Below are 57,671 nucleotides of genomic sequence, written 5' to 3'. Positions count from 1 at the left end.
ACATGACATGGCTCTTGCTCTTCAATAAATTCACCGTAACAGTTGTCTACAAATACAACAACATCTGGTTTGATTTCCTTTACAAATGAAATCATTTCTTTCACTTCTGCAATTGTAAATGATGGACGAGTTGCATATCCTTTTGAACGCTGAATACCAATCATTTTTGTTTTTTCATGAATCGCAGCTTCCACTGCTTTAAAATCAACGCGCCCTTCACTTGTTAATGGAACTGCATTATATCCAATGTTATATTCTTTAAAAGAACCAACACCTTTACCACGTACACCAACAATCTCTTCTAACGTATCATATGGCTTTCCTGTAATATATAATAATTCATCACCTGGGCGTAATATACCAAATAAAGCTGTCGAAATTGCGTGCGTACCGGAAATAATTTGCGGACGAACAAGTCCAGCTTCCGCTCCAAATACATCTGCATACACTTTTTCTAACGTATCTCGCCCAATATCATCATAACCATACCCTGTTGTCGGGATAAAGTGTGAATCACTAATTTTATGTTTACGAAAACTTTCTAATACACGAAATTGATTGCTTTCAATTACTTCATCCACACGTTTATGTATGTCTTGAATTTGACTTTCTATTTCTTTTACAATTGGGGCAAGTTTTTCTCCATTTTTCAAACGATCAAACATGATGCTTCTATTCTCCTTTTCCCACTAAAAATCTTTGCAGTGATTCGTTGAGTGCAGAATGAGTAAATATATACCCTGTACACTCGTATAACAATTCAGTTTCTTTAAATACCATACTCGTTAATACCGTATCCGTTTTTAAAAGCGCCAACAACCTCCCCTCACTTGGAGGAATCTTAACTTTATACGGTTCCATCTCTTCAATCATTTTCTTTTCCACTGCCTGTTTTAAATTGAATAAGTCATTTTCTTGAAATGCACTTGTCATAAGAAAATCGCTTTTCGGAAATGGAATAAAATTTTGATGTAATTTGTCTTTCTTGTTATACACTGTAATAACCGGAATATGATCAATCCCAAGTTCCGTTAATAATTGTTTTACTGTTTGTTCATGCCCTGCATAATTCGGATCTGCAGCATCAACAACATGTAAAATCACATCAGCTTCGCCGGCCTCTTCCAAAGTCGAACGAAACGCGGCAACTAATGAAGTCGGTAAATCTTGAATAAATCCAACTGTATCAGTAAGCAATACCGTATAACTACAAGGTAATTGCATTTTTCTTGTCGTTGGATCTAACGTTGCAAACAGTAAATTTTCTTCGAATGTATCTGCTTCCGTTAATCTATTAAATAACGTAGACTTTCCGGCATTCGTATAACCAATTAATGCTACTTGGAATGTTTGATTATTTTTTCGTCGTTCGCGATATCTTTTTCGATGCTCTACAACGACTGCTAACTGCTTCTTAATTTCATCAATACGAGACCGAATATGTCTTCGATCTGTTTCCAGTTTCGTTTCACCTGGGCCTCGCGTACCAATTCCACCTCCAAGCCGTGATAACACTAATCCTTGTCCCATAAGACGCGGCATCATATATTGTAGCTGAGCCAGCTCAACTTGCAACTTCCCTTCTCTTGATTTTGCACGCTGAGCAAAAATATCTAATATGAGTTGCGTTCGATCAATGACTCTCGCATCTAAAACAGAAGATATATTACGAATTTGACTAGGTGTTAATTCATTATTAAATATAATAACATCCGGTTCTAATTCCTCTGAAAGCGTGACAAGTTCGTCTAATTTTCCTTTTCCAATATAAGTGGCTGGATGAAATTTCGGGCGCTTTTGTGTTGTGGAAAGAAGAACTTCTGCACGCGCCGTCTTTGCAAGTGAAGCAAGTTCTGTCATTGAATACATAAACCGTTCATCATCATCTTGTGGTAACTGACAACCAACTAATATGACTTTTTCTTTTTCTTCCATCAAATATATTCACTCATCCTTTTCGAATTTTAAGCCTTCTAATATAATAGCAGAGGAAGCACATTTCATCTAGTTAGCGGGGGAGAAAATTCATGGCATGGGAGATTTTTAGTATCATTGGTACAATCGCTTTTGCACTTAGCGGAGCAATTGTTGCAATGGAAGAAGATTATGATATTTTTGGGGTATATATTTTAGGAATGGCAACTGCATTTGGGGGAGGTGCCCTCCGCAATTTACTCATCGGCTATCCAATCGGCGCGTTTTGGCAACAAGATATGCTTTTTCAAATCGCGCTATTGTCAATGACAATTATTTTTTTATTTCCTAATAAATTAATTAAACATTGGAAAAGGTGGGAAAATATAACAGACTCTATCGGCTTATCTGCATTTGCAGTACAAGGTGCACTTTATGCACAAAAGCTTCATTTACCTATTAGTGCTACAATTGTTGCAGCTGTTTTAACAGGAATTGGCGGTGGTATCATTCGAGATTTACTAGCACGTCGTAAGCCTCTCGTCCTTCGTGCAGAGGTCTATGCTTTTTGGACGATTTTAGCAGGTTTTTTAATCGGCGCCAAAATAATCGTAAGTGACTGGGCTCTATATACATTGTTTATTTTCATTGTTTGCTTCCGTATGATTTCCATTCATTATAAATGGCACTTACCACATAGACGATTGGAAAATAAGGAGCGTTCCCTTCATAAATAGCAATCATACCTCTTTACTACGTAACGTAAAGAGGTTTTTTCTTTTCCATTGCTTTTTTCTCTTTAGAGTGCTCATACTAAATTTTAAAGAGAGGTGAATCTAATGACCAATCACGTAAACAAAGGAGCTCAAAAAAGCTCTGTTAATCAAATTGAACACGACCCTAATTCTGCGCATGAAAAAAGTTTGAAGATGGAGCGTTATCATAATGCCTATCAACGAAAAGCAAAAGAAAAATAGGAGGTTTTTTAATGGCTAAGGGAAATAACAAACGAAATCGCGGGCAAAGTAATAGTGTTAATCCACAAGGACTTGCATCAGATGCAGCAGATCAAAGTCCGAAAAGCAAATTAGAATACCGCGCAAAAACAAAAAATACGAAATAAAAAATAAACGCACAGTTTAGAGACTGTGCGTTTCCTCTTCAAGTGTTAAATCACTACTCGTTATCCCAATCAAATCACGTTTATCATACGCATCTTCTTGCAATAAACGCATCGCCTGTGTCCGAATGGATTTCTCCACAATATTCCGAACATATCGCCCATTGCTAAAAGATGTAATTTGGGATGAATATTTTACAGCATGTAAATGATCGCGGAACTTCCACTCCGCCTCTTTCGACAACTGATACTCTCGCTCATCATACATTCTTTTCCCAATTTCCAACAATTGATTTACTGTATAATCAGCAAACTCAATGATAAAAGGGAAACGCGATTGTAGACCTGGATTCAGAGAAAGAAAATGGTTCATTTCCCTTGAATATCCAGCTAAAATTAACACAAAACCATGTTGCTTATCTTCCATGTGCTTTACAAGTGTATCGATTGCTTCTTTCCCAAAATCCTTTTCTCCACCACGCGCTAACGAATATGCCTCATCAATAAACAAAATGCCACCCATCGCTTTTTTTATTAAATCTCTCGTTTTTTGTGCGGTATGTCCGATATATTCACCAACAAGATCAGCACGTTCTGCCTCAACTAGATGGCCCTTCGACAAAACATTCATCTCAAATAGCAATTTCCCAATCAATCTTGCAACGGTTGTTTTTCCTGTGCCAGGATTCCCTTTAAACAACATGTGTAGTACTTGTTTTTCTGATTTCAGTCCTGCTTCTTGCCTCTTTTTATTTACATAAATCCAAGCATAGATTTCTTTTATAATTTTTTTGATTTCTTCCATTCCAACAAGCTTTCCCATCTCCTCTTCAATCTTCTGTAGCATCTCATGTTTTGTAGCTGTTTCATTAGAAAGAAGCGCCTTATTTTCCGAAGCAGGTACTGAAAATTTTTTTCGGTGATTTAACACAATATTAATTTGATTATTATTTTTCTTTCGCATTGATTGTTCCATGTACTCACCTCTTTTTATCTACTTATCCAATAATACTATTCATATATTCACCTTATAAACGGCTATTTTCAGAAAAGTTTGCTATAATATAAGAAATAACTAGGGTGGTGGAACTATGGAAACAACAGAGCTCCATGATACAGTGCAAGCCTTTTCTACTTTTTTATTAAGTAAAGGTAGAAAGCCTTCAACCATTAAAAGGTACGTTTATGATATTGAAGATTTCGGACATTGGCTAAAAAAAAATAAAAGGCTTCCCTCTAGTAATATATGGTCCACACTTTGTACAAAAGACTATGAAGATTATTTTTATGATTTAAAAATGAAGCGACACTACTCCGAAAAAACAATGCACCGCGTATTTATCGTGTTGAACAGATTGTATCAATTTTTAAACCTACCAAATCCATTAAAAAATATGGAAATCGTCATTCAACCGAATCGAGCATTACGGGATGAAGATTTTATTTCACCCGAAGAAGAACAACGTTTAAAACGTATTGTTACTTCACTAGAGGGATTATCAGAAAAACAGCAATCCGTTCGTCCATTACTAATAGATCGTAATATTTCTATTTTAATTTTACTCATTGATTATGGCTTATCTTTACAAGAACTTGTATCACTAAATATGCATCATATTCATTTTGAAACAAACTCGATTTCTGTCCCTGCAGTTTCTGGGGTCGAAAGAACTATAATCTTAACTACCGACGATAAGAAACAGCTATACACTTATTATAAAAATATCCCTGAACCAGTTCGACCTAATTATCATAGCGATGATCCCTTTTTCATTGCATTTGATTTTAACCGTGGTACATATCGCTGGGTATATGAAAATGATGCACCGAAGGCACTGACTGAAATTGCAATTCAGAAAATGATTCGCCTTGAAGTAAAAAGAGCTAACTTACGTAAAGGTATTTCCAGCCAACATTTTCGAAATACATTTATTTTACGATTAATTAAACAACAAATACCTGAACAAGAAATCATAAAATTAGTCGGCTTTAAATCGAAAATTTCCTTAAAAAGATATTATCTCTATGCAACACAAACAGAAAATGCCTAAAAATAGGCATTTTCTTCATTTTTCCGGAAACAAGCCACTTTCACTAGTCCCGATTGTTTCCTGTTTGCATTTACTATTATGAATTCGTTCGTATCCCAAAAGAAAGGAGAAAAAAGAATGTCTTATTTTGATAGTCATGATAAACTACCTAAACCGTGTTTTCCTAATAATTCTGGACGCATCCCAATCTTAAGCTCCATCCCGATTTCTAAATCCCAACTTCGAACATTCCGAGCAATTATCTCCCATTTAACAAAAACCATCCCTAACCTATTCCTTAATCCTTCTCCATCGACCATTGAAGATTTTATAGATACATTATGCTTATTAAAAAAGTTTATTAAATGTTTAGAGACTTCTTCTTCTCAAAAAGCAATCGGACTTGCGATTATAAAAAATTTAATAACCATATTAGAAAATCCTACATTTGTTCCAGGCGCCGTATTTATTGAACTTCAAAACTTGGTCAACTATTTACTATACATCACTAAATTATTCCGATTAGATGATTGTATACTTGAATGCATCATTGATCAAATTGAAGAATTACAACTTATACTCATTGAATTTGCACCATTTGGAACAATTGGGCCTACGGGCGCTACTGGACCTACCGGCGCTACCGGACCTCAAGGGCCTCAAGGCGTTCAAGGACCTACAGGGGCCACTGGACCTCAAGGGCCTCAAGGCGTTCAAGGACCTACCGGCGCTACTGGACCTCAAGGACCTCAAGGGCCTCAAGGCATCCAAGGACCTACAGGGGCCACTGGACCTCAAGGGCCTCAAGGCATCCAAGGACCTACAGGGGCCACTGGACCTCAAGGGCCTCAAGGCATCCAAGGACCTACAGGGGCCACTGGACCTCAAGGGCCTCAGGGCATCCAAGGACCTACAGGTGCTACCGGACCTCAAGGGCCTCAGGGCATCCAAGGACCTACAGGTGCTACCGGACCTCAAGGGCCTCAGGGCGTTCAAGGACCTACAGGCGCTACTGGACCTCAAGGCGTTCAAGGACCTACAGGCGCTACTGGACCTCAAGGACCTCAAGGTATCCAAGGACCTACCGGCGCTACCGGACCTCAAGGGCCTCAAGGCATCCAAGGACCTACAGGGGCCACTGGACCTCAAGGGCCTCAAGGTATCCAAGGACCTACAGGCGCTACTGGACCTCAAGGGCCTCAGGGCATCCAAGGACCTACAGGCGCTACTGGACCTCAAGGGCCTCAAGGTATCCAAGGACCTACAGGCGCTACTGGACCTCAAGGGCCTACTGGGGCAACAGGAGCTAGCTTTCCAGTCGCAACAGCCGTTCTACAAAATTCTAACTCTCAAACTGTAGATTTAGGGGAAAATTTCGTCTTTAGCACAAGTTCTAACCTTAGAAATATTAATTTCAATGGGACTGACACACTTACTATTCTTGAAGATGGCGTTTATGTTATCAGTTTTTCAATTTCTATCACTGCACCTGCTTGCGCACCATTCGGAGTAGGTATTTCGCAAAACGGAGCTGTACCAAGTGATAATTTCTCTGGTAATGTAATTGGTTCTTCTCTTTCTTTCACAACAATTGAAACATTGACAGCCGGCACAAATATTACTGTTCAATCCACTCTAGGTGAAATCTCAATTCCTGCTACAGGCGATACTAACATCCGACTTACTATATTTAGAATCGCTTAACCTAAATCATGTTTCTTGTTATTTCCATGAAAGTGCAAGATAAATAAAAAAAGAGCGAGATTCTCGCTCTTTTTTGTTATGTACATTTATTTGCTATTCTAATTCAATTGCAACATTCTTTTGAGGCATAAATGTAGAAATAGCGTGTTTATAAATAAGCTGTTGCTTACCTTCTGTTTCCAATAAAACTGTAAAGTTATCAAACCCTTTAATTAATCCACGAAGCTGGAAACCATTTAATAAGTACAGCGTCACAAACGTATTTTCTTTACGTAGTTGATTTAAAAATTGATCTTGAATATTGATTGATTGCTTCATGTCGAATCCTCCTCTTTTTCTCTACTCAATTATTATTCGACTTTAGTTGGAGCTTTCCTTCTATATATCGCAAAATTTCTGCTGTTTTTTCACCATCTGTAACATCAAACCATGCTACATCCATTTTATTACGAAACCAAGTTAATTGACGTTTCGCATATCGACGTGAATTTGTTTTCAATTGCGATATCGCCTCTTCTAACGAGGTAGCTCCTGCAAAATAACGATATAACTCTTTATAACCAATTGCTTGAATAGATTGACAATCTCGTACACCATTTTGATATAAGCGTTTCACTTCTTGCTCTAACCCTTGTTCCATCATAAGATCAACACGTAAGTTGATGCGATCATATAGCATTGTACGATCCATTGTCAAGCCAATTAAGACAACATCATATAATAATTCATTTTTTTGTTTTTCAAGTTGCTCACTCATTTTTTTCCCGGTTGTCTGGAAAATTTCTAGCGCTCGAATCACACGCCTTACATTGTTAGCATGAATACGCTTTGCACTTTCTGGATCTACTTCTTCTAATTTTTTATGTACAAATTCTACCCCTTGTTCTTCAGCTAATTTTTCCATTCGTTCTCTATATGCAGTATCTCCTGCTTCATCTGTAAATTGATAATCATATAGAACAGATTGGATATAAAGACCCGTTCCACCAACAATAATCGGCAATTTCCCACGTTTTGTAATTTCTCGAATATGTCCGCGAACAAGCTCTTGAAATTCCGCTACAGAAAACGAATCTTCTGGATCCTTAATATCAATCATATAATGCGGAATCCCTTCCATTTCATCAGCTGTTACTTTAGCAGTCCCAATATCCATCGTACGATAAATTTGCATAGAGTCTCCACTAACAATTTCACCATTCAACGCTTTTGCAAGTTCAATGCTAAGCTTCGTCTTTCCTACAGCTGTCGGACCGATGATGACAACAACTTTCTCACGTTGCTTTTCTTCCATATATTTCAACTCTCTTTATGTAATGTACTCCGTCATTATATCCAATCTTACCAATATTAACTGTTAAAATGCAAGTTCTTTCAATTCGGTAAATGAAATTATATTAATAAAACTCTTACAATAGACATAATTTCTCCACTTCTTCATATATATGATAAAAAAATATGATCGGAGAGGATAGCATGAATGTAAGACAAGCCCCTATTGATTTTTCAAAATTAACAAACGAACTTATTCTTGCTATATCAACAAAAGAAAAAGATTGTACCAAGGAAGAATTATATTTTGCGTTAAACTGTCTGCTTCGTTCCTTTCATACAGTAATTGATAAAGATTCATTATCATCCAATTCACTACAATATATACAGAATCAATTTTGTAGCATGTATAAAATTATTACTGGTCGAACTATATATCCCTTTTAACATACAAAAAACCTGTCAGGAAATTCCTAACAGGTTTTTTCATGATATACTATTTTATAATTTTCACTTTCACATGCTTACGTCCCCATTGGTTAGCAGTTCCATCAGAGCCAACTAACACATCAATACGGTTACCTTTAATTGCACCGCCAGTATCACCAGCAATCGCTTCTCCATACCCTTCTACCCACACTTTTGATCCTAACGGAATCACATTCGGATCAACAGCAATCACTTTCATATTCGGATTGGCTGTTAAATCATGACCCATTGCTGTTAATACTCGACCGCCATATGTACCATTTTCACTTGGATGAGCTGTATATGCTGTAGCTTCAACCGTTAGTTCACGTCCACCTGAAGGTTCACTTGTAGTTTTCGGTTTTGATTGCACTACCTGTGTCTGCTTTTTTTCTTGTACTACCGGTTTTGATTGTACGACTTGCGCCTTTGTTTGCACTTGTTTTACTGGTGCTTTTTCCTTTACAGGTGTTACAACTTTTACAGGCGCTTTTTCTGTTAAGAAAGAAGCATAAACATAAGCTGTTTTTCCATTATAATGAAATTGTAGCCAACCATTTTGTATTTGATTCGTTGTTTCAATCAAATCATCTTTCTTTAGCGTACCGAGAATTTCTGAACTCGCACTCATTCCTGCACGTACGTTCAATGCATTTGCAGTTACATAATACATATTTTTCGTAAACGCTGCGCTTACGAATACATCCTTACCATTCCATTTAATTTGTGACCATCCATTTTCTGTATTTACAACATGTAGTTCATGACCTTTTAACACTTTTCCTACAACTGTTGATTCCACAGTTGGTTCTTCTCGTACATTGAGTACATCTGTTGTTACAACTGTTTCCGCTTTAGCCGAAGAATCATAAATTCCAAAACCAAAAAACGCCGCTATTGCTATACCAACTATTTTTTTCATGAATAGCCTCCATTCGCTTTGTTTTTGTGTCCTCATTATAACAACAGATTTTTTTTAATGAAGAAAATCACACAATTACAAACGATTCGTAACAAATTATTAATAGTCTGTAATATACATTTGAATATAAAAAATTACCTTTCTACCTTGATTCACATCACTTTTAATAGATTTCTATTCTATTTCTATACATATTTTTTTACATGAAACAAAATAATATTACCTTTTTATTACAAATTAAAAAGGTAATATTACATATACCGTTATAAAAAAGAACGGCTACCTACTAGATAGCCGTTCTTTACATTTTTTATTGTATTTTCTTTTTCCATATTCCCATCATAAGAGCAGAAATCATAGATCCAATTGCAATAGACAGAATATATAACAGGGGCTTATTCACTAACATAATAACAAATAAGCCACCATGAGGAGCGGGCAATGTAATATGAAATAACATCGATAATGCACCAGCCATACTTGAACCAACTACACAACTTACAATAACACGAATTGGATCTGCAGCTGCAAACGGAATTGCACCTTCCGTAATAAACGATGCTCCCATAATGTAATTAGTAAGCCCTGATTTACGCTCTGCCTCTGTATATTTTGCTTTAAAAATTGTTGTCGCAAGTGCAATTGCAAGCGGAGGAACCATTCCCCCAGCCATAACAGCTGAATGTATCCCAGAGTTCCCAGCTTCAATTGCTGCGATTCCGAATGTAAATGCAGCTTTATTAATTGGACCACCCATATCAATAGCCATCATACCACCTAAAATAAGCCCTAGTAAGATAGCATTTGTTCCACCTAAACTATTTAACCAATTTGTTAAAACTTCATTCAGCGCAACTACAGGTGGGTTTACAACTTTCGTCATCAAAATTCCTGTAATTAATAGTCCAAAGACTGGATATAGTAAAACTGGCTTAATCCCTTCTAACTGAACTGGTAAATTCGCAAATGCCTTTTTCAAACCAAGAACAACATATCCTGCTAAAAAACCCGCAATTAGTCCACCAAGAAAACCAGCATTTGCTTGTGCTGCTAGAAATCCACCGACAATCCCTGGCATAAATCCAGGACGATCAGCAATAGAACTCGCAATAAATCCTGCTAATATTGGAACGAGAAATAGAAACGCACCCGTTTTCCCGCCGCCAATACTCATTAACATCTCTGCTATAGGTCCTTCCGCTTTAATTCCTCCAAAGGAAAACGCTAATGCAATTAATATACCGCCGCCAACTACAAACGGTAACATATTGCTTACGCCATTCATTAAGTGCTTATATATACCAAATCCTTGTTCTTCTTCCGTCTTTTCAGCGTTTCTACTATCTTTTACTCCTTGGAAAACCGGTGCATCTTGTTTAATCGCACGTTGAATGAGTTGTTCTGATTTCCGAATTCCATCTGCAACCGGCACTTGTATTACATATTTTCCAGTGAAACGATTCATTTCCACTTGTTTATCAGCTGCAACAATAATAGCTGTTGCTCGCTCAATATCTTCTTTTGTTAAAGCATTTTTAACACCTGTTGAGCCGTTTGTTTCTACTTTTATCGCAATCCCTAACTCCGCTGCTTTTGCTTTCAAACTATCTGCAGCCATATATGTGTGAGCGATACCAGTCGGACAAGCAGTTACTGCCAATACATATGGTTCATCTTTCTTAAGTTTCACATTCTCAACATGCTCTTCTTTTTCATTCTCTTTCTCATCGAATAAACGAAGAAGTTCCTCTTGACTTGTCGCTTCTAATAGTTGTTTTCGAAATTCTTCATCCATTAATAACGTAGATAAACGGGATAAAGTTTCTAAGTGTGTATTATTCGCCCCTTCACTTGCAGCAATCATAAAAAACAAGTGTGCAGGTTGTCCATCAAGAGATTCATAATTGATACCGCTTACACTTCTTCCAAAACAAATGGCAGGTTCTTTAACTGCTTTTGTTTTCGCATGCGGGATTGCAATCCCTTCTCCAATTCCTGTTGTACTTTGTGCCTCTCGCTTTAAAATGGCTTCTTTAAATTCCGCTTGACTATTTAACCTTCCTGCTTTCTCCAACCGTTCTACTAATTCATCAATGACAGCTTCTTTATCTGAAGCTGTCAAATCCATAATAATGGTATCTTTTTTTAGCAATTCTGTAATTTTCATATACTGTTCCCCCTATCGTTTTGTAACGTTTACTTGCGATAATAATGTTTCTACCTTGTCTTTCGTACATAAGTCTGCTGAGAACGCGGTTGCACTTCCTGTTGCAACACCATATTGAAATGCTTTTATTATATCTTTTGTTTGTTCATATATTCCTACAAACCCTGCAACAAGAGAGTCTCCTGCTCCAACGGAATTCACAACTTGTCCTTTCGGTACAGTTGCCTCATACACACCATCATTTGTAAACAATAATGCGCCCTCTCCTGCCATAGAAACAATAACATTTTGTACACCTTGTGCAATTAATTTCTTTCCATACGGAAGGATGTCTTCTACAGTTGAAAGTTCCTTTCCAAACAATTCACCAAGTTCATAATGATTTGGCTTCAATAGAAAAGGGTTATTTTTCATAACATGCTTTAAAGCACTACCACTTGTATCAACAACTACTTGAATACCACGTTCTTCTCCATACATCGCTATTTGTTCATAGAAATTTTTAGGAATAGAGGACGGAATGCTTCCAGCCAATACAACAAAATCCCCCGCTCGCATCTTTTCAAACTTCTTCATAAGCTGCTGAAACTGCTCTTCTGTAATTATTGGACCTTGGCCATTTAATTCCGTTTCTTCTTTTCCTTTTATTTTCACATTGATTCTTGAATCTCCATCTACTTGAACAAAATCAGTATTAATATCTTCACTTTTCAATACACTTTTAATGAATTCTCCTGTAAATCCTCCTGTAAAACCAAGAGCAATATTTTGAACACCAAGACGATGGAGTACGCGTGATACATTAATTCCTTTTCCTCCGGGGAATTTCATATCTTTTTCCGCTCTGTTCACAGTTCCTAACATAAAGGGCTCTACTTGAACAACATAATCAATAGATGGATTTAATGTCACTGTATAGATCATGATTTATCAACCTCAATCACATTCGTTTTTTTCCTATATTCTTCTATCTCTTCTAGTGCGTTAGTAATCATTTTCGCATCTTCAATATTAGCAATCTTAGCAAACGCAACTTCGGAAAACTTACTTTCATCAACTAAAAAATATCCTTCATTCGCTAATGTTAATGCCATTTTTTTTAGTAGTGCTTCCTCTGGATCTGGCGTTGTATATCCAAGTTGTTCATGCACACCATTTGCTCCTAAGAAACATTTATCAAATCGATATTTCTGCATACTTTCTTGTGCCATTGCACCAATTAAAGCTTTTGTTTGACTTTTCATCATTCCACCAAGCAAATATGCACGAATATGATTTTCAACTAAAGCCTCTATATGCATCAATCCATTTGTGACAACTGTCACATCCTTATTTATTAAATATGGAATCATTTCAAACGTTGTACTCCCTGCATCTAAATAAATACAATCACCCTTTTCAACTAAAGAAGCTGCCAAACTAGCAATCGCTCGTTTTTCTTGAATGTTTTTGGTTGATTTTTCAACCATTGTAGGCTCTTGACCTTTTCCCGATAACACGGAAGCTCCACCATGCACTCTTTTTAATAAGCGTTGTTTTTCTAGCTGTGCTAAATCACGACGAATAGTTGATTCCGAACTTTTTGTCCTTTCTACTAACTCCTGCAATTTCACAACATTATATTCCTTCACAAGCTTTAAAATAAGCTGATGACGTTCAGGCGTTAACATATCATTCACCTCTTCTTTGATTACAGTATAATAAAAACCCTCACACAAATCAACCAAAAACATTCAAACTCATCCAAAAACAACCTTCTCGGAATACATCAAGAAGGTCACTATATGTTTCTATCTTCCTCCATATACGAGAAGAACCGTTTCCTTAAATAATGGAATTTCATTTCTCAATTCATCTAATTGCCCCCTTGACCAATATAAGCTGCATTAGATTACGAAATTTTTGCATACCGTTTTTTCTTGTTATTCAGAAATATTCACTGTCCATAAAAAAAATCTCAGCCTTTTTAATAGCTGAGATTTTTGATTAATAATAAGGTGAAATCATTAAGTACACAATAACACCAGAAAGACTTACATATAACCAGATTGGCATCGTCCAACGCACAATTTTACGATGGCGTGTTAACTGGTTTGTAAAACCGAACACAAGTGAGAATAAAGCGAGCGGTACGATAATGGCCGCGAGAAAAATATGTGTAATTAAAATAAAGAAATATACATATTTAATGACACCTTCTCCTCCAAAATGTGTTGCTGGTGCTAAGTAATGATACGTTAAATACGATACACAAAATAACAAAGTTGTCGTAAATGCCGCAAGTATAAAACCGCGATGCATTTTTACATTTTTCTTAATAATGGAGAATAATCCCGCCAATAAGAAAACAAATGTAAAGCTGTTAAAAATCGCATTTAACATCGGTAAGATCGTTACATCAAAATGTACTTCTCCCTTATAACCTACAGGTCCAAAAAATAAAAATAAAATAATCGCATTAACAATTATAGAAAGCGTTATCACAATGGAAGCATAGCTTTTCTGATTTGTTGAATGACCCGCCAATTTGTTCACTCCCTCTTCTTTTCCATATGTATCATGAACTTCACTATTTTAACATATTATGCATAGTGAAAATGTGACAATACTTTGACACAAACAAGTTCAAAAAAGAAAAAATCCTCCTTAATTCTCTTTCTTAAGAAGGATTGTATCGCTTATGAGTTGAAATAGCAATGCGATTAGTTTTTCTTAAAAAACATATCGCTATACGCTTGAAAAATTTCAGACACTTGATATCCCATTAATAAAATGGCTGTTGCTGAAAAGAAACCGATCATAAGAAATCGAAACCACATGTAAATCTCCTCCTTATATTTAAGCTTATAAAGCATGCGCTATATGACAAGGGGGATCATCACAGTCTTCTTCTTCGCTTTCCTTTTTCTTTACAACCGCTGTGATAAAGCGAATCATAAAGAATAGGATAAACGGCAATTCCTGATTATACATATGGATATTTTTGAAAATCGGCTCCTGCTGTAAATCCGACAGGGATGAGAAAGAATAGAACATACGATGCTCTTCCATATATAAAAGAACCATCTTCATACAAAACAATATTCCCAGAAAGGAAATAACATCTTGCCAATCTGTCGTATATAACATGTTATAGAGCTCTAATACGTACTCTTCCATCATCACCCCTCCTTCTTTTCAACTATTTTCCTTATATCTACATAAAAAGTCAAGAAAATTGCTTCATATCTACTATGAAAATATTGTTTTTATATCCTCCAACTGTACTTCTTGTTTTTGCAACAATTGCACTCTTAGCTCTACAAACATCTTTTGTTTCATTTGATACCTTTGAGCATATTTTGAATGCATTTTATAATCAATCTGTTGCAACACATATCCTTCAATCCAAAGCTTACCTGCTTTCATTTTATTTACATATTTGTGTGCCCTAAGTTTTTCTTTTGGAATAAATCCACTGCTCGTTACAACAATATTCTTTGAGATTCCTCTTATTTCTACCTTCCCAGGAAATATTACCATTTCTTCTAAAGCTAATTCTATTTTATAATCTCCTAACAGAACAGGCAGCCTTGTTGCGAGAAAAGAAAGATTTTTTTCTTCATTTTCTTTTGGTGGGACAATTTGATGTAGAGAAGTTAAAGACGATTGTTGCATCTTTCCTGTATTTATATTGTTTGTAGTAAAATCATTGCCAACTTCTATAAGAGATCGGTCTTCTACAATTTTTGTAGATTTCAAATAGCAATGCGGCTGTTCATTATATTGTTGGATCGTCATTACTAATCGTGAATCTCTTTCATTGGATATTTGATTTTTATATACAAACATTTCTTCATTAACCACATTTATAATGGGAGGCATAAGAAAATCTTTTATATCCCTCATAATCGAAAAAGGAGTTTTAACAAATTTAGAGTATCTCTCACAACCTGGATACATCTCTTTATCTGCAAATTGAATAACTTTATATACAGCATTTTGCTTAGAAATGATGTTACTCATCTCTTCATAATTCATCCATGGTTTATTCATCATGTATCACTTCCTAACTGATGAATGAAATCGCCTCTTTATAATTATGTATATATTTATTGTCAACGTTATATATGCCCTCTCTGCAAAAAAGGACATTCTCTTTTCACAAAAAAGAGGATGTCCTTTTTCATTATAACCCTGTTACTTGTACTTGCTGTGTTTGTAATACTTTCACAGTAAGGTCTAAAACGATTTTTTCTCGAAGCTCTGTGAACACCTCATTCAAATTAGTTGGGCGAGGTGAATAATCCAGTTCAAAGAAAGCCGCACTAATTAATTCACAATATGGTTGTTCATTATAAAAAACAGTATTTTCAAAGTAGTATTTGTCCAATCGCGACAAATCTCCATTATGAGGGTTGATAAAGCGAGAAGTAGCTTCAGACGAAGATGCGATAATAGGCCGTGTCAAAAAATCTGCTTCTGTTAAATCAGCAAAACCAGCAAACGGAATGTGTGCGATTCTATCAAGTAATGCCGCATTACAATCACCAGAAGCATATTCAATATTTTTTCGAATGTAACCTTCTACAAATAGTTTCGCTCTTGTCACTTGACGAAAATTAGTACCAGGAATAGGAGTAAACGCTACTGGTACTAATTTACATTGTGTTAAAAATGCATTTTTTAACACACGCTTAATCTCCGATGCTGCTGGCTCTAATGGAACATTCGCTTCAACGACAATTTGAAGTGTTCTTTCCGCTAATACAACTGGAACTTTTACAATCGGTGTTCCTGGAGTAAGGATAGGCGTTGCACCGACATCTGACAGTGGAACTCTATTTTGCCCTGTCACTTCGCAAGGTACTTCAATTGGACATGGATCTTCATTTTGAAAATTACTCATACTGATTCTCTCCTTTGTATCTGTTTAACCATAAGACTGGCTATACTACCAATATATGTATTTTTTCTAGTCATGCATGGGTTAATAGCATGGTCACTTTTATCAAATTCGTTAGTAGAATAGTTTCATGAGCCATATCCTTACTCTCTATTTTCTTCAATTGGGGTGCCAAAAATAACTATGCATGTTCTCATACTTATCGAACATACTTTCATACACTTCATAATCTAAAATAATGTTAGTTACGACTTTAAAAACTTTTCTCTATTTATATTCATAACCTACTTTCTTTATATCTCAGCATTTGAAAGTTTGCTAAAACATATTGTCTTGTTATAAGGAAAACTCAGTTTAGTAGATGTTATCCGATATGTTAAGGTAGACTCATAATCGGTGGGGATGAAGCCCCACCGATTAAACATTCACTTGTATGATTTTATAGAAAATTGCGTAAAACAGGATTCTCTCCTCCTTTTTTACTATTCTAACGCAATTGACAAATTTATACATATTTTATAACATATTGAATGACATCTTTCTTATTCAACAATTGGTTCTATACCACAACACATAATCATTATGAATAAATACATTATTCATCTCGCTAACTTATAGCATAGATACAAATTTTATATAGAATAATTGAGAAGACATCATTGTTATTTACAATCTTTTTTCATATTTTCTAATGATTCATAATGATGATGCGAAACAACGGAGGGGATTTCTTATGTCTGTTTATGCACCTCATGAAATTGCCAATTTGGCAGCTGATTTAGGTAAGAAGAAAGCATTACTGCCTCTACTTCCGATGCTTATTCTCGGTTTTTTTGGCGGCGCTTTCATAGCGTTAGGGTATTTGCTTGATATTCGTGTGATTGGGACAATGCCAAAAGCCTTAGGATCATTTTCTACTTTTCTAGGGGCAGCTGTTTTCCCGATTGGTCTTATTCTTGTTATTCTTGCTGGTGCCGAATTAGTGACAGGTAATATGATGACAATATCGATGGCTTGGTTTCAAAAGCGTATTACTTTTTTCAACGTTGTAAAGAACTTATGTATTATTACAATCTGTAACTTTATTGGCGCTGTTTTTGTTGCTTATTTCTTTGGACATATCGTTGGACTAACTGAAGGACAATTTTTAGCAAAAACGGTATCTATCGCACAATCAAAACTTCATGATACAGCTATACAAGCATTTTTTTCTGCTATTGGATGTAACTGGCTCGTTTGTTTAGCTGTTTGGCTCAGCATGGGAAGTAAAGAGTTTAGTGGGAAAATGATTGGCATTTGGTTTCCTGTTATGACTTTTGTCGCAATAGGCTTTCAGCACGTTGTTGCAAATATGTTTGTCATTCCAGCTGCTATCTTCGCTGGTCATGTCACTTGGGCAGACTATTTTCCAAATTTTATTGTTGTCTTTTTTGGAAATTTAGTAGGAGGGATGCTGTTTGTAGCTCTTCCTTATTTCCTAGCTTATAAACAGCAATCGAAAATAACAACAGCATCTACTGAAAAAAAATCGGTATCTGTTTAAATGCACTGATTTATGCTTTATAAACAGCAACTTTACATTATGAACATAAACTATCGTATGGTAAATCGTATATCATCCTTATAAAATATTGGTTCAAATGGTATAATTCTCTTTATGAATGGGGAAAATAGTGTTGTTTTCGATACAAACAATGTATTTTTTGTGAATCTATCAGCGTACACTTGTTCTCCACACTTTTATGCGTTATAATAACAACTCAAATACAAATAGTATTACATATGAGGTGAAAAAAATGAATAAAACAGAATTAATTAAAAGCGTAGCACAAAAAGCAGAAATCTCTCAAAAAGAGGCTACTGTTGTTGTACAATCTGTAGTAGAATCTATTACAAATACTTTAGCTGCTGGCGAAAAAGTACAACTTATCGGCTTTGGTACATTCGAAGTACGTGAAAGAGCTGCTCGCACAGGTCGTAATCCACAAACAGGTGAAGAAATGCAAATTGCAGCTTCTAAAGTACCTGCATTTAAAGCCGGCAAAGAATTAAAAGAAGCCGTAAAATAATCAGTAAAAAAGCGAGCTAGTTCTTTACTAGCTCGCTTTTTTTACGCTTTCGAAAACCTTTCAAAGACTCTCATTAGCTCTTCTATTGCCTCATCCCCATTACCATCTTGAATAGCATGAGAAACACAATGATGCGTATGATTTTTGAGAATACTCATTCCGACTTTCTTCATCGCTGCATTAATGGCAGAAATTTGTACTAAAATATCCACACAATATCGATCATTTTCAATCATATTTTGAATACCTCGAACTTGTCCTTCAATTCTCTTTAATCGATTTATAATTTGTTCTTTTTCTTTATCCGATCTATGCGTAGTAGCTGCTTTCTGTTCATTATGGCTCATTTTATCACCTTCTTAAAGTTTCAATTGTATTAACAAATAGATATTCATTCATAAAATTATTTTCCAATTCATCTATAGTATAATATCATCTACTCGGAGTATAACATTTATAGCATAAAATATACATACAGATATACTCTACATAAACATCTTCAATTAAGTACTTTATTCATACCATTAAACCTTAATAAGACTCTTCATACAAGTTTCCTTCTACTCTATACATCCATGTTTTCAAAAATAGTTTTATTATTCCTATTGATGGGGGACAAGAACTTATTATACTTATAAAAAGAATCATTGAATTCCTTCACTTACTATTCCATAAAAGCCTTCACCAATTCAACTTTTACGGAAAATCCTACCCACTTCTATTTCGTTTCTTTGTTTACGATGGGAATATAGCTTCCCACAAATAGTGGAAAAAACGTGAACGATGATTTTTCTTCAAAAAGAAAAAACGCTTCATCTTCCCCTTACTTCTTTTAAAGGTGGAAGATAAAACGATTCAAATAAGAAAACCGACTCGCTCGCTTTAAAATTTCTAGTTAATAGATTGGCATGATTATATAAATCACACATCTCTTAGTTGTTTAAAGGAATAACTAAAGGATATTACTTACAAAGCGCAATCCTTTACTTAAAACCGTTGGGACTACTGATGCATGATTCTCTCCTTCCGCTTCATAAAAAGCAAATTGAAACTTATGATTCTCCAGTTTGGATAAACGTTCTGATAATGCATTTGCATCTTGAAGCATATGGCCTCTTTCTGCTCCGCCAACTGTAAGGAAAACTCGAACCTCATCATTCATTTGGCTCCATTTGTCTATAAATTTCAATTCATTTTCAAGAACCAATTGATTGTTCCACCAAATGGAGGGGCTGCAGATGAAATAATTTTGGAACGCACTGACTTTTGTAAACAATATATGCAATGCAAATAATCCACCAAATGAATGTCCAAATATTGTCTGTTTTTTTGGATTAATAGTAAAGTTTTTCTCAATTTGTGGTTTCAATTCCTCTTGAATAAATGCTAAGAACTTATTTGCTCCTCCCGACTTTGGCCACGGTTTTCCATCAGGCTTCGGCGGTGCATCTACTGAGAGCGGATAAGGAGTAAAATCGTAACATCTTTCTGCACCCGCAAACACTCCTTCAATTGGATAGCCGATCCCAACAATAATAGAAGCAGGAACTCCTGTTTTTTCAGCTCTTCCTGACTGAACCTTCATCGCCTCTTGAAACGTTTGAAAGTATGCATTCCCATCTAATACATAAATGACAGGATATCCACTGTCTGGAGCTGGCTGCTTAGGCTTTGAAATATAAATTCGATATTTACGCTTCCCAATATCTGAATACATCTCCCATTGCTCTGCTCCAGAAACGATAACAGTTTCTCTTTCTATGTATGTATTCATATAATGATCGCCTCTCTTTTTTCTTTTCTTAGCTTGTTGCATACAAGTCTGTATCTTCGTTCGTAACACTATCATACCCAAAACATACAGGGGCACCATTGTAAGGATCTATCATAACGCGTGCATTAATATGAAACACACTTCTTAATACTTCATTTGTAATGATTTCTACAGGACTTCCAGTCATCATGATCTTCCCATCTTTCATCGCAATAATCTCATCTGAAAACCGCGCCGCATGATTAATATCATGTAACACCATTACAACCGTACAATGATGTTCTTTATTTAATCGTTCCACAATTTGTAACACTTCTAATTGATGGGACATATCAAGATAGGTTGTTGGTTCATCTAACAAAAGAACCTCTGTCTCCTGTGCTAACGCCATCGCCAACCATACTTTTTGTCTCTGACCGCCCGATAAATTTGCAATTTGACGATTGCGAAATGCTGCTGTTTTTGTAATCTCTAAAGCCCATTCAATCACTTCTGTATCCTCAGCTGATCGTTTATTCACATTCTTCCGGTGTGGATAACGACCATAAGAAATCAATTCCTCTACTTTCAGCTCTCCTGGTGCAATCGGATTTTGCGGAAGTAAAGCGAGTTGCTTTGCGATTTCTTTCGTTGGAATCGTATGTAAATCTTGATCTTGCAAATATACTTTACCGTTTTTTTGTTTTACAATACGTCCCATTGTTTTTAATAAAGTAGATTTCCCACATCCATTCGGGCCGATAATGGTTGTCACTTTTCCCTTTTGTATTTCTACATTTAAATCACGAAATACTGTCAATTTCTCATAACTTGTTTCTAGATGTTCTGTACGTAATACTTTCACGATTTCTCCCTCCTCTTACGCTTTCGCTTTGTATAACAAATAGAGAAAATATGGTACACCAATAATGGAAATGACAATTCCAACCGGTAACTCTACAGGTGTAAAAATTGTTTTGGCAATAAAGTCTGAAACAATGACAAGTAACATACCAATTACACCACATGTAGGAATAACATACTTATGTTGAATGCCGACTAAACGTTTTGCGATATGTGGTGCCATTAATCCTACAAATCCAATACTTCCTGCAACAGAAACACAGGCGCTTACCAAGCCGATACTACTTAATAGTAAAATCGATTTTTCTCTTTCTACCGAAACCCCTAAACTCGTGATACTTGTTTCTTCTAATTGAAACAGGTCAAGCAAGTACGCTTTTCTTTTCACAATTGGAATTAAGATAATTAGCCATGGCAACATCGCAACAATATATTGCCAGTTTGAATTATATATACTTCCAGAAACCCAAACAGCAGCCATTTCAAAGTCCGTCGCTTTCATTTTTAACGATATATACATAGAGAAAGCTCCAAATCCTGATCCAATCGCAATTCCTGTTAATAAAAGACGCTGTGAATCTAATCTTCCATTTCGCCAAGAAAACATATAGATTAATATAGCTGCTCCTAAGCCGCCAACTAAACCAAACAATGGCATCATCATAATAGAAACCCAGTCTGTACTCTTTATTTGTCCTTGAAAGAAAAACATAAAAATAACGATTGCCGTTCCTGCTCCAGCATTAACTCCTAAAATACCAGGGTCCGCTAATCCATTTCTTGTAATCCCTTGAACCACTGCACCAGCAATTCCAAGACCGAGTCCTACAAATGCGGCAATGATAATTCGCGGTAGCCGAAAATCAAATATAACTAAGTCATGTTCAGGTACAGGATTAATCCGAAATATTGTTCGGAATACATCTATAATGGAAATATCGAAAGTTCCATTCGTTACACTTATATAAATAGCACCCAAAATGAAAGAGATCGTAATCCCCATTGTCATGATATAACGCTTATTTAAATCTCTAAGCATGTTTCTCTCCTCCTCTTGTATGAATTAAATAAAGGAAGAAAGGAATTCCAATTAGAGAGGTAACAACTCCAATTGGTGTTTCAAATGGATAATTTACAAATCTACTTAATACATCGCATAAAGCGAGAAACACACCACCAATTACTCCTGCACAAGGAATAATCCATTTATAATCCACCCCGATTAAAAAACGGGTCATATGTGGAATAATTAATCCTACAAATCCGATTTTTCCAACCAGTGCAACAGCTGTACCTGTCAATAATACAACTGCTATAATTGCAGTTATTTTTACAAGGTTTGTACGTTGTCCTAAATTAATAGAAACCTCTTCTCCTAATGAAAGAATCGTAATAGATTTTGAAATGATGAGTGCTAATATAATCCCAACTATCCCAAAAGGAATTGCCAATTTGATTATATTTGGATCTACTTGATGCAACTTCGCGTTATACCACATACTAATATTTTGAGAAATTTGAAAATACGATGCAATCGCAGCTGAAACACTACTTAAAAAGGTACCTATTACAGTTCCGATAATCGCTAATCGAACTGGTGATAAACCATTTCGCAATAATGAACCAAAGCCGAAAACCATTCCTGCTCCTAGCGCCGAACCAATCATAGAACATAAAATCATTTGAACAGAAGATATTCCTGGTAAAAACACCATACAAATGGTAATGGCAAATGCAGAACCGTCTGTTACCCCCATAATAGAAGGGGATGCAAGATAGTTCCTTGTCATCCCCTGCATAAGTGCTCCTGATATGGCTAAAAATGCTCCTACTAAAAGAGCCGCAACTACTCTTGGTAAACGAGAAGTAATAATAATATTATGGTTTACATTGCTTGAATCGAAATGAAATAATGCATTCCAAGTTGTTTCAAAATCAATATTTTTCGCCCCATAAAAAATAGAAAGCATCATTGTAAATAAAATAAATATGGGTGCGAAACATAAAATTATCATTGGTACTGAATTTATTTTCCGCATATCATTCAACGCACCTTACTTATTGAATTATTTAGATAAATTTTTGACAGCTTCTTTTAAAAACGTTGTTTTACTCCAAGCAGTACCACCTTGCGCCATTGGATCAACAGCATTTATAAATATTTTTTTATCTTTTACAGCATTGATGCTTTGCCAAATTGGATTTTTTTGCAAATCTTCTAATACTTGTGGTTTATCTTTATTCTCGCTCTTTTCAAATTGTAAGAAGATATAATCTGGATTGCTCTGAGCTAATTTTTCTAAAGAGATTGCTTCTTGTGCTTTTACAGACTTGATTTCTTCTGGAACAGTTAATCCTAAATCTTTATAAATAACAGGATTGAAGTATACACTTTCTGGATACAGATATAAGTTACCAGCTCTTAGTCTAATAACAAGAACCTTTTTATCTTTTAATGTATTACCAATTTGTTCTTTCGCTTTTGCGGCATCAGCTTTGTAATCTTTAATAATTTTTTCCGCTTTCTCTTTTTTACCAGATAACTCTCCCATTAATTTTAAGTTTTCTTCCCAATTTGTTGAGATATGTGATACTGGGAATGTTGGAGCGATCTTTGTAAACTTCTCAGCTGTTTCCGGTGGGAATTTTGAACTAGAAGTAATGACATCTGGTTTTAGTTGAAGTAACGTTTCGAAGTTCGGTTGCATTTTCTCCCCAACAGACTTCGCACCTTCTAAATCTTTTGCTAAATACTCAGGTAATTTTCCCCCTACTGTTATTGCACCTACTGGCTTAATACCAAGAACAGCTGCATCTTCCATTGACTCTAAGCTAGATGTTACGATATTTGTCACTTTCGCAGGCACCGTATATTCTTTCCCTAAATATGTAATTTTTCTTTTTTCATCTTTTTTTGTTTCTGTTGCTTTCGATGTTTGCTTTTGTTCTCCTGAACTTTTGTCTGCACTGTTACAAGCAGCAAGGCCAATACTTAATACTGTCACCATTCCTAGTGTAAATAATTTCTTGTTCATTTGAATACTTCTCCTCCCCAATATTAAATATCACAAAAAATTGATATATTTTGCATGTTATATCTTTTTTCTAATAATATATCCTCTACCCTACAATAAACCGCATGCATCCACTTCCTCTATTCTATAATCTTCCACTCCAATTGATAATGATAATGATTATCGTTATTAATTATATATTCCATACAAAAATATTTCAAGAATGATTTGAAATATTTTAATAAAACACACAAAAAGAAACCTATTTATCTGAGAAGAAAGACAAATAGGTTTCTTTTTATTCTTTATGCAAAAACTTCACACACACTGGACTAGGCACACTTACATTCGATTGTACAAGTGTTAATTGTCCAGTAGTCTTATTTCGAGAAAATAAAATAAGATTGTTAGATCTTTCATTCACAACAATAATAAAATGTTCTGTCGGATCAAGTGTAAAATCTCGTGGCCAATTTCCTTCCGTTGATATAGCCTCTAAAAATGTCAATTTCCCAGAATCTTGATTGACTCGAAAAATTGCAATACTATTATGCCCGCGGTTTGCTGCGTATATAAACTCTCCATCAGAAGAAATTTGAATCGCACTTCCATAATTACTTCCGCCATACGCTTTAGGCAGAGCTGAAATAGATTGGATTTGTTGAAATCTTCCCCTTTGTTTATCATATGTCAATACGATGACTTCTGAACTCAGTTCAGTCAATACATATGCATAGTTACCATTTGGATGAAACACAAGATGCCTTGGACCACTTCCTGGATGAACAGATAAGCTCTGTATTTCTGTTAACCTTCCCTCTTTTTCTTTATAAGTCATTAACTGATCGGTGCCTAAATCGACTGCTATAACATATGCTTCGTTAGGCGCAAATCCAGCATAATGAACATGTGGTCTTTCTTGCCTTTCTTTATTTGGACCAGAACCACTATGATACGTAATCGATGCTCCTTCTAATATTCCATTTTCTCGATTCACCATATAAAATTGAAGTGTCCCTTTATGATAATTTGCAGCCACCACTCTATTACCCTTTGAATTTATACTTACATGACACGGCGATGGCCCTTTAACCATTTGCCTATTGAGTTCGGTCAGTTGTTTTGTGTTCGTGTCAATCAAAAAGCTAACTACTCCGCCCAATCCATTGTTTTTTGCAACAGAATATAAATATTGATTATCATGACGAATCGCAAAATAAGTCGGATCTTCTATATGTACTACCACTTCTATATCTCTTATTTCCTTTAATTTCACATCTAAAATAAAACGATAAATCCCTTCGCTCTCTCCCTTTGTATACGTACCAATAAACCCTATTAGCTCATCTTGATTCATGGTCCCTATCCCCTTTGTATATGGTAAAAAATCCAGATAGCAAATTTTATTTTACTACCTGGATTTCTTTCTTACGCTCGTTCTTCAAACAACCGTGCTATTTCTATAATGACATGTGTAGCTTTTTCCATATTATCTACAGAAACATACTCAAATTTTCCATGGTAATTTTCTCCCCCTGTAAAAATATTTGGAGTCGGTAATCCCATATACGATAATTGAGAACCATCTGTTCCTCCGCGAATCGGCTGAATATTTGGCTCAATATTTAAATTTTTCATCGCATCATAAGCAATATCCACAATCTCTTTTACTGGTTCGATCTTCTCAAGCATATTATAATATTGATCTTTCATCTCAAGAATAATATTTTCTTCGCCATATTTTTCTTGCATTTTCTCTACAATTTGCTTGATTTTATTTTTTCGAGCTTCAAAATTACCGCGATCAAAATCACGAATAATGTAATATGCTTTACTTTGCTCTACATCTCCATTTAAAGAAAGAAGATGATAAAACCCTTCATACCCCTCCGTATACTCAGGTGCTTCTTCGGCTGGTAACTGACTGTGGAATTCCATCGCTATCTTACTAGCGTTTAACATTTTATTTTTTGCTGTACCTGGATGCGTATTATTCCCTTTAAAAGTGAGTTTAGCACTTGCAGCATTGAAACTCTCATATTCTAATCCTCCAAGTGGGCCTCCATCCATTGTATAAGCAAAAGATGCTCCAAACGCTTTCACATCAAAATGAGAAGGTCCGCGTCCAATCTCTTCATCCGGTGTAAATGCCACTCTAATCTTTCCGTGCTTAATTTGTGGATTATGTATCAAATAATTCATCGCAGTCATAATTTCTGTTAAACCAGCTTTATCATCCGCACCAAGAAGCGTCGTTCCATCAGTTGTAATAAGAGTATGTCCTTTATAAGACGGCAACTCTGGAAACTGCTCTGGTGTTAATACGACATTTAATTCTTCGTTTAATGTAATAGCTTTCCCATCAAAATTTTCATGAATTTGCGGCTTTACATTCTTCCCGGTAAAATCAGTTGCTGTATCTAAATGAGCTAAAAATCCAATTACAGGAACATCTTTATCTGTATTGGCAGGAAGTGTTGCCATGACATATCCATTTTCATCCATCGTTACTTCAATCAAACCAATTTGTTTTAATTCTTCAACTAATTGTTTTCCAAACTCAATTTGTCCTGGTGTTGATGGTACTGTATGGCTTTCTTCATTCGATTGTGTATCAATTTTTACATATCGTGTAAATCTTTCTATTAATTCTTGTCTCATCTATCGTCACTCCCTTTTTCTCCATCTCCTTCTATTATAATCCTTAAAACTAAATTTTTTAACTTTTTTGACTGTATTCATCTCATTTTGCCACACATATGCATCTTTTCACATTTAAAAAGTAAAAGAATCCACTTTCTAAACTAAAAGTGGATTCTTCGCTACTGCTGATTCATGCAAACCATTCCATCATATACTCTTCTACTCTTCAACTATAAAAGTATAAACATCATTATAAATACAGCCATTCACTCGAACAATGTATTGGCCAGGCTTTTCAAATTGGATGGTATATTTATTTAAAATAACTGCTTCAACATCACCTGAAAGAATATCAATACTTCTCCCACTCAGTATATATCCCTCATTTTGCTTCAAAAAGACTGTAATTGTGTTAAAGTTTTCATCCCCAAGCTCCGGTATTTTTGCAGCACTCACATTCGGTTCTAAAAAAAGCAATCCACTTAACCCAATTATTCCTGTTAACGCCACCCCAGCAAATTTTTTCATTTTTTTCATTTTTATAACCTCCTTATCATTTTTATATAAGGGATAGATGCCCTTACACCACAAAGACTATACAGAATCAGTTCCAATGTAAACGTCTATTAAATGACAGATTTCTACACTATTTTTTATATTTGTATAGAAATCCATCGTTTGGAATTTTGTCAAATTTAAAAGTTTTTCCTCCCCCAAAAAATAAATAACAATTATTCATATACCGCATAATTAATTATTAATTTAACATTCTAACAATAGTTGATAAATAGAAAAACAAAAGAGCTTATGAAGATTCCACCATCTCCATAAGCTCTTTTTCATATAAGAATAATATTTCAACTCCCAGTAACAGCCTAATTTCTAAATGAAATAGCCAAAAGCTCTATCTGATCCTCCTTTACTTTTCTATATACATAAGTACGATTCTTCATCCATCAGGATCTTCTATCGTAATGCCTTTCTCTCTCCAATATGGATTTTCAGGTTCTACTTCACCATATCCCAGTGTATGTAATCGTTTTGCTATTTTGTGAATTTCAGATTGATTTGTGAAATAGAATACAAGTAGATTATCTTTTGTTGGAGCTGGACATGGGCTACCATTATGATGTCTTGTAAATTCTAAATGATATTCTGCATCAGGTAGCCCAAACATCACCCCATCATATCCTTCATGATTATAAAATTCTCCAATTTGCTTTAACCCCAACCCTTTGTTATAAAATGTAATTACCTCTTCAAACTTATCAGTTGGACGTGCAATTCTAAATTGAACCCAATTCTTCATCATTCCTTCCCCTTCATGTGCATTGTATAATACTTCTATCCATTACTATACTAATACGCTACTACATAAATGAAATCCCTCATTCGTATGATGAAAAGGTTGTACAAAAGAGTGTGAACAATTCGCTCCCTTTGAAAAACACTTCTCATTTATTCTTTCTGTACGTAATAGCATAATAATACCTGGATATGAACGGGGGATTAGAATGGATCAGAACAAATATAATTGCGACTGGGACCGGTCTTCCAAAACAATCCCACTCTCCCTTATCGCAATCAAAAATGAATTGCAGAAAAAAAGTCAGATGAAAGCACCTTTCCCTCCTGTATCAAAGTTAACCCAAGAGGAAAAATGGATAATTCATTATATTCAAGAGCAAACAAAACATTTAAATAAAAACAATGTAACGAGAACACGGGCTTATTATCAATTTTATGTAAAGTACCCTGAAATACAATGGGCTTTACTTGGACATATGGTCTCGCGTAATGGCGGCTGGAATATGACAGATTTAAAGGGGGATTTATATACAAGGCTATTATCAGAAAAGGATCAATTTGTCTTTTTCTCTTTCTTAGAGCGTGGAAACTGGTTCATCTTCCAAGATGTATATCCACAATTTTTATTGTACGAACAAAGCTTGAAACGTTCGAAAGCTCTCTTTTATCTCCTGCCTTATTTACATGTTTCAACGTTTATGGAAACAATGTGGAACCATTTTTGGAAAACAGGTAACCGCTATACATTAGCCATAGCAACCATTATTAATGAACAAAGTTACTTAGAAAAACGCATCATACAAAATGCTCATTTTAAAAAGATTGTCCTAAATAGCGTTGCATTTAAACTTTTTGATTTCTTCCGTTTTAATCATATCCTTTTCCCATACTATGAAGATGATACTCACAAAAAGGCATTGCTTCTTGGTGACACGATGAAACATTTTACCTCTTTACATGAGAGAATTATGCTCGGTAAACGGCTATATACATTGTTATTTCATAATAAAGAACGCTTAGCCAAAATTATAACTTGGGCACACAATCACCCACATACAGGATCTCGAAAAGATTACTGGCCACATTTATTTTCTAATGTAAATGAATCTTTTTATCGGGAACTATATCGACGGCGCATAAAAAAATGCCAATTACGGAAAGGAGCACATCGTATCTATAGTCCCGAATTACTCTATGCTTGGCAAAACATTACACATACAGAAGCTGAAAAAGGCGACTGGTTTACCGATTGGAGAATTGTGAACTACTTAATAGATAAAGGAGAACCTCACAATGAGAAAATTATGGCTAACTATTGTAAAACACTTGAAAAAATTGAATTGGCTATTATGGCAAAGAAAAATATCTTTCTTAGAGAAGAGGAAGAATCAGAAGCATAATCATCTAGCGCTTATCACTACAGTCATCCTCTCTTGTTTCATTGGAACGTACTTAGATTTTTTCTTCGTACAAAAACAAATGTATCATTTTCCGATAAGACCTTTCCCGACCCTCTTTACAATGAATATTGCTTTTACATGTTTTCTCTTACCAATCTTTACTGTCATCTTCCTATATGTATCCACCAATCTATCAACTCTTTCAAGAAGTCTCTTCATTATGTTTATTGGTATTTGTGCCAGTCTCTCTGAACGAATAGCTGAACATTTGGGATTGTTTACTCATAGTGAAAACTGGCATCATTCATATTCTTTTTTTGGATATATAATGTTCTTTTGTCTCATTTGGAAATGTTATCAATGGCTGCGTGGATAAGCTTACGTCCATTGTCTACTTTATTTTAAGATGACTTTCTATATGAATGACATGAAAGTGGAAACAAACATAGTATCACCTGCAAATGGCAACATACACTTAAAAAGCATGGCAGTGATACGCCATGCTTAAAAAATCGCTGTAAACATATTGCTCTCTTTATTATTGTACCTGTAGATTCTCATACTTTTTCGACAAATCGTTCAGTTTATTCACAATGTACTAGCATGTAGAGATTCAGTTGCAATCGATCGCAATATTTTATGATTCTCGATACAAATGCCTTCTTTCGCACGTGAAATCATAGAATATCACATTTGCACCGTTACCAAATGCTATAAAACGAAAATCGAACATGATATTTCACTCTCTTTTTCTCAATCTAAACATCTTTAGGCGCAAGCAGTATTATTTATTTATCATTCCATCTTTTTCTTCTATTACAATGCGTTTCCCGATTCCAAAAGCATAAAAACTAATGACAACAATTGCTAAGAAAATTACTCCTACAATGAGTGAAACTCTTGTATCGTTATTGAACCACATTCCAATTAATACCATAATCAAAAAGGCGATGGTGACATAATTTGATACAGGTGCAAATGGCATTTTAAATGGATGATTCTCTATTTCATGCCCTTTTCCTTTTCTAAACCGAATTTGACTTATTAAAATAACAAACCATGGAATCATACCAGGAAGTACACTTGCACTATAAACATATACGAATAAGTTTTTTGGTGCAATGTAACTTAATAGAACGCCAATTGCTAATCCAATTAACACAGCTATTGTACCGAATAAAGGAACACCATTACGAGAAATCTTTGTAAAATATTTTGGTGCTTGTCCGTTCCTTCCTAACGTATAAAGCATTCGGCCTGCACTGTAAATTCCGCTATTACAACCAGACATTGCGGCTGTAATAACAACAAAGTTAATCAATCCAGCAGCTGCTGTAATTCCAACTTTGGCAAACGTTGCAACAAACGGGCTTCCAATTGTATTTAATTGGTCCCAAGGATACACAGTTACAATAACGAAAATTGCACCAATATAAAAGATTAAAATACGCCAAATGGTACTTTGAATCGCTTTTGTTAATGTTTTCTGCGGATTTTTTGCTTCTCCAGCAGCAATCCCTATTAATTCAACACCTTGGTAGGCACCAACAACAAGCGATAAAGCATAGAAAAATCCTGACAGACCGCCTGTAAAAAAGCCACCATGTTCCCAAAGATTCGACAATCCAATAGCACTCCCACCGTTACCAAGCCCAAAAAAGATAAGCCCAAATCCTGCAACAATCATTAATACAATCGTTACAATTTTAATCATCGCAAACCAAAATTCAAATTCACCAAATGATTTCACTGAAATTAAGTTTGCAGATCCAAGAATGACCATTGCGATCACACCTGGTATCCACGCTGGAAGATTGGGAAACCAATACTGCATATATGCTCCAACTGCTATAATTTCTGACATTCCGACAATAACCCATTGAAACCAGTTACTCCATGCTGTCATATAACCAACTAACGGATGGATATACTTATGACCAAATGTCGCAAACGAACCTGTTCCAGGCTCTACATATAACATTTCTCCCATCGCACGCATAATAAAAAATATAAAAATTCCGGCAATTCCGTAAGCGAGCATGACTGATGGACCCGTCCATTGAATCGTGCTGGCTGATCCCATAAATAGACCAACGCCAATCGTACCTCCTAAAGCAATCATCTGAATATGACGAGCTTCCAATCCTCTTTTCAGTTCTGTATTTGCCACTTTCTTTCCTCCTCACCTATCATTTATAAGCAAAATATGGTATAACAACAAATAAAGCAAGCGTCATCTTCTCTCTTTTTCAAAAACAGCTAAATAATTTAAATAATCAGAAATTTAATCTCCTACCTTCTTTTTCTAAAATACTTATTTTATAATAAGTTATTTATCTGAAAAATACAATTATTTTTTAGTTAGAAATCCGTATATCAAGAAACTAGAAAGTGACATTAGAAATTCGGAACCTTTAAACCTTCTATTTGTGTTGGCTATCCAAAATAAAGAGCAGTATTGAAAGTAGTTAAGTATATGTAAATGTGGGGATGAATTTAAAAAATTTAATCTTTGTATATTTCCAACCAGTATTAGTCTCAATTGTAGTTTTACTAGTTTGTTTATTTTTTGCATCATTTTTTCTATTATCGCTCTCATGCATCGTAATTTCTATTATTACATTCTTCTTAGCAATCATAAAATCAAAAACATACTCAGATTAGTAGGACAGGCCACGGCCATAGCCTTTCCTACTTATAAATGTAAAAAGTTTATTCCACTCAAAAAAGGTAATGATAGGTGAAAACGAGGCAATTGAATTAGCGGTCATTGCTATTATAGCAAAGGGACATGTTCTCTTAGAAGACGTTCCTAGAACTGGAACAACATCTTTAGCAAAAAGTGTTCCATTCTACATACTACTTGACGGTTACAAGTGTATGAGAATATATTTATTGCTACAATTATGTGCGAATTCAAGAAAAAACAAACCACCTATCCCTTAAAGAATATAGAAAATAGACGGTTTGGCTATTTTGATATGTGTCCCGTTTTCGGGAGCATTTTCATTCATTTACAAATGGTTTGTATTTGTATAGGATTGTACCTTCTACTAATTCACTGGTACATCGCTTAATAACCAAGTTAATGATGTTTTATATGTTGTTGCATACTTCGGTGTTTCACCAGGTACTTCTAATTGAATACTAGATTCCTTGGTTTCTTCATCTCCAAAACGATATACATATGTGGATTCTTCTGTACCAGATTTCCCTACTAAAACATCCTGTATATCATTTGTGACCTCGAACGAATCCTTTACAAGTGATAATTCAGGCATTTGATTGCTGGATAACACTTCCGCATTGTGGAATGTAATTTTAGCTCCATCTAATTCATGGCCTTCCTCATCTTTCAATGGTCCATTTTGTTTTACTGATAGTGTCCAAGAAGCCCCATTCATACGATTATCTGTTATTTGGACATAGTTCATTTTTTGAGAACCATCTGCAAATTCTTGGGCTTTTGCAAAATATGTTTTATCCTTAAAAGATATGACTTGTTCCCCAAATCGTAAGGAGGACACGAAATCTATACTTAAAGGCCCTTTCGTACCTTCGCTTGGTTTCTTATCTGGGGTGGTTGGATCTACTGGATCGATAGGCTCTTTTGGATTTTCTGGGTCCATCGGTTTTGTAGGCTCATCATACGGCTTGATAGCTAACTCGCCTTGATCTTGAACAGTTAGGTTTACTTCTTTCCCTAACTTAACAGTTCCATCTTTATCTATAATTGGTTTATTTCCTTTTACATGGGCTTCATTTGAAAAAGCTTTTCCCGCCCCAGATCGTAATACTTCTACTTCAAACGTAAAAATATACTCTTCTACATTTCGAATATCACCAAGCTGAGCGACAAGTTTATTATTTTGGGCATGAACTGGAAGCTGTGTTTCTTGTTGCTTTCCATCTATCATTTTGATAATCTTTCCACTACCTTCTTTGTACTGTAAATACTCAGGTAATGTATCTTCAATGACCGTATTCTTCAATGATGCCCCTACTTCTTCTTGTTTAGCACGAACTGTATATTGAATCGTATCTCCAACTTTTACTTCGCCACCATTTACATCTTTATGTGACTTTTCTCCAACTAATTTAGGTTCTTTTGATTGAATCATGATGGTTGCTGGGTTACTTGGATTGGGCTCAAATTCTCCGCCACCATTTGGAAGGTCTACTTTAGCTGAAACAGTATTTACAACAACCTTTTCCAGTGATTTCTCATTTAAAACACCTTCAAATGTCATCGTAGCTACATTCCCACTTGTTAACTGTCCAAGATGGAAACTCAATTGTCCTACATTTGGATCAAACGTATACGTCCCTTCTGGTACACTCATTTGAATCGAGGATTCATCTACTGTAATTCCTTCCGGTAATTTATCAAATACTTTCAAATTGATAGCGTCTGCGATAGAACTTGGAATCGTATTTTCCGCAGTAATGATATACTTCACACGATCGCCTACGTTATAAGTATCTCCACCACCAACCTTTTCTACCTTTTTCTTTAATTTTATAAGCGGGTTAAGTGGTAATACCTTAAAATCAGCTGTACTTTCTTTCGTTACCAATTGCTGATTTGGTTGTTGATATGTTAATTTAGCTGTATTGCTGACTGTCGTTTGCATGGCAGCAGGTAACACCTTTACAGGAATTCGTATCGAGATAGATTCATTTCCTTGTAATTTAGGAATCTTGTATAATAGTTGTTTTCCTGTATGTTGAGTTGTCATTTCAAGTTTTTCAGGCTGTTTCATTATGTTTATATCTCCTGCTAATTCGACTCCTTCTGGTAAAAGATCTTCTACAATAGCGTTCGTGATTTCTGAATTTAAAGTATGATTCTTCACCTCAATGACATACTCCATTAAGTGTCCTGGGAAAATTTCATCTATACCATCACTTGATTTTATCGATTTTTGAATGGACACATCTGCTTGTTCCCATTCTATCAAGGTCGATACCGTATTTGTTTGTTCCCACGCTACATCTGCATTTGTAGCTGTATCCTTATACATGAGAGAGGATTGACTCTTAGCTTCACCTGCTGATACAGCTTTTACAGGAATCGTAAATTCAATACTATCATCAATACCTATTTTATCATTATACTTCATCTGACTATAATCATTTTGAGATATAAATTGTAAATCTACACTCTTTGTTTGTTTTGTCGTAGCATTTATGACCTTTGCCGTCGGTTTACCGTTTGCCACTACTTGTTCAGGTAACACATCTTTTAAATTAATTTCCTTGGCAGGGTATCCTCCGACATTTTTCGCAGTAATAGTATAATTGAATGTCTCTCCAACATGTACCTTTTCAGGAGCTTTTTTCTCATATTCTAAACATGCAGGGGTACCAAAATGTACATTATCTATTAAATTACCAACACTCCTATTAACATCTGGTGTATAAAATCCTAAGTATATATCACCACTATCTGGAAGGCTACTTGCAGGTATCTTGACTTTTCGCTCTTCCCACGTTGCAGTGGCAGTATATTCGGGAGATTTATAAATAGTATTAACTACTTCCCCCCTCATATTTTCTCCACTTCCACTTACCTGAATTTCCGGTGTGCCTACACCACTTACAATATACATTTTCTCTGCAGGTGAACTTTCACGTTGTTTGTGGAACACGCTAATATACACATCTCTTTTAGGGACAGGAACCGGAACTGTTGTGAATAAAACCCCACCTACAACTGCATTTAATTCTGCATATTGTGTTCCCTCTTTTGCTTTGGTTATACCAAGTTTCTCACTTTGAATTTCAATGGCCCTTCCAGATTTATCCACCGCTCCTTTTACTATCGCATATTCCTCATCTGTTAAAGGACGAAAAGGAATTGTATCCCAACCAGGTACTTGATCAGGATGAAAGAACCCCATTCTGTCATTGTTATCTATTCGCGGAATTTCAAAGCTACCATTAACAGTTCGAATTGGATTCCCACATGTTTTAGATAGAACGGCTTACGCATGATTATCTAAAACAACCTTGTTTCTATCTTCAGCCATGACCGTTGGAATAAACATATTAATTATCGTTGAAAATAACAATAATACAATAATCCCTAACCGGATTATTCTCTGTATCATTTTATCATCTCCTATCCTGTTACATATTCATCTTTATGGCTGAATCACAAAAAATTCTTGTTACACATATTTATTTTAGTAACTATTCATACATTTTGAAACGAAAACAACGACGTTATGACGCAAAACTCTTTCGGCATTTGTTGCTTTCGTTATAGGAATCATCACATCAAAAAAGAAAATTGTACGATTAGAAATAATTTAGACACAACCGATTCCCTATACGTTAAGGAAACAGTTATTCATTTAATTCATATTAAGGAATGCCAGACTTTCGATAAAGCACTTGTCAGTAGTTATGGCGCAGTAGTCTCATTCCACTCCCTTGCCTGGCACCAACAACTCATTGCTTCTCTCTGAATAAAAAAACATCTATCAAACTGAAAGGATAACGTCTATTAAAGCTTCAGAAACATCTCATAACTTGTTTGACATGCGAGAATCATATAATTTTTCGATACTCTCATCACTCTTAGAATAGTCTTTTTTACCACCTTTTCCATCTGGACTAATATATTGCCCCCCTTTACCATTGATGATGTTACGCTATACAAGGTAGGCAACATACCTATATGAGCCGGTTGACTGATAATACTCAAAAGTGTTCGCATGAATGTATTTATTCTCTTTCCTGAACCAAAAGAACTTAGATTAGTATGCGAGAATCCGAGATGACAAGCAATGCTCTTGGGATAATGAGACGTTCTTACTACCAATCTCTCAGCACAAAACAGAATCAAATCGTAGTCGTGAAAATAAAGAATCAACTATATCTCAAATAAAGAAAGATATTAAAGCGGCAGAAAATCACACTACCGCAAACCTATGGGATAAGGTGAAAGTCTTCATTGAACAAAAAGACTATTTTAACCACCCAGATGTAAATAAGTATGCTATAGGAATTTTAAATTGGATCCACGGTAAGTATTACGCACATATCCGCGATTTTAACCATGCCATTCCATACTTCACAAAAAGTATTTCCTTATTAAAAGAAGATAAAAATTCATAACACCTATTTGCAATTATTATTAACTTAAATCGGCTTTATCTTTTTAAGAGGGGATGGGATCACATTGATCAATGAATATGAGTTCTTAATGTTTGCGAAACAAAAACAAGAAAAAGAAAGAACACAAGCAAAAGTTTTGAAGTTAGTTTCAAATAACTCCAATAAAAATAAGGTGATTAATCTATTCGAGAGACGAAGAAATAGTCGGAAATTAAACCCTCGTTGTGTAGAGTGTTGCTAAAAATGTTTTGAAATTAAAATTGTAAGAGTTGTGAGTAACCAGAACTCTTGCAACAATTTCATTATTATCTTACTTTAAACATAAAAGCTATATCATCTCTTTTGGTAGTTTTTATTAATACTGGTTTTCTTTCACCGTAAAATGTACCAATCCTTATTATTTCATATTTTTCACTAGCCGAAGTAATATCCTCCTTAACTATAATAACTTCATTAAAAGTAATATTAATTTCACTTCCCTCTTATGATCTTTTATTCTTCTTTGACATATTTAATTTAATTAAATATTATTCTGCAATTATATGGCTTATTGAATACTATCAATCGAGATGTATCCAAACAACAATAAAAAACAAGGTATAACTGCACCTTGTTTTTTATAAATTAACATTAAGTTTATATAGTTGAATCTAATATTTTATCAAAATAACAATCTAATGTTATATTATACAACATTCATTTTTAACTCAGTAAAGTTAATTTTTATTCCTACACAATCTACCTACATCACCCGCTTAAACATTTTCTCCAGTTCATAGGTCGAATGATGTATAATAATCGGTCTACCGTGCGGGCATGTGTAAGGGTTGCTTGTTGTGCGTAGTTCTTCTAAAAGTGCGAAGATTTGATCGTTTGTTAAATATTGATTTGCTTTAATGGATGCTTTACAGCTCATCATAATGGCTGCTTCTTCACGCAATTTTTTTATGTCTACTTTTTTCAGTTTCACAACTTGTTGCATCATTTCATCAATGATTTCCGTTTCTTTCCCTTTTGGAAACCATATTGGGTGCGAGCGAACGATAAAAGATTGATGGCCGAATTGCTCTAGGAATAATCCTACCTTTTTCAATTCTTCTAGTTGTTCTTCGACACGTAAAAATTCGTTTAATGATAAATCAATACGATATGGGACAAGCAATTCTTGAACTTCTTGTGTCACTTGTCCTACTTTATCGCGGAAATATTCATAGTTAATTCGTTCTTGTGCCGCATGTTGGTCAATCATATATAGCCCTTTATCGTTTTGAGCAAAGATGTACGTTCCATGCATCTGTCCAATTGGATAAAGAGGCGGTAAATCATTCCCGTTCATTTCAATTTCTTCGATATTCTGCAATTCATCCAATTCTTCTAATTCAAATTCTTCTTCATGATGATCCCATTCTTGTTCGTTATGAGCCGCCTTTTCTTCAATGAGCGGTTTCGAAGTTGATTGCCAACTCTCTTCTTCTCTTACAAGGGATTGTGGCGGTTGCCATTCTTGTTTTGGCTGTTGCCATAATTGCGGCGCTACTGATGGTTTTTCTGCGCTTTCCTCTTCTTGCGCTTCATCCATTCCAGTCGGTAAAACGATATTAGGCATAGATGGTTCTTTTGGTTTTGTATGTTCAAAATGAAATTGTTCTTGAACACTCTCATCTTTTGTTTTTTTCTTCGTTGTTACGCCGGCATCTGGAATAAGCTGGACTTTTTTAAAGGCATCTTGTAATGTTTGTTCAATGAATTGCAGAAGTTCTTGTTCTTTACTAAAACGCACTTCCAGTTTTGCCGGATGAACGTTAACATCCACTAACATTGGATCCATCTCAATGGATAAGAAACCAATCGGATAGCGACCAACTGGAAGCAATGTATGATATCCTTGCTGGATCGCTTTCATTAATACATAGTTTCGCACGTAACGGCCATTAACAATTGTTGACATATAATTGCGAGAAGCTCTCGTTACCTCTGGCAATGTTACATATCCGCGAATGGTAAAATCTAACGACTCCGCTTCAATTGGAATCAATTTTTTCGCAACTTGAATACTGTAAATCGCTGCTAGTACTTGTCTCACATCACCATTTCCAGATGTGTGAAGTAATTTTTTCGTATTATGGAATAATTTCAATGACACTTCTGGATGAGACATGGCAATGCGATACACAATATCTGTAATATTTCCGAGCTCTGTATGAATAGTTTTCATATATTTAAGACGTGCTGGTGTGTTAAAAAACAAGTTTTGAACCGTAATATCCGTTCCTTTACGGCTCGCGGTTTTCTCCTGTTTTATAATCTCTCCACCTTTAATAATAAGATGTGTACCCGGTGCGTCTCCTGTGCTTGTAACTAACTCTAATTCACTAACAGATGCGATACTCGGTAATGCCTCTCCTCGGAAACCGAGCGTTCTTATGCGAAACAAATCATTTTCATCTTTTATTTTACTTGTCGCATGGCGTTCAAATGCGACAATGCAGTCTTCTTCAGCAATACCGTCTCCATTATCAATAATGCGAATTTTTGATAACCCAGCTTCTTCCAAGTGGATTTCAATAGATGTACTATTCGCATCGATGGAATTTTCCACAAGTTCTTTCACGACAGAAGCAGGACGCTCTACTACTTCCCCAGCTGCAATTAAGTTGGAGAGTTGTTCATCGAGTTTGCGAATTTTCCCCATCTACTTACTCATCCTTTCTTTAATTTCTTCTGTAAGCGATACAGTTCATTTAATGCTTCTAAAGGCGTCATATCAAGCAAATCAATTTTTTTAATTTGTGCTAACACAGCTGTTTCCTTAGCATCAAGTACAGGTTTTTCTTGTTTTTCCGTTCGTTCTTCAGTTTCAAAGAATGAAAGCTGCGATTCTTCTACGATTTCTTCGCTCTCTTGTTGCACCTCTGCTACTTCTTTTATAACTGGTTGTTCTTCTATTACCGGTTGTTGCATACGTTCCGGCTGTTCTTTTACTTCCGTGCGTTTTGGAATTGTAATTTCTTCTTGTCCTTCTAGCTGAGCCAACACTTCTTTGGCGCGAGCGATTAAGCTATCTGGAAGTTCTGCAAGTTGGGCAACATGAATCCCGTAACTTTTATCCGCTGCACCTTCTTGAATTTTATGCAAGAAGACAACTTTTCCGTCTTCTTCAATAGCGGAAACATGTACATTTTTTAAATGAGTCAAACTTTCTTCTAACACTGTTAATTCATGATAGTGCGTAGAGAATAATGTTTTTGCACCAATTTGGTCATGAATATGTTCAATAATTGCTTGTGCAAGCGCCATGCCATCATATGTGGAAGTACCGCGGCCAATTTCATCAAATAAAATTAAACTTCTTTCCGATGCATTTGCAATCGCATTTTTTGCTTCTAGCATTTCAACCATAAATGTACTTTGGCCGGAAATTAAATCGTCCGCTGCACCAATTCTTGTAAAGATTTGATCAAAGACTGGTAATATAGCTTCTGTTGCCGGTACAAAACAACCGATTTGCGCCATAATCGTCACAAGAGCCAATTGACGCATATACGTACTTTTACCTGACATGTTTGGACCCGTAATTAAAAAGACATCCATATTTTCTGGCATCATACAATCATTTGGAACATAGAGCTTGCCATCTAATACTTTTTCAACAACAGGATGACGCCCATCTTTTATAAAGATTTCGCGTTTATTAGTTAGAACAGGTTTTACAAATTGTTCTTCTTCACTCACTGTCGCAAAGCTTTGTAATACATCTAATTCACTAATTACTTTTGCTAGATGCTGTAATTTTGGAATAAATACTTTCACTTCTTCGCGAAGTGCAGTAAATAGATCATATTCTAACTGAACAATCTTTTCTTCAGCTTCTAAAATTAATGTTTCTTTTTCTTTTAATTCGTCTGTAATAAAACGTTCTGCATTCGCCAATGTTTGCTTTCGCTCATAACGCCCTTCTGGAAGTAAAGAAAGATTTGCTTTTGTAACTTCAATATAGTAGCCGAAAATACGGTTGTACCCAATTTTCAGCGATTTAATTCCCGTTATTTCACGTTCGCGTTTTTCAAGCTCTGCAATCCACGTCTTACCGTTTTTACTTATATAACGGTATTCATCAAGCTTCTCATTATAACCATCCTTAATGATATCTCCATCTTTCACAGAAAGAGGTGGATTTTCTTGAATACTTCTATCTAGTAGTTTTGTTAGGGCTTCACAAGGATCTGCCCCTTCAATTAACTTGGCAGCGTAAGAGTTGTCCAATAAGCTAATCGCTTCTAAAATAGCTGGTACTTGTTGTAAGGAACGTTTTAATTGAAGTAAATCCCGTGCGTTTACACTACCGTAAGCAACTTTACCTGCTAAACGCTCTAAATCATATACTTCTTTTAATTTTTCCTTTAAATCTTCACGTAAGAAATAGTCATTTACAAATGTTTCAACCATTTCTAAACGCTCTTCAATTTTTTCTTTTTGAATAAGCGGACGCTCCATCCACTGTTTCAACATACGACCGCCCATAGCTGTTTTTGTTTTATCCAACAGCCATAGTAAAGAACCTGTCTTCTCTTTTGTTCGCAATGTTTCTGTTAACTCTAAATTACGCTTGGAATGTACATCAATTTTCATAAACTGATTTGTATAATAAATCTCTACCGGCTGCAAATGATCTAATGATCGTTTTTGTGTTCGAAGTACATAGTTGAATAACCGTCCGACTGCTGTCACTAACTTTGTTTGCGTTACTTTTTTAACAAGAGGTTCTAATCCTTCTGGAATTTTCGTTTCCTCTTCATATGAAACTGTCATTTTTAACGTTTCAGTTAACTTATTTAATTCATCTTGTGAAAATGTTGAATCTACAACAATTTCTTTTGAACCCGTTGCATACACTTCTAATAAAACATCTTCTACAGAACCTGTTAATAAAGTTACTGTATTTTGTCCAGTTGTTAAATCATTACAAGCTAATGCATATGAGCCATCCTCAAAACGCGTCAATGCTGCTAAAAAGTTATTTTCTTTTTCATCAATTGTACGCCCTTCCATCATCGTCCCTGGTGTAATTAATTGGACAACTTCGCGTCGAACGACCCCTTTTGCCGTTTTTGGATCTTCTACCTGCTCGCAAATCGCAACCTTGTACCCTTTTTCAATGAGCTGCTCAATATAGTTTTGCGCTGCATGGTACGGGACACCACACATGGGAATCCGCTCACTGCTGCCGCCATCACGACTTGTCAAAGTAATTTCTAGTTCATGAGCTGCTTTAACCGCATCTTCAAAAAACATTTCATAAAAATCACCTAATCTAAAAAATAAAAAGGCATCTTTATAGTCTGCCTTGACCTTTAAATATTGCTGTATCATTGGTGTATACTGCGCCATTTGTTTCCTCCATATTTTATCAAAAATGTGCTATATCTCCATATGCCGCACTTCACGGCCCATATTATCTCCTCTTTTAGGAGTCTTTCTTCATTATAGCATATTTTAATGAGGAATCATGTCCCTATAACTTTCATACGTAAAAAGCTAGGAAGAACGACCTCCCTAGCTTTCCATTATTCTTCCTCTGCGTCAACAATAAAATTGGGATCTAATTCTTCAAATTCGTCATCGCTAATCTCAAATTCACTATCATCTTCTTGACATCCATTTGGATTTATACTTACACAAACTTTCGTCTCTCCGACTACTTCTGTAACAAATTCACGTTCTACCGTTACAACAATTTTGTTACCATTTGGCGAAATGATTGCTTCTAAACAATTTGGATGTTGAATGACACGAGCAATAATTTCGGAATCTTCCCCAGAAAAGTTTTTATCCCGATATCCAACATTTACTTCATCTGTATAATTGATTCGTTCTGTTACGACTTCTGTCTTCGTATTTTCAGCAAATGAGTACCATGTATTCACATCATAATACCCTTCAATTTCTACGATTTTCCCATTTTTTCTCGCTTCATATGTGTGATTTATTACCCAACATCCGAGAATACTTGTCGGTTCATGATTTGATTCACATGTATGAGTCGATTTTGTATACTTACGTCCTTTTCCAACTACTGCCTTTGTAATAATCTCTCTGAATTCGGACATTCGGAACCCTCCTCAATCGCTATTCATTTAATCATATGCGGGACAATCGCGGAATGTGTCATTCTTTTTTTGAATCTACTACTATAACTTGGGCTAGTCTTATTCGTTATCTTCTTATTAACTTCATTACATCCAACTTTCTGCAAATAAAAAGAGATGCCACTCGGGCATCTCTTTTAACAACCGCAATTTCCTTTTTTACTTTCTATTTCTGCACCGGTTTCACCTTTCAGTACATCACCGCCAGTTGAAATTAAAATTTCATCTGTTACTTTATTAGAAATTGTACTCGCTACAAGCTGTAGTAAATCATTTACATATGTTTGTGAAGATTTGAATTCCTGTACAACAGGGATACCATCTAACCGATCGTGAAGAGCATCAATCTCTGCTTCTACTTTTTTCAAAGCTTCCCATTTTCCATAATGTTGCAAGTTTACAGCTTGTTTTTGCAATGCTTTTATTTCATCAATTATACGTTTTACATTTTCATTTTTATGAATTTGCGCTTCTGCGCGCTTGAAGAAATCTACTTCTTCTGTTTCAGAAATCATTTTTGCTAACTCTTTCGCTTGCTCAACAATTTCATCCTTTGTATAGACTTTCATTATTTCACCTCAATCGGCTCCTCAACTAATTCCCCGTTTAGAGACCAAGTTTTCGCTTCAGTAATTTTTACTTTTACAAGCTGACCGATTACAGATTTTGGTGCAACGAAGTTTACAAGTTTATTCGTACGCGTGTAGCCTGCAAGTACGTCTGGATTATTTTTACTTTCTCCATCAACTAATACTTCAACAATTTGTCCTTCATATTTCTTATTTTTCTTCGCAGAGAATTCATTTACAAGTTCATTCAAACGCTGTAGACGTTCTTTTTTCACTTCCATTGGTATATTGTCTTTCATTTTCGCAGCTGGCGTACCTTCACGTGGAGAGTAAATAAATGTGAACGCACTATCAAATTCTACTTCACGATATAAAGATAATGTTTCTTCAAATTGTTCGTCTGTTTCATTTGGGAAACCAACGATAATATCCGTTGTTAATACTACATTAGGAATTGTCTTTTTAATTTTACGTACAAGTTCTAAGTACTGCTCACGTGTATATTTACGCGCCATAATCTTCAACATATCCGTGCTACCAGATTGTACTGGTAAGTGAATATGCTCTACTAAGTTACCACCTTTTCCAAGCACTTCAATTAAGTGATCGTCAAAGTCACGTGGATGACTTGTTGTAAAACGAATACGTGCAATATCAATCTTACGAAGTTCATCCATTAAATCGCCAAGACCATATTCTAGATCATCAAAGTCTTTTCCGTATGCATTTACGTTTTGGCCAAGCAATGTAATTTCTTTATAGCCATTTGCTGCTAAATGGCGAACTTCTTTAATAATATCTTCTGGGCGACGGCTTCGCTCTTTCCCGCGTGTATACGGTACGATACAATATGTACAGAATTTATCACATCCATACATAATGTTTACCCAAGCTTTAATATCACCGCGACGTACTTTTGGAAGATTTTCGATTACGTCTCCTTCTTTAGACCAAACTTCAACAACTGTCGCTTTAGAGAACATTGCATCTTTCAAAATATACGGTAATCGATGAATATTATGCGTACCAAATACCATATCTACATGTTGATGCTTTTGCATAATTTTGTTTACAACAGATTCTTCTTGCGACATACAACCACATACACCAATTAACAGATCTGGATTCTTTTGTTTCAATGGTTTTAAGTGACCTAGTTCTCCGAACACCTTATTCTCAGCGTTCTCACGAATCGCACAAGTATTTAATAAAATGACATCTGCATCTTCTGTTGTAAATGTCGGTTCATATCCAAGCGTTGTAAAAATACCAGCCATTACTTCTGTATCATGCTCGTTCATTTGACATCCATACGTACGGATATAAAACTTTCTTCCTTTCCCAAAATTACGAAATTCTTCTGGAAGACCAAAATCACGCTCGATTTTCACTTGTTCTTTCCCACGTTTTTTCGCATCTTTTAATGAAGGTGGCTGATAAACATGTTCAAAGTACTTACTATAATCTTTTTCTTCCTTCTTCGTAGAAGCATTTGCTTGTTGACTTGCTAATCGTTGTTGCTCGTTCATGGGTAATCTCCTTTCAACCTTAAAACTCTACACACTTGTAGCCTATTCTAGATTCATCTCAAGGACTAGGATATATAGTAAATAGCTCCCCCTTTGAAACTTGAACTATCTATATCACTAACCTATAACGATGGAATCTTTATTCCTATCAATAGACTTCCATTTTTGTTGTTTTCACCTTGTCCTAAAAAGCAGCTTACTTTATTTCTATACACACTACCATAGTATAATGTGTTTAGCCAAATTTAACAACAAAGAGGCTGCACTCCGAAAGCAGATTATATCATGAGCGAATGTGATTTTTTATACAACGATTTTGTAATTATTTTATCATTCAGAACTTTCTAAGTAAACTTCTTTTAAAATAAAGCAAAAGAAGCTACCAATCGGTAGCCTCTCTTTTATCACATAAATTCAGCAACAAGCTCATCAAACATTTTTTGATCCATTTGCAAATCAGCTTGTACTAATGGTTGTTCACTATACCCATTTACAAGATCTTGATAAGAAGGTTGTTCTGTATTTTGATAAATAAGTCCCGTTACTAAACCTTTGTTTTCCATCAATGTTTGCATTGCTAGCATGCGATTTGATGGATCATATCCTTCTACAGTACTTAGTTTTGTTAAATTTTCTTTAAACCAATCATACGTATTTACTTTATTATACGTTACACATGGACTAAATACATTAATTAAAGAAAAACCTTTATGCTTAATACCAGCTTCAATGAGCTGTGTTAATTCTTTTAAATCGCTTGAAAAGCTTTGTGCCAGAAAAGTTGCACCAGCTGTTAATGCCATTTCCATAACAGATAATGCCGGCTCGATTGAACCTTGTGGTGTACTTTTCGTTTTAAAGCCTACCTCACTACGTGGTGAAGTTTGCCCTTTTGTTAATCCATAAATTTGGTTATCCATGACAATATACGTAATGTCAATATTACGACGAATAGAATGGATTGTATGCCCCATTCCAATCGCAAAACCATCACCATCACCACCAGATGCGATAACAGTTAAATCACGGTTTGCCATTTTCACTCCTTGCGCAATTGGAAGCGCACGCCCATGAATACTGTGGACACCATAGGAATTAATATAACCGGAAATACGACCGGAACAACCAATACCAGAGATTACGGCTAATTCATCTGGATTTAAGCCAACGTTTGCTGCCGCACGTTGAATCGCAGCTTGCACCGAGAAGTCTCCGCAACCTGGGCACCAGTTTGGTTTGACACTGTTACGAAAATCCTTAAATGTTGCCATTTAATACAACCCCTTTTTTGCATTCGTTGTAAATTTCTTTTGGTAAGAATGGATTCCCATCATACTTTAATAGACTAGAAATCTTCTCACCATTGCCAAGGTTCATTTTCATAATGTTAGCAAGCTGAGCAGTTGCATTATTTTCTACCACTACAACACGTTTTGCATCTTTCACTAATGGAAGCATTTCATCTGTTGGGAACGGATGAATTAAACGAACATGAGCATGGTTTACTTTTAGCCCTTCTTGTTCTAAACGCTCCATCGCTTCTTCAATTGCACCGCGAGTTGAGTTAAAACCAACTAATAGCACATCTGCATCATCGTGCTTAACATTTTTATAAACAGGGGTCTTGAACTTCAAGTTATTCATTTTACGAAGACGTTTGTCCATTTGTTCCTTACGATTTAAAGCTGATTCAGATGGCTTACCCGTTTCATCATGTTCTACACCTGTTACATGGTGAACACCATTTTTCATACCTGGCAGAACACGTGGCGAAATACCGTCTTCTGTTACTTCGTAACGTTTGAAATACGCTTTATTTTCACGCTCTGGTAACTCAGCTTGTAAATCAAGCTTACCGCGGCGGATTTCTACTTTCTCTAATTTCAGTGGTTCCACCGTTTGTTTTCCTAAAGAAAGTTGTAAATCTGTTAAGAAAATAACTGGCACTTGATATTCCTCAGCTAGGTTAAATGCTTCTACAATATCATAAAACGCTTCTTCTGCCGTGCTTGGCGCCATTACAATTTTTGGGATTTCTCCATGTGTTCCATAAATCATTGCCATTAAGTCTGATTGTTCTTGTTTTGTTGGTAACCCTGTACTTGGACCACCGCGCTGTGTATCTACAATAACAAGAGGTGTTTCTGTAATACCTGCTAAACCAATTGCTTCCATCATAAGAGATAGACCTGGCCCCGCAGATGCAGTTAGCGTACGTACACCCGCATAGTTCGCACCAATCGCCATCGTACAAGCAGCTATCTCATCCTCAGTTTGAATAACCGTTCCTCCTACTTTTGGAAGCTTTTTAATTAAGTATTCCATAATTTCAGAAGCAGGGGTAATTGGATAGGCAGACATAAAGCGGGCACCACCAGCTAATGCTCCAAATGCGATTGCATCATTACCAATCATAAACATACGCTTTTTCCCATCAGCTTTTTCAAGCTGCATCATGTTTACTTTTTCACCAAGCAATTCTTTCATATATTGAGAGCCGCGCTTAATTGCCTCCATGTTCTTTTGAACAACTTGCTCTCCTTTGCGGCCGAAGATTTCATCAACAACCTCTAAATAAACTGTTTCATCTAATCCCAATATCGCACTAGATGCTCCGACAGCAACCATGTTTTTCATCAATGATGTACCTAATTCTGAAGCAATATCTGTAAACGGTATCACATATAGATTTACATCTGCATTTTCAGGGATTGTTGGATTAAACTTCGCATCCGCAACAACGATTCCGCCTGGACGTAGCTCATGGAAATTAAAATCAATTGTTTCCTGGTCAAATGCAATTAAAATATCTAAGTCATCTGATATCGCGCGTACTTCCGTTGTACTTACACGAATTTTATTATTTGTATGACCGCCTTTAATTCGTGATGAGAAGTGGCGGTAACCGTATAGATAATATCCTAATCGGTTTAATGCAATACAGAAGATTTCTCCTGTACTTTCAATTCCTTCACCTTGTTGTCCTCCAACTTTCCATGAAAGTTGACTAATCATCTCCTACACCCCTTTTGGCTGCATTCATTGTAGTGTATTTTTTTACAGTATTAGTTTAGCACTTTTTATACAAATAAACTACAATGTACACAAATTATACCTCTTCTGACTTACCTGAATCTTTCGCATAATCTTAATTCGTCTACCATTCTAGCCCTACTATACAAAAAAATCAATCATTTATTTTCAGTTTACATAAATATTCACAATTATCAGAATAAAACACTTTTAATCCTTTAAAATGAAATACAATCAACAAAATTTTCATATAGGAACCTTTTTACATTTGTTTCACTATATCGTTTACAAAGTTCATTTATTACCTGTTCATAACTTCGATATGCTTCTATTCCTACGACCATGTTTGTAATACCATCAAAGTCTGAACCGAACCCGATATGTTTCTCTCCCCCAATCGAACATATATGTTCGATATGACGCAGTATATCGTCTATATATGCAGGCTGATGACTCACTAAAAATTCCGGAACAAAATTAATACCAATAACAGCGTTCTTTTGAATGAGCGCACGTATTTGTTCATCTTTTAAATTGCGTGGATGCTGACAAAATTTATAGCAATTCGAATGTGATGCAATCGGATACTCAGCGATTTCCATCACATCCCAAAATCCTTCTTCATTTAAATGAGAGACATCTGTCCACAAACGGAATGTATTAAGTTCTTGTACAACTCTTTTTCCAAACGAAGTCAATCCGGCTCTTCTTGTTTCTAATGCTCCATCAGCTAATAAATTAGCATAGTTCCATGTCAAACCGACAGAACGCACTCCTAAGCGATGAAATAAACGTAATTTCATCATATCTTTCCCGATCACTTCACATCCTTCTAATGTTAATATAGCTCCAATTTCATGTTTTAACAGCCGGTCTATATCCTCTTTTGTTTGTATAAACTTTATATATGGCATGGATAAAATTTCATTATAAAATAAATCTACCATTGTTAAGGCAACTTGAAAACGTTCTTCATATGGTACAGTTTCCGGCACATATATTGCAAAACATTGTATGCTTCCTTTTCTCTGTTGTAACTGTTCAAAAGTAATATGTAACTTCGGGTCATTTTGAAAACCCTTTTTGCCTTTTGCTTTCCACAATTGAAATAAAACATCACAGTGCGCGTCAAAAACTTTCAATTCGTGTCCCCCCTTTTTTCATAAAAACAACCTGTTTGCACACATGCAAACAGGTTGTTCAAACTTAACGAGGTTCTACAATTAATTTTATCGCTGTACGTTCTTCACCATCAATCATAATATCTGTAAAAGCTGGAATGCAAATTAAATCTAAGCCACTAGGTGCTACAAATCCTCTTGCAATTGCTACTGCCTTTACGGCTTGATTCAATGCACCCGCACCAATCGCTTGAATTTCTGCTGTTCCGCGTTCGCGAATCACCCCAGCAAGTGCACCGGCTACAGAGTTAGGGACCGAAGTTGCTTTAACTTTTAATATTTCCATTCCTCGTTTCCTCCTCGTTTCTTATAAAAGTATTAGCGATTATTTCACTTTAACTTATATTCACGAGGAATGAAGCGTATTCCTGCTAAATTCTTAATAATTTTTCTAAAAAATTAAAATATAATGTTTTTTCTAATTTTTTGATGATTATTCAAAAAACGGTTGATCATCATTAATTAATATACGCTCAATCTTTTTTGCCTTCCCTGTATTTGGATCGACATCAATTAATACCGCGCTTAGTTGTGTTCTGCCTTTTGTTACTTCAAAGCGAACAGGTAAGTTCGTTAAGAATTTTTTCAAGACTGCTTCGCGATCCATACCTAAAATGCCATCATACGGACCTGTCATACCAACATCCGTAATATACGCTGTTCCACTTGGCAAAATACGGTTATCAGCGGTTGGAACATGTGTATGTGTTCCTACTACGGCAGTTGCACGACCGTCTACGTACCAACCAAGCGCTTGTTTTTCACTCGTTGTTTCAGCATGGAAATCAATAAAGATAATATTGGTACGTTTTTTCGCAATTGCAATCAATTCATCTACTTTTCGGAATGGACAATCAATTGGTGGTAAAAACGTGCGCCCTTGTAAATTAATAATCGCTACTTCTGTTCCATTGCAGTTGACAAAAATCAAACCATTTCCAGGCGTTCCTTCTGGAAAGTTAGCTGGTCTCACTAAATATTTGGCTTTATCGATAAATTCAAATATCTCGCGATTATCCCAAGCATGATTTCCAAGTGTAACAGCTTGCGCACCACACTCTAGAAAATTCCGATATATTTTTTCTGTAATACCGCGACCACCCGCTGCGTTTTCTCCATTAATAATCGTTACTGTCGGTGTATACTTTTTCTTTAATGCTGGTACATATTGTTGAATCATACCTCTACCAGGAGAACCTACTACATCTCCTACAAATAATATTCTCATGTCTACTACCCTTTCTATGTACTACTTTTTATTCCCCTTTGTACTCGAACTATTTCGCTCACTTGACATGAGGCTTTACTCCATATGCCTCTATCAATCGAACCTTTATAGACAGTTCTTCCGATACATTGTAAGCGGTATCCCCTTACTACTGGAAGTTTTATTTTATCTTACCCAATTCCAAACCAAAAAAATAAAGTGGTATTTCACCACTTTATTTTGCATATTCCACTGCACGTGTTTCACGAATAACTGTTACTTTAATATGACCTGGATAATCTAGTTCATTTTCAATACGTTTTCGAATATCACGCGCTAAACGATGAGCTTCTAAATCATCGATTGTATCTGGTTTTACCAGAATACGAACTTCACGACCTGCTTGAATTGCAAAAGATTTCTCTACGCCTTCATAAGACTCAGAAATTTCCTCTAGCTTCTCAAGTCGACGAATGTAGTTTTCAAGTGTTTCACTACGAGCTCCTGGTCTTGCAGCTGATAATGCATCGGCCGCTGCGACTAAAACTGCAATGATAGAAGTTGGTTCTGTATCACCATGGTGAGAGGCGATACTGTTTATAACAACAGGGTGCTCTTTATATTTCGTTGCGAGTTCAACACCAATTTCAACGTGACTGCCTTCCACTTCATGATCGATTGCTTTACCGATATCATGAAGTAAACCAGCGCGTCTTGCTAGTTTTTCATCCTCGCCCAGTTCTGCTGCCATAAGTCCTGTTAAGTAAGCTACTTCCATAGAGTGCTTCAACACGTTTTGTCCATAACTTGTACGGTATTTCAAGCGACCCAAAATTTTAATTAAATCTGGGTGTAATCCGTGGATCCCAACTTCAAATGTTGTTTGTTCTCCTACTTCACGAATATATTCATCCACTTCACGTCTTGATTTTTCAACCATTTCTTCAATACGAGCTGGGTGAATACGTCCATCCTGTACGAGCTTATCAAGAGCGATACGAGCTGTTTCACGACGAATTGGGTCAAATCCTGATAAAATTACCGCCTCAGGTGTATCATCAATAATAAGGTCAATACCTGTTAAGGTTTCTAACGTACGAATATTACGACCTTCACGCCCAATAATACGTCCCTTCATTTCGTCATTTGGAAGATTTACAACCGAAACGGTTGTTTCAGCAACATGATCAGCTGCACATCTTTGCATAGCTAAAGATAAAATCTCTTTCGCTTTCTTATCAGCTTCTTCTTTCGCACGAACTTCACTCTCTTTTACCATCGCGGCAATTTCATGAGAAAGTTCGTTTTCCACTTTCCCTAAAATGATTGATTTCGCCTGTTCGCGTGTCAGATTGGAAATGCGCTCTAATTCCGTTTGTTGCTTTTGAACTAACTCTCCCACTTTGCTTTCCAACTCTTCAATTTGCTGTTGTCTCGCCACAAGAGATTCCTCTTTCTTTTCTAACATTTGCTCACGTTTATCGAGCGTTTCGTCTTTACGATCAAGGTTCTCTTCTTTTTGCATTAAACGATTTTCTTGTTTTTGTAATTCGCTTCTACGGTCACGAATTTCTAATTCAGCTTCTGTACGAAGTGTATGAATTTCATCCTTTGCTTCTAAAAGCGCTTCTTTCTTAAGTGCCTCTGCTTCGCGATTCGCATCGTCTAAAATACGTTTCGCTTCATTAGCTGCACCATTAATCTTCGCTTCAGCAATAGACTTTCGAACAAAAAAGCCAACAACTGCACCGACTGTTGCAAGCAAAATGGAGATGAGTATCCAAACTGTATTACTCATGATTTCACCTCCTCTTGCTATGAATGAAAAAAGACTGTCGGCATGTACATCGAATTGCAACGTACAGCAAAGACCGTCGTCCCACTTTTTTAAGGGACTTTCTTCATTTCACAATTAAAATGTCATATTATTATTTCGGCAAGATTGAAATCTTACTCCGAATATTACTTCTCTTCTTGAGAAGAGTGTATCGTATATAAGAAAAAATATACATTCTCATTGTATCTATCGCATTTTTCGTTGTCAAGCGTTGTCTACTTTTACTTTCTTTACCTTTAACATTCAAATGTTCCGTAAACAAAAAGAAAATGTAGCACTACCGTTATAAATAATCTATATATCTAATATATATAATAATGAAATACCACCTACTGAAAGCACTGCATATAAAATGAAACTTTAAACAGTGATGCTTTCTCCATCTTCCACTCATTATGTTGTATTTTACATGCAGCTCGAAAATACCGATTACATGTATAAAAAAAAGACACGAAATCGTGTCTTTTTAATCAAGAGTTGTGCTTTCTTCCATATTTTCAGGAGCAGAATCTTCACCAATTCCATGATGCTCACGAATAAAGAATGCAATTTCATCTCTTATATCTGGATTTTCTTTTAAGAATTGTTTTGCATTTTCGCGTCCTTGTCCTAAGCGCTCTTCATTATAGGCATACCAAGCACCGCTTTTCTGAACGATATCCAATTCAGAAGCCATATCTAAAATTTCGCCTTCTCTTGAAATACCTTCTCCGTACATAATATCCACTTCTGCCACGCGGAATGGCGGTGCTACTTTATTTTTCACTACTTTTACTTTCGTTTTATTACCAACGATTTCATTACCTTGCTTTAATTGTTCGGCACGGCGTACTTCAAGACGTATTGTTGAATAGAATTTCAATGCACGACCACCTGGAGTTGTCTCTGGGTTCCCGAACATAACTCCAACTTTTTCACGAATTTGGTTAATAAAGATTGCAATTGTTTTTGATTTATTAATTGCACCTGAAAGTTTACGAAGTGCTTGTGACATTAAACGTGCTTGTAAACCGACGTGAGAGTCACCCATTTCTCCTTCAATTTCCGCTTTTGGTACAAGGGCAGCTACAGAGTCGATTACGATAATATCAATTGCACCACTTCGTACTAATGCTTCTGCAATTTCTAACCCTTGTTCCCCTGTATCAGGCTGTGATAATAGTAATTCGTCGATGTTAACACCTAATTTCTGTGCATATACAGGATCCATCGCATGCTCCGCATCAATAAATGCTGCTTGCCCACCTTGACGTTGCACTTCTGCAATCGCATGTAAGGAAACTGTCGTTTTCCCTGAGCTTTCAGGTCCGTAAATTTCAATAATACGACCGCGTGGATAACCACCAACTCCCAATGCTACATCAAGTGATAACGAACCGCTCGGTACTGTTGAAACTTTGCGTTCAGCTTGCTCTCCCATTTTCATAATGGAACCTTTACCGAATTGCTTCTCTATTTGTTTTAACGCCATATCTAAAGCTGCTTGACGATCACTCATTCAAATTCCTCCTTAACTCAATTGCTAATCTTATTATACCTATTTTTATTTTAATTTGCCAACAAAAATCGAACATTTATTCGATTTTTTTATTTCCAATTTATAAAAACGCATTTTTACTATAAAAAAGCTAGAAGAAACTTACATCTCTTCTAGCTTTTTGTATAAATGATAAAATCCATATTTCACAGTACGTTCACGAATTTGCTGACGACTCCCACTTAAACAAAGCGGAAAAACTATTGTCGGTTCATCTTTGATTGCTAAACCGATAAATACAGTTCCAGGTTCTTTGTTTTCTGAAGCATCCGGTCCTGCGACCCCCGTAAAACTAATTCCAATATCCGATTGTAAAAGTAATTTTACATTTTCAGCAAGATAACGCGCACATTCTTCACTCACCGCACCTGCCGTTTGTAAAGTCTCTTCAGGAACTTGTAAAATATGCTGTTTTACATCATTGTGATAGCAAATTACGCCACCTTTAAAAACAGAAGACACACCAGCATTTTCCGTTACTTGATTGCCAAAAAGACCGCCTGTTAAACTTTCAGCACAGGCTAGAGTGAAACCTTTTTTCTTCAATAACTCAATTGCCTTATGGTGAAGGAAATCTTCATTGTAGCCGTAAAAAAATTCGCCTACTCTCTCTAAGATTAAATGTTCTACCTGCTGAATTAATAACTCCGCTTGCTCTACATTCTGATGTTTCGCGGTTAATCGCAACGTTACCTCTCCATCAGAAGCTAGCGGTGCAATTGTCGGATTCGTTTGGTTGTCAATTAAATCTTGTACTTTTACTTCTAACTGCGATTCACCAATACCGAAAAAACGAAGGACACGAGAATAAATATGTTCACCAGTTGTTACATTGCGCAAGAATGGATCTACATAGCTATTATACATTGGTTGCATTTCTTTCGGTGGACCTGGCAATAAAATATACACTTTTTCATTTTTATGTAATCCCATGCCTGGCGCCATACCGTGATTATTTGCAAATACAGTTGAACCCTTCAAAACGAGTGCTTGTTTCTTATTATTCTCTGTGAACTCACGACCCGTTCGATTAAAATATTCACGAATTGATGTTAGTGCCGCTTCATCATAAACAAGGTCTTCCTTAACAATCGATGCAATGGTTTCTTTCGTTAAATCATCTTTTGTTGGTCCGAGTCCGCCAGTAAAAATCAATATGTTTGCACGTTTTTCAGCTGTGCGAATAGCCTCTTGTAGCCGACGTGTATTATCACCTACTACAGTATGATAATACACATTTATTCCAATAGAAGCTAATTTTTCGGATAAAAACTTCGCATTTGTATTTGTAATTTGCCCCAATAATAATTCTGTTCCAACCGCAATAATTTCGGCATTCATTCCGATTCCCCCATAAACTGCTATTTTGAATTGACAAAAACAGCTCTATTTTTCCAAAAGTAATCATATCCAGAAATAACTGTAAAAATCAATGCAATCCATATAAAAATATCAGCAACTGGAATATGGATTAAGTTTAACGGCACATCATGTAATAAATAGGCTGAAATTGCAATAATTTGTGTCCACGTCTTGATTTTCCCTAACATATTAGCTGCAACAACTTCTCCAGTACCAGCTAATACAAGTCGTAAGCCTGTAACCGCAAATTCACGACTAATAATAACAATTACAATCCACGCTGGTACATATTGCATTTCAACTAATGTAATAAGCGCCGCTGAAACAAGCAATTTATCAGCTAATGGGTCCAGAAATTTCCCTAAATTTGTAACAAGATTATATTTTCTTGCTAAATGCCCATCAATCCAGTCAGTAGCTGATGCAATAATAAAAATAAGCGCCCCGATTAAATGTTGAATTGGTAAATCTACGTTTCCAATTGTATATGAACCCCAGTCAAAAGGCGCGATCATAATGACCAAAAAAATTGGAATTAAGCAGATTCGAGATATCGTAATTTTATTTGGTAAGTTCACAACTATTCCTCCATCATGTCACAAACATTTGTTCATTGAAAAAAGTCATCGAAGCGATGACTATTATTGTGCAGGTTGTTCTCCCCCTAAGTTTTTAATCACCATTCTTTGGTGCAATGCTTCCTCAGCATTTAAACCGTAATTCACAACTTTTCCATTTACTTTAACTTCTGTATTTAGTGCGTTACCGATATTTAATCGCACTTCTTTTTTCTCTGTTAAATTTTGTGGAACAGTTTGCCCTGCCTCTAATGTCCCTTTATAAATTTCATTACCATTTTCATCTTTAATATCTACGTAAGTCGTTCCTTTGGCAGATATTTCTAGTTGTAATTCCTTATTATTGATTTCATACGTAGATACTTTCTCTTTTGTGCCAACTAGCTTTATCTCATCTTGCCCTGTCGATGGTTGCTGCGCTTGTTGCTCAGCCTTCTTTTGCTCTTCTTTTTTTGTTTCATCCTGATTTGCTTTTTCTTGTTTCAGTTCTTCCCCTTTTTCATCTTTTTTCTCATCTAACGGAGAATCCTTTGCTTTTTGCACTTCAATTTGTTCACTTTTGTTTTGTGCTACTGCACCATCATCTTTTGCAGTTACCCATTGGAAAACAAACCAAATCACTACTCCTAACGCAATTACCAATAATGCAATTAAGATTTTCGGCATATGATCTGCAATGGGAAGCGATGTTGCCTTTTGTATTGTTTCCTGTGTTTTTTGACCGGTTGATACTTGTGGTACATCATGAGATTCAGATTGTGGTATTGTACTTTGATATTCTACAAGCAATTCCTCTCCGTTTAATCCAACAGCATCTGCATATTGTTTAATAAATGCACGTACATAAAAAGTTCCCGGTAATATACTGTAGTCGCCCTCTTCAATTGTTACTAAATAACGCTTTTGAATTTTTGTAATCTCATGTAGCTGATCAATAGACAAGCCTTTTGCCTCTCTTGCTTCCTTCAGCTTTTGTCCTAATTCCGTCACTGCTAACACCTCAATATTTCTTTAAAAGTCAAACATAGAGAAATTATTTTGCGTTCCCTGCTCAATTTCATCTACTAAGTTATATTGAATTTCTTCATCATAATCGTTACGCAATTCAATAATATAATCAAAATCATCAAGTGTGTATTCTGATTGACTCACAAATACATCTGGATGTTCTACAACTTTTGTTGCGGGCAACCTCATAATTTCACGTACAAGCTGCCAATGTCTTTCATTTGCGCGCTTTGTTGAAACAATTCCATCTAATATAAAAATATTATCGTCGCTATACTCATCTTCAATCAATTGACTACGTACCGTTTGTTTAATAAGGGTAGACGAAACAAACAACCAACGCTTATTCGCACAAACACTTGCCGCAACAATAGATTCCGTTTTCCCAACGCGAGGCATTCCTCTTATTCCGATAAGTTTATGGCCCTCTTTTTTCATTAGTTCTGCCATAAAATCAACAAGTAGCCCTAATTCATCCCGTACAAATCGAAATGTTTTCTTATCATCAGCATCTCGTTGTATGTACCTGCCGTGCCTTACCGCTAGCCTGTCCCTGAGTTTTGGCGGACGATATTTCGTTACCGTTATATTATCCATCGTATTTAAAATTGATTCAAGCCTCGAAATTTGCTCTTGATTATCACACATAAGCAAAAGACCGCGCCTTGCATTATCCACACCATTAATTGTGACGATATTAATACCAAGCATACCGATTAACGAAGAAACGTCACCAAGCAAGCCAGGTCGGTTTTTATGTATTTCATATTCAAAATACCATTCAATCATCCAAGACCACTCCCCCCTTGCTTACTTTACACCTACGTACTATATTATATGATTTCACCCTAATAGGGAAGTTAAAAGTACAATGAAATCAATGGATTTTCCACATAAAAAAAAGAGAGGAGAATCGAGGCCACTGAAAAAGTCCTCCCAGTTTAAAAAGCGAAAGCTTTCTCGATATAATCGAGGAAGCTTTCGCTTTTTTCATGTATAATGATTGTACTAATTCTAGGTGGTGTC

The 57,671-nt window shown here is 35.8% G+C and carries 53 protein-coding genes and 1 pseudogene (1 of these 54 running past the window's edge); 11 read left to right on the top strand and 43 right to left on the bottom strand.

The features are described 5' to 3' along the window. Both MR059_RS18380 and hflX read right to left on the bottom strand, forming a co-directional pair. Positions 1-665, bottom strand: partial view of a methionine gamma-lyase family protein gene (locus tag MR059_RS18380; RefSeq protein WP_012094818.1) — the 5' portion only. 607 nt of this gene lie to the left of the window's left edge; only the first 665 of its 1,272 coding nucleotides appear in the window; the start codon lies at positions 663-665; its stop codon lies beyond the left edge, outside the window. 7 nt (positions 666-672) lie between these two features. Then, positions 673-1,935: a GTPase HflX gene (gene hflX, locus MR059_RS18375; RefSeq protein ID WP_242161934.1), complete on the bottom strand. Its 1,263-nt coding sequence runs from the start codon at positions 1,933-1,935 to the stop codon at positions 673-675. Between the two features lie 92 nt (positions 1,936-2,027). On the opposite strand from hflX, the gene MR059_RS18370 reads away from it, so the two are divergent. From MR059_RS18370 to MR059_RS21875, 3 genes are all read left to right on the top strand, one after another. Next, positions 2,028-2,651, top strand: a complete 624-nt coding sequence (locus tag MR059_RS18370; protein ID WP_012094820.1) for a trimeric intracellular cation channel family protein — start codon at positions 2,028-2,030, stop codon at positions 2,649-2,651. Positions 2,652-2,753: 102 nt separating this feature from the next. Then, the gene (locus MR059_RS18365) at positions 2,754-2,891 is read left to right on the top strand and encodes a hypothetical protein (protein WP_012094821.1); all 138 of its coding nucleotides are present in this window, start codon (positions 2,754-2,756) and stop codon (positions 2,889-2,891) included. An 11-nt stretch (positions 2,892-2,902) separates the two neighbouring features. Further along, positions 2,903-3,037, top strand: coding sequence for a hypothetical protein (locus tag MR059_RS21875; RefSeq protein ID WP_255815853.1), 135 nt, complete (start codon positions 2,903-2,905; stop codon positions 3,035-3,037). A 16-nt stretch (positions 3,038-3,053) separates the two neighbouring features. Here MR059_RS21875 and spoVK read toward each other — a convergent pair whose 3' ends face one another. Further along, the gene (spoVK, locus tag MR059_RS18360; RefSeq protein ID WP_012094822.1) at positions 3,054-4,010 is read right to left on the bottom strand and encodes a stage V sporulation protein K; all 957 of its coding nucleotides are present in this window, start codon (positions 4,008-4,010) and stop codon (positions 3,054-3,056) included. Between the two features lie 115 nt (positions 4,011-4,125). On the opposite strand from spoVK, the gene MR059_RS18355 reads away from it, so the two are divergent. Both MR059_RS18355 and MR059_RS18350 read left to right on the top strand, forming a co-directional pair. Beyond that, complete coding sequence (locus MR059_RS18355; RefSeq protein WP_012094823.1) at positions 4,126-5,085, top strand: tyrosine-type recombinase/integrase; 960 nt, start codon at positions 4,126-4,128, stop codon at positions 5,083-5,085. Between the two features lie 117 nt (positions 5,086-5,202). Beyond that, positions 5,203-6,768 (top strand): Gly-Xaa-Xaa repeat protein, encoded by a 1,566-nt coding sequence (locus tag MR059_RS18350; protein ID WP_242161935.1) that lies wholly within the window; start codon positions 5,203-5,205, stop codon positions 6,766-6,768. Positions 6,769-6,861: 93 nt separating this feature from the next. Here the strand turns inward: MR059_RS18350 and hfq are convergent, their stop codons facing one another. Both hfq and miaA read right to left on the bottom strand, forming a co-directional pair. Continuing rightward, positions 6,862-7,086 (bottom strand): RNA chaperone Hfq, encoded by a 225-nt coding sequence (gene hfq / locus MR059_RS18345; protein WP_012094825.1) that lies wholly within the window; start codon positions 7,084-7,086, stop codon positions 6,862-6,864. Positions 7,087-7,111: 25 nt separating this feature from the next. Beyond that, the gene (gene miaA / locus MR059_RS18340) at positions 7,112-8,062 is read right to left on the bottom strand and encodes a tRNA (adenosine(37)-N6)-dimethylallyltransferase MiaA (protein ID WP_012094826.1); all 951 of its coding nucleotides are present in this window, start codon (positions 8,060-8,062) and stop codon (positions 7,112-7,114) included. A gap of 182 nt (positions 8,063-8,244) precedes the next feature. Between miaA and MR059_RS18335 the strand changes: the two genes are divergently transcribed. Continuing rightward, positions 8,245-8,487: a hypothetical protein gene (locus tag MR059_RS18335; protein WP_012094827.1), complete on the top strand. Its 243-nt coding sequence runs from the start codon at positions 8,245-8,247 to the stop codon at positions 8,485-8,487. Between the two features lie 49 nt (positions 8,488-8,536). Here the strand turns inward: MR059_RS18335 and MR059_RS18330 are convergent, their stop codons facing one another. From MR059_RS18330 to MR059_RS18295, 8 genes are all read right to left on the bottom strand, one after another. Next, positions 8,537-9,430, bottom strand: coding sequence for a 3D domain-containing protein (locus MR059_RS18330; protein ID WP_012094828.1), 894 nt, complete (start codon positions 9,428-9,430; stop codon positions 8,537-8,539). A gap of 310 nt (positions 9,431-9,740) precedes the next feature. Continuing rightward, entirely contained in the window at positions 9,741-11,597 is a 1,857-nt protein-coding gene (locus MR059_RS18325) for a PTS fructose transporter subunit IIABC (RefSeq protein WP_087095213.1), read from the bottom strand. Positions 11,598-11,609: 12 nt separating this feature from the next. After that, entirely contained in the window at positions 11,610-12,521 is a 912-nt protein-coding gene (pfkB, locus tag MR059_RS18320) for a 1-phosphofructokinase (protein ID WP_242161933.1), read from the bottom strand. Next, positions 12,518-13,267, bottom strand: coding sequence for a DeoR/GlpR family DNA-binding transcription regulator (locus tag MR059_RS18315; protein WP_012094831.1), 750 nt, complete (start codon positions 13,265-13,267; stop codon positions 12,518-12,520). Before MR059_RS18315 ends, pfkB begins: the two co-directional genes overlap by 4 nt. Positions 13,268-13,583: 316 nt before the next feature. Then, positions 13,584-14,123, bottom strand: coding sequence for a DUF420 domain-containing protein (locus MR059_RS18310; RefSeq protein ID WP_012094832.1), 540 nt, complete (start codon positions 14,121-14,123; stop codon positions 13,584-13,586). Between the two features lie 318 nt (positions 14,124-14,441). Then, on the bottom strand, positions 14,442-14,759 hold the full coding sequence (locus MR059_RS18305; protein ID WP_081428391.1) for a hypothetical protein: 318 nt from the start codon (positions 14,757-14,759) through the stop codon (positions 14,442-14,444). A gap of 69 nt (positions 14,760-14,828) precedes the next feature. After that, the gene (locus MR059_RS18300; RefSeq protein WP_235436416.1) at positions 14,829-15,632 is read right to left on the bottom strand and encodes a DUF7852 domain-containing protein; all 804 of its coding nucleotides are present in this window, start codon (positions 15,630-15,632) and stop codon (positions 14,829-14,831) included. 133 nt (positions 15,633-15,765) lie between these two features. After that, a complete protein-coding gene (locus MR059_RS18295; protein ID WP_087095218.1) occupies positions 15,766-16,485 on the bottom strand; it encodes a CsxC family protein in 720 nt (239 codons plus the stop codon). 730 nt (positions 16,486-17,215) lie between these two features. On the opposite strand from MR059_RS18295, the gene MR059_RS18290 reads away from it, so the two are divergent. Together MR059_RS18290 and MR059_RS18285 are read left to right on the top strand one after the other, a co-directional pair. Beyond that, positions 17,216-18,025 (top strand): formate/nitrite transporter family protein, encoded by an 810-nt coding sequence (locus tag MR059_RS18290; RefSeq protein ID WP_242161932.1) that lies wholly within the window; start codon positions 17,216-17,218, stop codon positions 18,023-18,025. A 253-nt stretch (positions 18,026-18,278) separates the two neighbouring features. Further along, on the top strand, positions 18,279-18,551 hold the full coding sequence (locus MR059_RS18285) for an HU family DNA-binding protein (protein ID WP_012094838.1): 273 nt from the start codon (positions 18,279-18,281) through the stop codon (positions 18,549-18,551). Between the two features lie 41 nt (positions 18,552-18,592). Here the strand turns inward: MR059_RS18285 and MR059_RS18280 are convergent, their stop codons facing one another. The 10 genes from MR059_RS18280 to MR059_RS18235 all read right to left on the bottom strand — a co-directional run bounded on the left by MR059_RS18280 (position 18,593) and on the right by MR059_RS18235 (position 28,134). After that, positions 18,593-18,898: a metal-sensing transcriptional repressor gene (locus MR059_RS18280; protein WP_012094839.1), complete on the bottom strand. Its 306-nt coding sequence runs from the start codon at positions 18,896-18,898 to the stop codon at positions 18,593-18,595. Positions 18,899-19,503: 605 nt separating this feature from the next. Next, positions 19,504-20,325 carry an alpha/beta hydrolase gene (locus tag MR059_RS18275; protein WP_087095222.1) on the bottom strand — a complete coding sequence of 274 codons (822 nt, stop codon included), beginning with the start codon at positions 20,323-20,325 and terminating at the stop codon, positions 19,504-19,506. Between the two features lie 28 nt (positions 20,326-20,353). Further along, positions 20,354-21,169, bottom strand: a complete 816-nt coding sequence (locus tag MR059_RS18270; protein WP_012094841.1) for an ABC transporter ATP-binding protein — start codon at positions 21,167-21,169, stop codon at positions 20,354-20,356. Between the two features lie 15 nt (positions 21,170-21,184). Then, the gene (locus MR059_RS18265; RefSeq protein ID WP_370684834.1) at positions 21,185-22,177 is read right to left on the bottom strand and encodes a FecCD family ABC transporter permease; all 993 of its coding nucleotides are present in this window, start codon (positions 22,175-22,177) and stop codon (positions 21,185-21,187) included. Between the two features lie 22 nt (positions 22,178-22,199). Continuing rightward, complete coding sequence (locus MR059_RS18260) at positions 22,200-23,207, bottom strand: FecCD family ABC transporter permease (protein ID WP_087095220.1); 1,008 nt, start codon at positions 23,205-23,207, stop codon at positions 22,200-22,202. Between the two features lie 27 nt (positions 23,208-23,234). Continuing rightward, positions 23,235-24,203, bottom strand: coding sequence for an iron-hydroxamate ABC transporter substrate-binding protein (locus MR059_RS18255; protein ID WP_012094844.1), 969 nt, complete (start codon positions 24,201-24,203; stop codon positions 23,235-23,237). A 277-nt stretch (positions 24,204-24,480) separates the two neighbouring features. After that, on the bottom strand, positions 24,481-25,539 hold the full coding sequence (locus MR059_RS18250) for a lactonase family protein (protein ID WP_012094845.1): 1,059 nt from the start codon (positions 25,537-25,539) through the stop codon (positions 24,481-24,483). Positions 25,540-25,610: 71 nt separating this feature from the next. Then, positions 25,611-26,843 (bottom strand): peptidase T, encoded by a 1,233-nt coding sequence (pepT, locus tag MR059_RS18245; RefSeq protein WP_012094846.1) that lies wholly within the window; start codon positions 26,841-26,843, stop codon positions 25,611-25,613. A 201-nt stretch (positions 26,844-27,044) separates the two neighbouring features. Further along, on the bottom strand, positions 27,045-27,362 hold the full coding sequence (locus MR059_RS18240) for a hypothetical protein (protein ID WP_012094847.1): 318 nt from the start codon (positions 27,360-27,362) through the stop codon (positions 27,045-27,047). 412 nt (positions 27,363-27,774) lie between these two features. Further along, complete coding sequence (locus tag MR059_RS18235; protein ID WP_242161931.1) at positions 27,775-28,134, bottom strand: VOC family protein; 360 nt, start codon at positions 28,132-28,134, stop codon at positions 27,775-27,777. Between the two features lie 205 nt (positions 28,135-28,339). Here MR059_RS18235 and MR059_RS18230 point away from each other — a divergent pair, with 205 nt between their 5' ends. Both MR059_RS18230 and MR059_RS18225 read left to right on the top strand, forming a co-directional pair. After that, the gene (locus MR059_RS18230) at positions 28,340-29,533 is read left to right on the top strand and encodes a DUF2515 domain-containing protein (protein WP_242161930.1); all 1,194 of its coding nucleotides are present in this window, start codon (positions 28,340-28,342) and stop codon (positions 29,531-29,533) included. Next, positions 29,427-29,909: a CBO0543 family protein gene (locus MR059_RS18225; protein ID WP_242161929.1), complete on the top strand. Its 483-nt coding sequence runs from the start codon at positions 29,427-29,429 to the stop codon at positions 29,907-29,909. The genes MR059_RS18230 and MR059_RS18225 overlap by 107 nt, the downstream gene beginning before the upstream one ends. A 408-nt stretch (positions 29,910-30,317) precedes the next feature. Here MR059_RS18225 and MR059_RS18220 read toward each other — a convergent pair whose 3' ends face one another. Then, positions 30,318-31,703: an amino acid permease gene (locus MR059_RS18220; RefSeq protein ID WP_012094852.1), complete on the bottom strand. Its 1,386-nt coding sequence runs from the start codon at positions 31,701-31,703 to the stop codon at positions 30,318-30,320. A gap of 563 nt (positions 31,704-32,266) precedes the next feature. On the opposite strand from MR059_RS18220, the pseudogene MR059_RS18215 reads away from it, so the two are divergent. After that, positions 32,267-32,380: pseudogene (locus MR059_RS18215) on the top strand (AAA family ATPase); the annotation flags it as partial. 206 nt (positions 32,381-32,586) lie between these two features. On the opposite strand, the gene MR059_RS18210 reads toward MR059_RS18215, so the two are convergent. From MR059_RS18210 to MR059_RS18130, 19 genes are all read right to left on the bottom strand, one after another. Further along, positions 32,587-35,436, bottom strand: coding sequence for a WxL domain-containing protein (locus tag MR059_RS18210; RefSeq protein WP_242161928.1), 2,850 nt, complete (start codon positions 35,434-35,436; stop codon positions 32,587-32,589). A gap of 84 nt (positions 35,437-35,520) precedes the next feature. Then, positions 35,521-35,646 (bottom strand): hypothetical protein, encoded by a 126-nt coding sequence (locus MR059_RS21870; RefSeq protein ID WP_277927694.1) that lies wholly within the window; start codon positions 35,644-35,646, stop codon positions 35,521-35,523. A gap of 1,317 nt (positions 35,647-36,963) precedes the next feature. Continuing rightward, positions 36,964-37,122, bottom strand: a complete 159-nt coding sequence (locus MR059_RS22515) for a SunI/YnzG family protein (protein ID WP_420950783.1) — start codon at positions 37,120-37,122, stop codon at positions 36,964-36,966. Positions 37,123-37,400: 278 nt separating this feature from the next. After that, positions 37,401-39,350 (bottom strand): DNA mismatch repair endonuclease MutL, encoded by a 1,950-nt coding sequence (mutL, locus tag MR059_RS18205; RefSeq protein WP_012094855.1) that lies wholly within the window; start codon positions 39,348-39,350, stop codon positions 37,401-37,403. An 8-nt stretch (positions 39,351-39,358) separates the two neighbouring features. After that, complete coding sequence (gene mutS, locus MR059_RS18200; protein ID WP_242161927.1) at positions 39,359-42,046, bottom strand: DNA mismatch repair protein MutS; 2,688 nt, start codon at positions 42,044-42,046, stop codon at positions 39,359-39,361. Between the two features lie 176 nt (positions 42,047-42,222). Beyond that, positions 42,223-42,765: an outer spore coat protein CotE gene (cotE, locus tag MR059_RS18195; RefSeq protein WP_012094857.1), complete on the bottom strand. Its 543-nt coding sequence runs from the start codon at positions 42,763-42,765 to the stop codon at positions 42,223-42,225. Between the two features lie 176 nt (positions 42,766-42,941). Continuing rightward, positions 42,942-43,373, bottom strand: a complete 432-nt coding sequence (locus MR059_RS18190; RefSeq protein ID WP_012094858.1) for a YlbF/YmcA family competence regulator — start codon at positions 43,371-43,373, stop codon at positions 42,942-42,944. Then, positions 43,373-44,902, bottom strand: a complete 1,530-nt coding sequence (miaB, locus tag MR059_RS18185) for a tRNA (N6-isopentenyl adenosine(37)-C2)-methylthiotransferase MiaB (RefSeq protein WP_012094859.1) — start codon at positions 44,900-44,902, stop codon at positions 43,373-43,375. The genes MR059_RS18190 and miaB overlap by 1 nt, the downstream gene beginning before the upstream one ends. 404 nt (positions 44,903-45,306) lie before the next feature. Next, on the bottom strand, positions 45,307-46,173 hold the full coding sequence (locus MR059_RS18180; RefSeq protein ID WP_012094860.1) for a 2-oxoacid:ferredoxin oxidoreductase subunit beta: 867 nt from the start codon (positions 46,171-46,173) through the stop codon (positions 45,307-45,309). After that, complete coding sequence (locus tag MR059_RS18175; protein WP_242161926.1) at positions 46,160-47,917, bottom strand: 2-oxoacid:acceptor oxidoreductase subunit alpha; 1,758 nt, start codon at positions 47,915-47,917, stop codon at positions 46,160-46,162. Before MR059_RS18175 ends, MR059_RS18180 begins: the two co-directional genes overlap by 14 nt. A gap of 236 nt (positions 47,918-48,153) precedes the next feature. Then, the gene (locus MR059_RS18170; RefSeq protein WP_012094862.1) at positions 48,154-49,077 is read right to left on the bottom strand and encodes a dipeptidase; all 924 of its coding nucleotides are present in this window, start codon (positions 49,075-49,077) and stop codon (positions 48,154-48,156) included. Positions 49,078-49,141: 64 nt separating this feature from the next. Beyond that, positions 49,142-49,402: a stage V sporulation protein SpoVS gene (spoVS, locus tag MR059_RS18165; protein ID WP_000404341.1), complete on the bottom strand. Its 261-nt coding sequence runs from the start codon at positions 49,400-49,402 to the stop codon at positions 49,142-49,144. 147 nt (positions 49,403-49,549) lie between these two features. Beyond that, positions 49,550-50,344, bottom strand: coding sequence for a TIGR00282 family metallophosphoesterase (locus MR059_RS18160; RefSeq protein ID WP_012094869.1), 795 nt, complete (start codon positions 50,342-50,344; stop codon positions 49,550-49,552). A 214-nt stretch (positions 50,345-50,558) separates the two neighbouring features. Beyond that, positions 50,559-52,121 (bottom strand): ribonuclease Y, encoded by a 1,563-nt coding sequence (rny, locus tag MR059_RS18155; protein WP_012094870.1) that lies wholly within the window; start codon positions 52,119-52,121, stop codon positions 50,559-50,561. A gap of 505 nt (positions 52,122-52,626) precedes the next feature. Beyond that, positions 52,627-53,658, bottom strand: a complete 1,032-nt coding sequence (gene recA / locus MR059_RS18150) for a recombinase RecA (RefSeq protein WP_012094871.1) — start codon at positions 53,656-53,658, stop codon at positions 52,627-52,629. A gap of 141 nt (positions 53,659-53,799) precedes the next feature. Beyond that, the gene (locus MR059_RS18145) at positions 53,800-55,038 is read right to left on the bottom strand and encodes a competence/damage-inducible protein A (RefSeq protein ID WP_012094872.1); all 1,239 of its coding nucleotides are present in this window, start codon (positions 55,036-55,038) and stop codon (positions 53,800-53,802) included. A gap of 20 nt (positions 55,039-55,058) precedes the next feature. After that, complete coding sequence (pgsA, locus tag MR059_RS18140) at positions 55,059-55,637, bottom strand: CDP-diacylglycerol--glycerol-3-phosphate 3-phosphatidyltransferase (RefSeq protein WP_012094873.1); 579 nt, start codon at positions 55,635-55,637, stop codon at positions 55,059-55,061. Positions 55,638-55,700: 63 nt separating this feature from the next. After that, positions 55,701-56,627, bottom strand: a complete 927-nt coding sequence (locus MR059_RS18135; protein WP_012094874.1) for a helix-turn-helix domain-containing protein — start codon at positions 56,625-56,627, stop codon at positions 55,701-55,703. 21 nt (positions 56,628-56,648) lie between these two features. Continuing rightward, entirely contained in the window at positions 56,649-57,434 is a 786-nt protein-coding gene (locus MR059_RS18130) for a DUF3388 domain-containing protein (protein ID WP_012094875.1), read from the bottom strand. Between the last annotated feature and the right edge of the window lie 237 nt (positions 57,435-57,671).

This window comes from Bacillus cereus group sp. BfR-BA-01522, from assembly GCF_022662635.1.
Classification (GTDB): Bacteria; Bacillota; Bacilli; order Bacillales; family Bacillaceae_G; genus Bacillus_A; species Bacillus_A cytotoxicus.
The sequence above is the reverse complement of the archived record's forward strand: the minus strand, read 5'-3'. Positions and strand labels throughout refer to the sequence as shown.

Coding starts and splice junctions, on each gene's coding strand:
- MR059_RS18280 (WP_012094839.1), bottom strand. CDS start 18,898: ATGAGCCATAATGAACAGAAAGCAGCTACTACGCATAGATCGGATAAA.
- MR059_RS18175 (WP_242161926.1), bottom strand. CDS start 47,917: ATGATTAGTCAACTTTCATGGAAAGTTGGAGGACAACAAGGTGAAGGA.
- MR059_RS18190 (WP_012094858.1), bottom strand. CDS start 43,373: ATGAAAGTCTATACAAAGGATGAAATTGTTGAGCAAGCGAAAGAGTTA.
- MR059_RS18130 (WP_012094875.1), bottom strand. CDS start 57,434: ATGATTGAATGGTATTTTGAATATGAAATACATAAAAACCGACCTGGC.
- MR059_RS18365 (WP_012094821.1), top strand. CDS start 2,754: ATGACCAATCACGTAAACAAAGGAGCTCAAAAAAGCTCTGTTAATCAA.
- MR059_RS18315 (WP_012094831.1), bottom strand. CDS start 13,267: ATGTTAACGCCTGAACGTCATCAGCTTATTTTAAAGCTTGTGAAGGAA.
- recA (WP_012094871.1), bottom strand. CDS start 53,658: ATGAGTGATCGTCAAGCAGCTTTAGATATGGCGTTAAAACAAATAGAG.
- MR059_RS18305 (WP_081428391.1), bottom strand. CDS start 14,759: ATGATGGAAGAGTACGTATTAGAGCTCTATAACATGTTATATACGACA.
- MR059_RS18335 (WP_012094827.1), top strand. CDS start 8,245: ATGAATGTAAGACAAGCCCCTATTGATTTTTCAAAATTAACAAACGAA.
- miaA (WP_012094826.1), bottom strand. CDS start 8,062: ATGGAAGAAAAGCAACGTGAGAAAGTTGTTGTCATCATCGGTCCGACA.
- MR059_RS18325 (WP_087095213.1), bottom strand. CDS start 11,597: ATGAAAATTACAGAATTGCTAAAAAAAGATACCATTATTATGGATTTG.
- MR059_RS18225 (WP_242161929.1), top strand. CDS start 29,427: ATGAGAAAATTATGGCTAACTATTGTAAAACACTTGAAAAAATTGAAT.
- MR059_RS18265 (WP_370684834.1), bottom strand. CDS start 22,177: ATGACAATGGGGATTACGATCTCTTTCATTTTGGGTGCTATTTATATA.
- MR059_RS18285 (WP_012094838.1), top strand. CDS start 18,279: ATGAATAAAACAGAATTAATTAAAAGCGTAGCACAAAAAGCAGAAATC.
- mutS (WP_242161927.1), bottom strand. CDS start 42,046: ATGGCGCAGTATACACCAATGATACAGCAATATTTAAAGGTCAAGGCA.
- MR059_RS18300 (WP_235436416.1), bottom strand. CDS start 15,632: ATGAATAAACCATGGATGAATTATGAAGAGATGAGTAACATCATTTCT.
- cotE (WP_012094857.1), bottom strand. CDS start 42,765: ATGTCCGAATTCAGAGAGATTATTACAAAGGCAGTAGTTGGAAAAGGA.
- MR059_RS18330 (WP_012094828.1), bottom strand. CDS start 9,430: ATGAAAAAAATAGTTGGTATAGCAATAGCGGCGTTTTTTGGTTTTGGA.
- MR059_RS18350 (WP_242161935.1), top strand. CDS start 5,203: ATGTCTTATTTTGATAGTCATGATAAACTACCTAAACCGTGTTTTCCT.
- MR059_RS18230 (WP_242161930.1), top strand. CDS start 28,340: ATGGATCAGAACAAATATAATTGCGACTGGGACCGGTCTTCCAAAACA.
- MR059_RS18145 (WP_012094872.1), bottom strand. CDS start 55,038: ATGAATGCCGAAATTATTGCGGTTGGAACAGAATTATTATTGGGGCAA.
- MR059_RS18180 (WP_012094860.1), bottom strand. CDS start 46,173: ATGGCAACATTTAAGGATTTTCGTAACAGTGTCAAACCAAACTGGTGC.
- MR059_RS18295 (WP_087095218.1), bottom strand. CDS start 16,485: ATGAGTAATTTTCAAAATGAAGATCCATGTCCAATTGAAGTACCTTGC.
- MR059_RS21870 (WP_277927694.1), bottom strand. CDS start 35,646: ATGATACAGAGAATAATCCGGTTAGGGATTATTGTATTATTGTTATTT.
- spoVS (WP_000404341.1), bottom strand. CDS start 49,402: ATGGAAATATTAAAAGTTAAAGCAACTTCGGTCCCTAACTCTGTAGCC.
- MR059_RS18250 (WP_012094845.1), bottom strand. CDS start 25,539: ATGAATCAAGATGAGCTAATAGGGTTTATTGGTACGTATACAAAGGGA.
- MR059_RS18235 (WP_242161931.1), bottom strand. CDS start 28,134: ATGAAGAATTGGGTTCAATTTAGAATTGCACGTCCAACTGATAAGTTT.
- MR059_RS18290 (WP_242161932.1), top strand. CDS start 17,216: ATGTCTGTTTATGCACCTCATGAAATTGCCAATTTGGCAGCTGATTTA.
- MR059_RS18255 (WP_012094844.1), bottom strand. CDS start 24,203: ATGAACAAGAAATTATTTACACTAGGAATGGTGACAGTATTAAGTATT.
- miaB (WP_012094859.1), bottom strand. CDS start 44,902: ATGAACGAGCAACAACGATTAGCAAGTCAACAAGCAAATGCTTCTACG.
- MR059_RS18160 (WP_012094869.1), bottom strand. CDS start 50,344: ATGAGAATATTATTTGTAGGAGATGTAGTAGGTTCTCCTGGTAGAGGT.
- rny (WP_012094870.1), bottom strand. CDS start 52,121: ATGAGTAATACAGTTTGGATACTCATCTCCATTTTGCTTGCAACAGTC.
- MR059_RS18355 (WP_012094823.1), top strand. CDS start 4,126: ATGGAAACAACAGAGCTCCATGATACAGTGCAAGCCTTTTCTACTTTT.
- MR059_RS18240 (WP_012094847.1), bottom strand. CDS start 27,362: ATGAAAAAAATGAAAAAATTTGCTGGGGTGGCGTTAACAGGAATAATT.
- MR059_RS18210 (WP_242161928.1), bottom strand. CDS start 35,436: ATGGGGTTCTTTCATCCTGATCAAGTACCTGGTTGGGATACAATTCCT.
- hflX (WP_242161934.1), bottom strand. CDS start 1,935: ATGGAAGAAAAAGAAAAAGTCATATTAGTTGGTTGTCAGTTACCACAA.
- MR059_RS18370 (WP_012094820.1), top strand. CDS start 2,028: ATGGCATGGGAGATTTTTAGTATCATTGGTACAATCGCTTTTGCACTT.
- pepT (WP_012094846.1), bottom strand. CDS start 26,843: ATGAGACAAGAATTAATAGAAAGATTTACACGATATGTAAAAATTGAT.
- MR059_RS18275 (WP_087095222.1), bottom strand. CDS start 20,325: ATGAATACATACATAGAAAGAGAAACTGTTATCGTTTCTGGAGCAGAG.
- spoVK (WP_012094822.1), bottom strand. CDS start 4,010: ATGGAACAATCAATGCGAAAGAAAAATAATAATCAAATTAATATTGTG.
- MR059_RS21875 (WP_255815853.1), top strand. CDS start 2,903: ATGGCTAAGGGAAATAACAAACGAAATCGCGGGCAAAGTAATAGTGTT.
- hfq (WP_012094825.1), bottom strand. CDS start 7,086: ATGAAGCAATCAATCAATATTCAAGATCAATTTTTAAATCAACTACGT.
- MR059_RS18260 (WP_087095220.1), bottom strand. CDS start 23,207: ATGCGGAAAATAAATTCAGTACCAATGATAATTTTATGTTTCGCACCC.
- pfkB (WP_242161933.1), bottom strand. CDS start 12,521: ATGATCTATACAGTGACATTAAATCCATCTATTGATTATGTTGTTCAA.
- mutL (WP_012094855.1), bottom strand. CDS start 39,350: ATGGGGAAAATTCGCAAACTCGATGAACAACTCTCCAACTTAATTGCA.